Origin of the sequence: Sphingomonas changbaiensis NBRC 104936 (assembly GCF_000974765.1) — a bacterium.
Lineage (GTDB): Bacteria > Pseudomonadota > Alphaproteobacteria > Sphingomonadales > Sphingomonadaceae > Sphingomonas_B > Sphingomonas_B changbaiensis.
Map to the genome: position 1 here is coordinate 1 of NZ_BBWU01000032.1, position 50,124 is coordinate 50,124.

Sequence of the window (50,124 nt, forward strand, 5' to 3'; positions counted from 1 at the left end):
CCCGTCCCGGGGAGGATTTTTGGAGCGACTCCCCTCATCCCCCGATCTCCTCGATCAGGTCGGCGAGGTCGCGGACCGCGTCGGGGCGGCCGCAGCTCTTCGCCCGTCTTGCAGCGTTGGCGAGGGCTTCGGGTTCCAGGCCCAGCTTCTGCATCTGCTTGGCCAGTTCCACGGGCGTGAATTGCGATTGCGGGATCGAGCGCGCGCCGCCGGCTTCGACCAACTCCTTTGCGTTATAGGTCTGATGATCGTCGGTCGCCGCGGCGAACGGCACCAGGATCGCGGGCCGCCCGGCCGCCGCCAGCTCGGCAACGGTCGATGCTCCCGATCGCCCGATCACGAGGTGTGCGCGGCCCAGCCGTTCGGGAAGATCGGGCAGGTAGGTGGCGAGCTCGGCCGGAATGCCCTGCTCGGCATAGCGAGTGCGGACCCGCTCGATATCCTCGGCACGTGCCTGATGCGTCACCTGCAGCCGGGCGCGGAACACGGGCGGAAGCAGCCCCAGTCCTTCCGGCACCACGTCCGACAGGATCGTCGCGCCCTGGCTGCCGCCGGTCACGAGCACGCGGAACACGCCGTCATGATCGAGCGGCGGATAGGGTTTGTCGCGCAGTTCCAGCACTTCGTGGCGGACCGGGTTGCCGACCAGCCGCACCTTCATCGCGGCCTTTGAGGGGAGCCGCTGGATGTCGGGATAGGCGGTCGCGACGGCATCCACTCGGCCAGCCACGAACCGGTTCACGCGGCCGAGCACCGCATTCTGTTCGTGCACCGCCGTCGGAATCTTCGCCTTGAATGCGGCGAGCAGTGCGGGGAGCGCCGGATAGCCGCCGAACCCCATCACCGCCGCGGGCTGGAATTCCCGGAACAGCTGGCGCGCTTGTCGGCGGCCGGCAAGGATCGAGCGTCCGGCGCGCAGCCATCCCATCGGCCCGCCGCCCAGCCGGCCCGCCGGCAGCACGTGCGTCTCGACATTCTCGAACAGCCCCGGAAAGCGCGTGCCCCTTGCATCCGTGACCAGCGCAACGTGATGGCCCCGTCGCATCAGCTCTTCCGCCAATGCGTGCGCGGGCACCATGTGCCCGCCGGTGCCGCCCGCTGCGAGGACGAACCGGCTCATCGCTGGCCGTTCCACTTCACGACATAGGGGGAACGATGCAGGTACGGGTTGCGGCGCGTGAAGGCGAGCAGCAGGCCCATGCCGATCGCCAGTGCGATCATCGACGATCCGCCATAGCTGATCAGGGGCAAGGTCATGCCTTTGGACGGCGCAAGCTGCAGGTTCACTGCCATGTTGATCGTCGCCTGGACGCCGATCTGCGTGGTAAGGCCGGCGGCAGCGAGCATTGTGAACGTGTCTTCCTCGTCCAGCAGCTTCAGGAACACGCGGACGACGATCGCGAGGAAAATGAAGGCGATCGCCAGGCAGGCGATCAGGCCGAATTCCTCGCCGATCACCGAATAGATGTAATCGGTATGCGCTTCGGGCAGCTGGAACTTGGCGACGCCGCCGCCGGGGCCGGTGCCGAAAAAGCCGCCGCCGGTGATCGTCGCATGCGCCTTGTCGACCTGGTAGGTGTCGCCTTCGCCATAGATGAAGTTGTTGATGCGCGTCGTCGCGACCGGGTAGAACAGATAGGCGCAGACGATCCCGCCGAAGCCGGCGCCGATCAGTCCGCCGATCATCCGGCCGGACACGCCGGACAGCAGCAGCAGCGCCATCCACATCGTGCCAAACACGATCGTCTGGCCGAAATCCGGCTGCTTCATCAGCAGAATCGCGATCACGCCCACCAGCGCGCCGGTCAGCGGCACCACCGGCAGCGTCTTGTCCTGCTGGCGCAGGCTCAGCAGCCAGGCGAGGCTGACGACGAACAGCGGCTTCAGGAACTCCGACGGCTGGAATTGCGCGAACCCGACGCCGATCCAGCGATGAGCACCGTTCACCTCGACCCCGATCAGCGGCACCGCGGCGAGCATGATCGTGAAGAACGCGGCGCCGCCCAGCGCGAACCGCCGCGCCGTCTGCTTCGGCAGCATCGACACGCCCAGCATCACCGGCACGCTGATGATCACCCAGAACAGCTGTCGCCAGAAATAGTGAAGCGGCGCAAAGGTCACGCCCGCACCCGAATAGCGGTGCGCAGCGGACGGGCTGGCGGCGGCGACCGCGACCAGGCCGATCGAGATCAGCACCGTGATCAGCATCAGCAGCACGCGGTCGATTTCCCAGAACCAGAGGCCCAGCGGGCTGCGGTCGGCACGGCCGAGGCGCGCCACCTGCTTCTTGCGCCGGATCGCTGCGGTGTCGGTCATTGCAATGCCCCCACGGCCGCGCGGAAGGCGTCGCCCCGCGCTTCATAATCCCTGAACTGGTCGAACGATGCGCAGGCCGGCGACAGCAGCACCGTGTCCCCCGGCTCCGCGTCATTGGCCGCGCGGCGCACGGCTTCGTCGAGCACGCCGCACTCCGCGACCGGCATATGCGGTTCGAGCAGCCGCGCGAACATCGCCCCCGCCTCGCCGATCGTGTAGGCGGAGCGGACATGCGAAAAATGCGGCGCGCAGGCGTCCAGCTCGTCGGTCTTGGCCAGCCCGCCCAAAATCCACCGCACCTTCGGAAACGCCGCCAGCGCCGGCGCGGTCGAGGTCGGGTTGGTCGCCTTGCTGTCGTTCACGAACAGCACGCCGCCACGCTCGGCGACGCGCTCCATGCGGTGAGGGAGACCGGGATAGGTGCGGAGGCCTTCTGCGATTTCCTCCGGCAGTAGCAGCAACATGAGGTTAGCGCAGATTGCGATAGCCGCTGCCGCGTTTTCCGCGTTGTGCGGTCCAGCGAGCGCCGGCCAATCAGATTGTAACGCGAATACCTCGTCGTTGTAGCGCGCTTCTCCGTCGATGACGCCTTGGCCGGAACCTGCTCGATCTTCCTTGGTGTGAGCATGACCTTTGTTTATGCGAAGGCTCGTATAGCGCTTTCGATCAAACGCAGGCTCTTCCCAGGCCGCATCGGTCAAAATTGAACAATGCGGATATTTCTGCATTTCAAAAAGGCGCGTCTTCGACGCCACATAGGCCTCGAAGCTCCCATACCGATCCAGATGATCCGGCGTGATGTTCAGCAGCACCGCGACATCGCAGTCGAGCGTGTAGGTCAGGTCGATCTGGTAGCTGGAGAGTTCCAGCACATAGACGCCACCTTCGGGCAGCGGGTCCTGGGCGAGGATCGGCAGGCCGATATTGCCGCCCATCAGCGCGGGTACGCCCGCCGTCTTCAGGATGTGGGTGACGAGCGCGGTGGTGGTCGACTTGCCGTTGGTGCCGGTGATGCCGACGACCTTGTGCGGCGGCAGCTCGCTCCGCGCCTGGGCGAACAGCTCGATATCACCAATTAGGGGGACGCCGTAGCGCTTGGCGTGCGCCGCGATCGGATGCCGGTTGATCGGCACGCCGGGGGAGACGATGACGGCTTCGAAGCCGGTGAGGTCGAGGGTGAGGGGATCGGCGAGAACCAGATCCTCCCCGGAACGGGGAGGGGGACCGCTCGCGAAGCGAGTGGTGGTGGGGTCGGGGGTCTCGACCAGCGCTCCGGCCCCTCCACCATCGGCTTCGCCGATGGTCCCCCTCCCCGTTCCGGGGAGGAGCTTTGCTCTGGCGTCCTCGTTCGAATCCCACGCCCAAACGCACGCGCCCGCGGCCAGCAGCGCATCCACCGTCGCCAGCCCGCTCCGCGCGAGGCCCAGCACCGCATATTTCTTCCCGGCCCAGGCGCGCGACGTGATCATCGGACCTTCAGCGTCGACAGGCCGGCGAGCGCCAGCACCAGGGCGATGATCCAGAAGCGGATCACGACGGTCGGCTCGCTCCAGCCGAGCTGTTCGAAATGGTGGTGGATCGGCGCCATCTTGAACACGCGCTTGCCGGTGCGCTTGTAGAAGAAGACCTGGATGATCACTGACAGCGCCTCGACCACGAACAGCCCGCCGATGATGCCCAGCACGATCTCGTGATGCGCGACGACGGCGATCGTTCCCAGCGCTCCGCCGAGTGCGAGGCTGCCGGTGTCGCCCATGAAGACGGCGGCCGGCGGCGCGTTGAACCAGAGGAAGGCGAGGCCGGCCCCTGCGATCGCGCCGCAGAACAGCGCCAGATCACCCGCGCCGGGCACATGCGGAATGCCGAGATAGGTCGCAAACTTTGCGTTGCCGACCAGATAGGTGATCACCATGAACGCGACCGAGGCGATGATCACCGGCATCGTCGCGAGCCCGTCCAGCCCGTCGGTCAGGTTCACCGCGTTGCCGAACGCGACGATCGTGAAGGCGGCGAAGACGATGTAGAACCAGCCGATATCGGCCACCGGCTGCGCCACGAACGGCAGCCACAGATGCGTGCCGTTGTGCCGCACGATCAGCCAGGCGGCGATGCCGGCGATCAGGAACTCGAGCAGCAGCCGTACCTTACCCGAAACGCCGGCGTGGCTGGCCTTTCTGACCTTGTCCCAATCGTCGAGGAAACCGATCGCGCCGAAGCCGAGCGTCACCGCCAGGCACGCCCAGACATAGGGATTGCGCGGGTCCATCCACAGCAGCAGCGACACGGTGAGCGCGGTCAAGATCATCAGCCCGCCCATCGTCGGTGTGCCGCGCTTGGCGAGGTGGCTCTGCGGCCCGTCGGTGCGGATTGGCTGCCCCTTGCCCTGGCGCACGCGCAGCCAGCCGATGAACTTCGGCCCGATGATCAGGCCCAGGAACAAGGCCGTCGCCACCGCGCCGCCCGCGCGAAAGCTCAAATAGCGGATCAGGTTCAGGATGCCGGGGAAGCCGAGCTGTTCCGCAATGAGGTAGAGCATCAGTCCTTGTTCGCCTCCGCCAGTGCCCCGGCGCTCAGATCGGCAACCAGCCGGCCCAGCCCCACGGAGTTCGACGCCTTGATGAGAACCGCGTCGCCGGCGCCGACATGCCCCTTAAGGGCGTCGAGCGCGGCTGCGGCGGCGGGCACATGCGCGAACTCTATCTTCCCCTCAAGCGCTTTCGCCAGCGGCGCCATCTCTTCGCCGACGAGCAGTGCGAAATCGACGTTCGCCCGGGCAATCGGCTCGGCCAGTTCGGCGTGGAAGCGCGGCCCTTCCTGCCCAAGCTCCCGCATCGCGCCCAGCACGGCGACGCGGCGAAGCGCGGATTGCTCCCCCAGCACTTTCAGCGTCGCCCGCATCGAGGCGGGATTGGCGTTGTAGCTTTCATCGATCACCAGCGCCTCGCCGCCGGGCACCTGCACCTGCACCCGCGCGCCGCGGCCCGCCATGCCCTGCAGCTCGGCAAGCGCGAGGCCGGCGATTGCCAGATCGCCACCAGCCGCCTCGACGGCCGCGATCACCGCCAGTGCGTTCGACACCCAATGCTCGCCGGACTGGCCGATCGTCATCGTCAGGCTCGCATCCGGCAGCTGCACCGTCACGAGCGTCCCGCCGCCCTTGGACGGCACGCGCTCCACTGCATGGACATCGGCGCCCTTGTCGAGCCCGAAGGTCATCACTCGCGCACCATGCCTCTTTGCCGCTTCGACCAGAATGTCGCGCTGCGGCGAATCGTACGGAATGACCGCCGTTCCGCCCGGCTCCAGGCCCTCGAAGATTTCGGCCTTGGCGCGCGCGATGCCCTCGATCGATCCCAGCATCTCGATATGCGCCGGCGCGATCGTGGTGATGACGGCGATGTTCGGGCGCACCAGTCGCGTCAGCGCGGCAATCTCGCCGGCATGGTTCATGCCCATTTCGAAAACGCCGAAGCGCGTGCTTTCGGGCATCCGTGCCAGGCTCAGCGGCACGCCGGTATGATTGTTGTAGCTTTTCAGCGATCGGTGGGCACGACCGGGCGCGATTCGGTCGAACGCTGCGAACAGCGCCTCCTTCGTGCCCGTCTTGCCCACCGACCCTGTGACGCCGACGATCTGCGCCGTCGTGCGCGCCCTCCCTGCGATCCCGAGGGCATCCAGCGCCGCCCGTGTGTCGGCGACGAGAATATGCGGATGGGGAACCGGCCGGGAGACGATCGCCCCCGCCGCCCCTTGTGCGAAAGCCTGATCGACGAAACGATGCCCGTCCGTCGTCTCGCCAGGCAAGGCGACGAACAGGTCGCCCGTCCCGACCTCGCGCGAATCGAAGGCCACGCCGGTGGCCATGAAGGCGGTGGAGGCGACGCCGGATACGGCCTGCGCGATCTCGGCTGATGTCCAGAGGGGGGTCATGCAACCCTCTCCCTGCACGGGAGAGGGCGACTCAGCCCTGCGGGGCTGAGCGGGGAGAGGGTATTGCGGCACGCGGCCGACCACCCTCTCCTAGCTACGCTAGGCAGTCCTTCGACAAGCTCAGGACTGCCAAGCTCCGCTGTTCCTCTCCCCTCAAGGGAGAGGAAATAAGACCGCCCCCCCCTCACGCCGCGCACTCCCGCGCGACCGTCACGTCATCGAACGGCAGCACGCGGTCGCCGACGATCTGGCCCTGCTCGTGGCCCTTGCCAGCAAGCAGCACCACATCGTCGGCGCCGGCTATTGCGACCGCTTCGGCGATAGCTTCGCGGCGGCCGGGGATTTCGCGCGCGTCGGCGGCACCGGCGAGGATATCGCGGCGGATCGCGGCGGCGTCCTCGCTTCTCGGATTGTCGTCGGTCACCACCACCATTTCCGCGACCTGTGCGGCGACGCGGCCCATCTCCGGGCGCTTGCCTTGGTCGCGATCGCCGCCGGCGCCGAAGACGATGATCAGCCGCCCCTTGGTGTGCGGCCTCAGCGCCGCAGCGGCTGCCTCGATCGCGTCGGGTGTGTGGGCATAATCGACATAGATCGGCGCGCCTGCGCGAGTGATCGCCGCCCGCTCCAGCCGCCCGCGCACCGGCGTCACGCGCGCCAGATGCTCGAGCGTCTTCGCGGTGTCGCCGCCGGTCGCAATGGCGAGGCCGGCGGCGACGCACGCATTCGCGGCCTGATAGGCGCCGATCAGCGGCAGCATCACCTTGTAGCTCTTGCCGTCAGCCTCGATCATCAGTTGCTGGCCCAGCCGCGAGGGCGTGCGCGACTTGAGCCGCAACGCCTCTCCACGCTCTCCGACCGTCAGCACACGCAATCCCCTGGTCCGGGCGACCTCGATCACCTTTTCCGAATGCGCGCCATCGTCGGCCCAGACAACCGCCGCACCGTCCTCATCCACAACTTCTTCGAAAAGGCGCAGCTTGGCGGCGAAGTAGCTCGCCATGTCGCCGTGATAATCGAGATGATCGCGGCTGAGGTTGGTGAACCCGGCAGCACGCACCGGCAGCCCTTCGGTCCGCTTCTGGTCGAGGCCGTGGCTCGACGCCTCGAACGAAAGGTGCGTGACGCCTTCGCGCTTCAGCCCGGCGACGTTCGACAGAAAGGTGACGATGTCGGGCGTGGTGAGGCCAGTCAGCACCTGGTCGTGGGCGGTCGTCACGCCCAGAGTCCCGATCGAGGCCGCATTGTGCCCGGCGAGCCGCCAGAGCTGACGCGTCAGCTCGACGCTTGAGGTCTTGCCGTTGGTGCCGGTGACGGCCACCGTCACGTCCGGATAGGGCGCGAAGAACTTCGCCGCGAGCAGCGCGAAGGCGCGGCGCGGTTCCGATGCCGCGATATGCGGCGCGCCCTCGACCCGCGCCTCCGGCCGCGCGACGATAGCCGCTGCGCCCGACGCGATTGCCTGCGGGATGAAGTCCTCGCCGTTGAACCGCGCACCCTTGAAGGCGCCGAAAATCGTGCCCGGCGCCACCTTGCGGTGGTCGATCGCGAAGCCGGTTACCTCAGTGGGAGAATCGATGCCGGCCAGGTCGCTGAGCCGCATCGATCATTCTTCCTTGCCGTGCACGAAGGGCAGCACTTCACCCATGTTCGCCTCGCGGCCCTCATCCGGCATCACGCCCAGCATCGGGCCGATCCGGCTGACCACGCCGGATACGACCGGGGCGACGTTCCAGCCCGCGGTATGAAACCCGAAGGTCTCCTTGGTGCCTTTGGGGTCGTCCAGCATCGCGACCACCACATAGCGCGGCTCATCCATCGGGAACACGCCGGCAAACGTCGTGACGACCGCGCCGCTCGTATAGCGCCCGCCGACGATCTTTTCCGCGGTCCCCGTCTTGCCGCCGATCCGATAGCCGGGCGCATCGGCTTTGCGGCCGGTGCCGCTGGTCACGACGAGGCGGAGCAGAGCGCGCATCTTGTAGGATGTTTCGGCGCTGAATACACGCTCGCCTTTGGGCACGGGCCGTCCGGCATCGTGCTTCAGCAAGGTCGCCGGCCGCCAATAGCCGCCGTTGAACAGCGTCGCGTAACCGGTCGCAAGATGCAGCGGCGACACGGCGATGCCGTGGCCATAGCCGACCGTCATTGTCGCGATCTCGCCCCAATTGTCGCCGGGCGTGAGCGGCCGGCCGCGCTCCGGCAGCTCGATCGAGACCTTCTCGAGGAAATGCATCCGCCGCAGCCATTCGCGCTGGCGCGTCGCGCCGACTTGCGCCGCGATCTGCGCGGTGCCGATGTTCGACGACCGCTGCATGATCTCGGCGACCGTGCAGGCGCCGCCGAACGGGTGGGTATCGGTGATCGAGAAGCGGCCGACATGCAGCGCGCGCGGGCAGTCATAGGTCTGCCCGAAGCTCTTCACGACCCCGTCCTCCATCGCCATCGCGACGGTGAACGGCTTGAAGGTGGAACCGAGCTCATAGACGCCGAGCGTGGCGCGATTGAACGCGGCGTCCGGGCCCTGCTGCGCCGGCTTGTTGGGGTTGAGCTCCGGCATCGACGTCAGCGCGATCACTTCGCCGGTCTTGATGTCCATGACGACGCCGGCGGCGCCGTTCGCGCTGAACTTCGTCATCGCCGCGCCAAGCTCGGCCTCAAGCGCCTGCTGCACACGGCTGTCGATCGACAGCATCACGCCCGTCCCGCGCGCGGAACCGGTCAGCTCCTTTTCCAGCACCTTTTCCATGCCGGAGACGCCGTCGCCGTTGAAATTGGTGAAGCCCAGCACGTGCGCGGCGAGCATGCCTTGCGGATAGATGCGCTCCGGCTCGCGGCCCAGATCGATGCCCGGCTCGCCCAGACGGTTCACGGCCGCGACCAGCTCCGGCGTCGCGCGGCGGCGCAGATAGGTGAAGGTCAGCTTCGATTGAAGGATCTTCAGATATTCGTCCGCGCTCCGCTCCGGCATCAGCCGCGCGAGCGACGCGGCCAAAGTACGCTTGTCGCCGATCACCTTGCCGGGATGGATACCGATCGACCAGGCCTCGATCGTCTGCGCAAGCGGGATGCCGTTGCGGTCGAGAATATCGCCGCGCGCCAGGCCGCTGACATGCGCGCGATTGGTGCTGCTGTCCGTGAACACCGACAGGTATGCGATCCTGAGGCTGATCATCGCGGTCGCGCCGATGAACAACAGCATCAGCAGCATCAGCCGGACATGCGCCAGCGCGATTTCCGGCCGCCGCTCCGGCAGCGCGCGAAGCTGCATCGGGCTGGGCGCGGCCGTCGCCATCAGCGCGCCTTGCCCTTGGCTTCCTTCGCCGCCGCACGCGCGATGTCGGTCATCGACGAATCGTCGAGCAACGCGACTTTCTGGACCACCGGCACCCTGGCGGCAGGCTTGGACCTGGATTTCACGGCCGGCGTCGCAACCGGCGCTTCGACCGGCGCGATCATCGCGACGGTCTGGATCAGCGGCGGCGATTTGACTGCGGGAATGACCGGCACACCGTCGGCGCCGACGTCCCGCACCACCGCAGGCTTGAAGGTTGGGCGGTTGGCGGGCGCGGGCGCCGCCTCGGCGCTGGCGAGCGCGGTGGTCGCGGCCGGCCTGCCGATGTCGCCGCCCTCGGCCGGCGAATAGGATGCGAGCTGCACGCCGCTGGGCACATATTGGCCGACCTTGGGCGCGGCGAGCGCCAGCACTTCGTTGTTATAGTCTTCGAGCTGACGCAGGCTGGCGCGGGCACTGAACTCGGTCTCCAGCCGGCGGATGTCGCGATGCGTGACCGCGATCTTGCGTTCCACGCCTTCCAGCGCGTTGCGCTCCGCCGCAACCTGCAGCGAGACGAGATAGAAGCCGAGCGCCGCGCTCGCGACACCCGCCACCCAGCCGATCGGCCGCATCCGCCGCGTGATCATGCCGCCTCTCCCTTGTTGCTCCACGCCTCTGCCGAAGTGCGCCGGGCGACCCGCAGCGTGGCCGAGCGCGCCCGCGGATTTGCCGCCGTCTCGCGCGCGCCCGGCCGCACCGCCTTGCCCACCGCCTCGAAACTGGGCCGGCGCGCCTTCGCCGCCGGCAGATGACGCGAACCCGCCGGCGCCTGACCGCTGCGGTCGCGCAGGAATTGCTTCACGATCCGGTCTTCCAGGCTGTGGAAGGTAACGACCGCCAGTCGCCCGCCCGGCGCCAGCACCCGCTCCGCCGCTTCCAGTCCGCCGGTCAGTTCATCCAGCTCCCGGTTCAGGTAGATGCGGATCGCCTGGAACACCTGGACCGCCGGATCCTTGTCCTTGCCGGCGATGAAACCGACGCTTTTCCGCACCACCGCCGCGAGCTGAAGCGTCCGCTCGAGCGGGCGCGCAGCGACGATCGCGCGCGCGATCCGGCGCGAACGGCGCTCCTCGCCATAGCGGTAGATCACGTCCGCGATCTCGGCTTCGTCGGCCGAATTCAGCCATTCGGCGGCGGTCATCCCCGCCTGCTCCATCCGCATGTCGAGCGGACCGTCCGCCTGCACGGAAAAGCCGCGATCGGCCTGATCGAACTGCATCGATGACACGCCGATATCCAGCGTCACGCCGTCGACCGGCAGCGCGTCCACATCGGCCAGCGCATCCTCCATCTCGGAAAAGCGCCGCTCGATCAGCGTCAGCTCCGCGTCATGGATCGCGCGGCCAGCGGCGATCGCACCCGGGTCGCGGTCGAATGCATAGACCCGCGCACCCTTGGCCAGCATCGCGCGGGTGTAGCCGCCGGCGCCGAAGGTGCCGTCGACGTGCCGCTCGCCCGGCCGGATCGCCAACGCGTCGATCACTTCGTCGAGCAGAACGGGGACATGACCGCTCATTTCGCGCCTCGCTTGGCGCGGGTGAACTCGACCAGTTCCTTCAGGTTCGGGTCGACGCCGTCGGCCGCGAGCAGCACGTCCGGGTTCCAGATTTCGAAGAAATTGCCCGCGCCCGAAAACACGGCATCAGTGCCCGGCAGCAGCTTCGCCTTCATCGCGTAGAAGTCAGGCAGGACGAACCGGCCGCTCGAATCAAAGCCGGCCGATTCCGTCATCGCGAGCGCCCGGCGCTTGGCATTGTAGTCGACGTCCGCGCCCTCGGCTTCCAGCGCTTCCTCGCGTCGCTCAAGGCGTTCGTGGCTGCGCTTCAACCAGGCGGGGTCGTAAGCGATCAGGCACGGGTCCTTGGGATGCAGGGCGATGACGACGGTACGGGGATCGCCGCCACCGGCCTCGACATTCCGCTCGATCACGGCGCGCATGGAGGCGGGGATCGCGACGCGGCCCTTGCCGTCGACCGCGGTCATCGCAAATCCGTTAAAGGCCTCCCGTTCGCCCACGCGCACCCTTTCGGGCGGGGCGCAAAACTCCTCGTTCCGGAAAGCGCATCGTTCCGCGCCGTCCAGTGCCGACTCGACTCAAGGGAATAGCCCCGCCTGTGACGACTCACATATCGCGGGCAGCCACGGGATACAACGGGATTTTGCGGGAAAAGCCGGGAAACTCACCACGTTCGGGCGCGGAAATGCGGCGCCCTGCCCGCATGGCGCACGATGTTCCAAATCTGTTCCGGGGACAGCACGGGAAATCGGGGGGTTATTGGCCCGCGGGCGGCGTCGCGGGCGCGGCGGCGTTGCTCGTCGGCGGTGCGGCGGGGGTCACGCCGATCTCTGTAAGCGGATCGCTGGGCGCTACCGCGGTGTTGCCGACCATGTTCGCGACCGTCTGCTGCGAGGCGTTGACCGCGACGACATTGTCGCCGGGGCGGTGGCGTGCGGATTCGAAGATCGCTGTCGACACGGCGACGACCAGCAAGACGGCGCCCAGCCCCGTCAGCCCGACGCGCACCCGTTGCATTCCAGCGCGTTTGTCTTCCGACATCCCGACGAATGTAGCGCGTTCGCTCGCGAAAGCAAAATCAGGAGTCTGCGGCGGGTTTCAGCCCCTTCGCGGCCAGCCATTCCGGGTTGTAGAGCGTAGACAGGTAACGAAACCCGGTGTCGCACAGCACCGTGACGATCCGCTTGCCCGGCCCCAGCTCCCGCGCCAGCGCCATCGCGCCGGCGACGTTGATGCCGGACGAAAGCCCCAGGCACAGCCCTTCCTCGTTCAGCAGGGCATCGATCTGGGCCAGCCCTTCCTCGTCCGAAATCCGGAACTGCGTATCGATCGGCGCCCCTTCCAGGTTGGCGGTGATCCGCCCCTGCCCGATCCCCTCGGCGACGGAGCTGCCTTCGGACTTCAACTCGCCATAGCGGTAATAGCTGTAGAGCGCGGCGCCGTGCGGATCGGTCAGCGCGATCGTGATGTCCGGATCCTTGGCCTTCAGGCCGAGGCCCACGCCCGCCAGCGTGCCGCCCGTCCCCACTGCGCAGGTGAAGCCGTCGATCCGCCCGTCCATCTGTTCCCAGATTTCCTCGGCGGTCCAGCGGATGTGCGCCCGCCTGTTGGCGATATTGTCGAACTGGTTGGCCCACAGCGCGTTCGGCGTCTCCTCCGCGATCCGGCGCGAGGTGTGCACGAAATGGCACGGGCTCGCATAGGGCGCGGCCGGCACCAGCACCAGCTCGGCGCCGAGCGCGCGGAGCGTATCCATCTTCTCGCGGCTCTGCGTCTCGGGCATGACGATGATCGTCTTGTAGCCCTTGGCGTTGCCGACCAGCGCCAGGCCGATGCCGGTATTCCCGGCCGTTCCCTCGACGATCGTGGCGCCGGGGCCGATCAGTCCCTGCTCCTCGGCATCCTCGACGATGCCCAGCGCCGCCCGGTCCTTCACCGACGCGCCGGGATTCAGAAACTCGCATTTGCCGAAGATGTCGCAGCCGGTCGCGTCGCTCGGCCCCTTCAGGCGCACCAGCGGCGTGTGGCCGATCAGCGCCAGCGTATCGGGTAAGGTCATAGCGTGGAGGTAGGGCCCAGCCGCGCGCCGGGCAAGCAGGGGAAACTTGGGAGCCGCCAAGCCATTCAATCCGCATTCACTCCAGCCGGCTATCGTCGTGGCACGACGAGCAGATCGGAGGGGAATGATGAAGGGTTTGACGGCCGCGGTCCTGTCGGCGGCGCTTCTCGTATCCGCACCGGCGTTCGCCCAGTTCAATTATGACCGGGCGCAGCAAAACTATATGGATCTGCTGTCCGGCAAGAAGCAGCCGCACGACCTGACCCCGACCGAACTCTACGAGGTCCGCCAGTTCGACGCCGGCGTGCGCGCCAACCCCAGACCGCTGCCCGACACCAAGGCCAACTGCCGCGACCGCAACGCGACCGCGCGACCGCCGTCGCCGCTGGAAGAGGCCGTCATCGACCTGAAATGCTCCCAGCGCCCGGAGTGAAAGCCGCCCGGCGCACAATCCGTTGCAGACGGTCGCCGTCGTCCACATAACCTGTCTGATGGCAGTAAATTTATCCCTCGGGCTTCTGCTGGCGGCAGCTTTGCAATCCCCGGCAGGGGCACAGACCTCGTTCGACCCGATCGCGACCACTCGGTCTTTCCTGGATCTTTTGGGGTCCCATCCTCATGCAGCGAGCAGGCTCGCGACGAGCGACGCAGTGATGGTGGCAGGGGACATCGGCGCGCCACTGAGAGACTATGTCGAGAAAATTCGGCCTGAGACAAATCTGCTCGCTGGCTGCCGTATCGGGCAACTCCAGCAGATGCCATTTCCCTTGGATAAGGGGTCCGATGACGCCAATCTGCCATCTTGGCTGAAAGGCGGAAAGTTGATCGCTGTCCAGGGCACCTACTTTTGCACTAGGCCGGATGGACCCGAACGTACGGTCAAGACTACCGTCGTTCTGAAGGATGAGCGTGTGGCAATGGTAGGTTTTGAGTTTGCCGGGCAAGCGGCCCCTGCCCGCTAGTTATTCGACGGATGGCGCAGCCCGTCAGCTCATCGCGGTGACGAGCGCGTAGAACATCCCCGCCGAGACCGCCGCGATGCCGTAGAGCAGCGGCAGGCGCAGCAGGGCGCCGGTGCGGGACAGCTGATATGCGCCGCGCATGTCCACGTACATATGCCAGAGCGCGTAGAGCATCAGCGCGAGCGTAATGACGCCCGTCGCCAGCCCGATCCAGCTTGCGATCATCCATAGCGAGAACAGCAGCGACATGAACGAGATCGAATAGGTCACGAACGTCGCGTGATCGTACAAGCCGTAATCGCGTCGCCAGGCGAACAGCAGCCACAGCATCGGCGTGCTGATCAGGATCAGCGCCCAGGAGAATTTATAGGCGTTTGCCTTGAGTCGGTAGGCGACGAACTCCTTGTTCGTCTCGATCTGCTCCAGCATCGATCGGCCACCGGGATCGGCGTTGGCGCTTGATTTGCCGACATCGGCTGCGATCGCGCTCGCCGCGGCAAGCTCCTGCCGGTTGTCGCGCGCCTCCGTGAGCCGCTGCTGCAACGTGACGCGGCGGGAGGCACTCAGGTCAGGCTGCTGCAGGTCCGCTTCCGTCGATGCGATGCGGTCATCCAGCTTCGCCACCTGCTTCTGCAGCGACTGAGCGCTTTCCTGCGCTTTCGCCTGGGACGAGCCGCCATGATGGCCGAAGATCGAATAGACCGCGTACATCAAAAGCGCGCTGAACAGGAACAGCGCGAAGGGCGACACGAACTTCGCCCGCTCGCCGTGAATATAGCGCCGCGTCAGCTGCCCCGGCCGCAGCGCCAGCTCCGGCAGCGTGCGCCAGAGCTTGCCGTCGAAATGCAGCACGCTGTGCAGCAGATCGTGCCAGATGGCGCCGAGGGTGCGATGCACATGCGCCGGTTGCCCGCAATTGGCGCAATAGGATCCGGTCAGCGCCGCCCCGCAATTGAGGCAGTCGGAGCCGTGCGGCATATCCGCCCGAGGCCCATGCGCCGGCTCGACCGCGGCCGCCCACAGTCCGCCGGTCACCACATCGCCTGCATCGGAAAGACCTGACATGGGACTGTGGTAGCAACCTAGCATTGTTTGAGCCAGCCGCAGCTGTCCACGTCGCCGGCTCTGCAGCGCCAGGTTGAAATCCCGACCTCTTTTCCAGCAGTATCGCCGTCGATTGGCCCTCGCTATATTGGTTGGAAGTTTCGAAAGGCCGTTTGGATGGGCGCAGAGCTCAAGATCGACAGTGCGGAGGCTATCGCATTGGCAGAGCAGCTAGCCCGCTCCACCGGGGAGTCGGTGGAGCGGGTCGTGCTTGACGCTCTTCGGAAGAGGGCTCGAGAGGTCGATTTGCAGCTCGCGGACCCGACGACCGAGCGGGAAAAGCTGGAGCTTGAGTTCTATCGCATGATCGCGGGCAGCCGCAGCCGGTGGAAGGGCGCTATGTTGTCAATCGATCACGCGGACATTCTCTACGACGAGGATGGTCTGCCGAGATGATCGTCGACACGTCGGCGATCATCGCTCTGATCAGGGAAGAACCAGAAACAGCCTGGATCGTGCCGCTCCTGTTAGACAATTTCGGCAAGGCGAAGATGTCGCTGGCCAACTATCTGGAAGCTGCGATCGCCGTCGACGGAAATGATGATGAGGTCTTGTCGGATCGGCTTGACTGGATCATCAAGCATTGGGCCATCGAGCTGGTACCCGTCAGCCGGCATCACGTCGAAGTCGCGCGCGAAGCTTATCGCCTGTTCGGCAAAGGTCGGCACGAGGCACGTCTGAATTTTGGGGACTGCTTCGCCTACGCGCTCGCCCGCACGACCGGCGAGCCGCTATTGTCCAAGGGCAGCGACTTCGCGCAAACCGACATCAGATCGGCTCGGTGACTCGCCACGCATCGTTTCCGCCCGTCGTCGACGCCGACACCCGGATACTGATCCTTGGTAGCCTGCCCGGGGCTGCGTCGCTCGCGGCGGGGCGCTACTACGCGCATCCGCGGAACCAGTTCTGGCGCCTGCTGGGGGCGGTGATCGGGACGGACCTGGCCGGCCTTCCCTATGACGAGCGCCTGTCGACGCTCATCGACCATCGCGTCGGCCTTTGGGACGTGATCGCCGATGCCGAGCGACCGGGCAGTCTGGACGCGGCGATACGCAATCATGCGCCCAACGACCTGCAGAGCCTCGTCGCCCGATTGCCGGCGCTTCGCACAATCGGCTTCAACGGCGCCACCGCCGCGCGGATCGGCCGCGACCAGCTCGGGGCGTGGGCAGATCGCTACCGGCTTATCCCGCTGCCCTCCAGCAGCCCCGCCCGCGCCGCGTCTTTCGAGGCAAAGCTCGCCCGATGGCAGGAGCTGATGTCACGCTAGGCAGGTTCGGCGCTTCTGTGCTGCGCACCAATGTTCTGCTAATGTTCCGCGGCTATGAGTCAGCCTGCGTCTTCCGCGTGCCGCGATCTGTGCGATTTGCCGCCCCGCCCGCTGCGCTGGCTGTTCCTTGACCTGAACAGCTATTTCGCGAGCGTCGAGCAGCAGCTTCAGCCGGAACTGCGCGGCAGGCCGGTGATCGTGGCGCCCGTCGGCAGCGACACGACCGTCGCCATCGCCGCGTCGTACGAAGCCAAGCGCTACGGCATCAACACCGGCACGCCGGTCTGGGAAGCGAAGCAGAAATGTCCGGATCTGCTGATCACACCTGCCCGTCACGAACGCTATGTCGAGTTTCACGACGCGATCATTGCCGAGGTCTGGAACCATGTTCCCGTTACGCATGTCTGCTCGATCGACGAAGTCGCCTGCCGCCTGCTGGATAATGAAAACAGTGCGGAAGCCGCCCGCGCGCTCGCGCTTCGCATCAAGGCCGGCATCCGCGACAATATCGGCGCGTGCCTGACCTCCTCGATCGGCATCGCGCCAAACCGGCTGCTGGCGAAGCTGGCGTCCGACATGCGCAAGCCTGACGGGCTGATCGTCCTCACCGCCGACCAGCTTCCGCACCGTCTGTTCGCGCTGGAGCTGCGCGACATCGCCGGGATCGGCGCGAAAATGGAACGGCAGCTTGCGCGCGCCGGCATCAACGACATCGCCGGGCTGTGCGCCCGCCGGCCGCGCGATGCCGGATCGGCCTGGGGCGGCACCAACGGCGATCGGCTCTGGTATCTGCTGCACGGCGTCGATCTGCCCGAAAAGCCGACGCAGAGCCGCACGATCGGCCACAGCCATGTGCTGGCGCCGAGGGCGCGCGGGCTGGAGCCGACCCGGCTGGTCGCGCGACGCCTCGCGCTGAAGGCGGCGAGCAGGCTGCGGCGCAAGAGCTGTCTGGCTCGGCTGCTGGTGCTGCACGGCAAATTCGAGGGCGACAAGTCGAGCTGGCGGACCGCGGTGAAGCTTTCGCCGACCCAGGACAGCTTTGCGATCCTCGCCGCGCTCGACCGGTTGTGGCCGCGGCTGGAAGCTACCGGGCGCGCGCGGCCCGGCGGCTTTCGGCTGCGGATGGTCGGGGTCACGCTGGCCGGGATCGAGCCAATCGCGGCCGAGCAGGGCTCGCTGTTCGCGCACCTCGATCCGGACAGCGCGCCGGCTCGGGAGACGCGCAGCCTGGCGCTCAGCCGCGCGATGGATCGGCTGAATGCGCGGTTCGGGCGCAATGCCGTGACGCTCGGCCCGCTCGCCGGCGGGCGCGCGGATCAGGTCGGCACCAAGATCGCGTTCGGCCGTATTCCCGAGCTTGCGGAATTCCATGAATGACAACGACAATCGACGAGCGTCATGTTACAGTGTCGCATGCGGGCTTGACCCGAGGGGCCTCACTCACGAAATCGGACAGCCTATGACGCGAATCGCTCCCCTTACCGCCGTGGCGGCCCTGCTCGCGCTGGCCGCATGCAATAATAACAAGCAGCCGGAGGTGATCGACACCAATCCGGATCCGATGGCCAACCAGATTGCCAACGCGGCGCCGATCGAGCTGCCGCCGGCCGTCACCGACAGCGCTATCTATCGCTGCAAGGACAATTCGATCGTCTATGTCGACTTCCTCGGCGACAAGACGCAGGCGAACGTGCGCACCAAGAAGGGCGGCACCCCGACCCATGTGCAGGCCGAAGGCGCAGGCAAGCCGCTGACCGGCGGCAACGGCTATTCGGTCTCGGGCAGCGGCAAGACGGTGCAGATCGCCGTCAACGGCGGCGCCGCCCAGGCCTGCAACCGCTAAGTTTCACTCGATTAAGTGAAAAGGGCCGGCGCGGGAGACCGCGTCGGCCCTTTTCGCGTCAGGCGGTCGCGCTCAGCGTCTCAGCCTGGTTGCGACGGATATAGTCGAACGCCCGCTTGTTCAGCTTCGGGTTGGCGATCGTCCGCATCGCGTTCTGGGTCACCTCGCGCAGGTCCTTCTCCCTGGGCTGCAGCGACGCCGTCAGCGACGATTGCAGCGCCAGAGCCGCCGCGCGCTCGTGGATAGAACGCTGGTCGGACGCATCGGGCATCAGCCGGATGTGGCTGTGCTCCGGCAGGTCGAAGTCGCGGCGGATCTTGGCGATCGCGACATCGCTGGCGTCGACTTCGAACGCGATGCCGGTGCCCTGGCCGAACTCGGTCGGATCGCCCAGCAGGTTGACCCGCCAGCCCATCGTGATCAGCCCCGGCAGCAATCTTACTTCGGCGAAGGCGACGCATTTGGTGCCGCCCGCGGCGCGCGCCAGCTCGAGCGGCGTTAGCATCTGGCATGCGCGCCGGCGCTGGTTGTGCCGCGCCCCGCCCGTTTCCAGGCAGATGCCGCGCGTGATCTCCCATACGCCCGGGCCCGTCGGATCGCCGCTTTCCGGCGCCATCGCGTGGCTGAAGACGTCGGTCAGCAGCGAGCGGTCGTCGGTCGGCCGATAGCGGCAGGCCATCGTGAGCTTGTGCTCGTAATCGAACGAGAAGCCATACACGGCGCGCTCGTCGTCATACTGATCGATTTCCAGCCCATCGCGGACAGGAATGTTCCAGCCGAGTTCGTCGACGAACACGGCCTTTCGAAGTCGATAAAATTCCTCGATCTCGCGCTCATAGAGCGCGCGATTCTCACTCGAAACCACATGCAACATTAAGACGACCCCCGCCCCCGGACGGTGTTACCCGTTCTGAGCCGTCTTATACGTTAACTTTTCGGAACTTGAAGAGCAGTTTTGAAGAGTCGTGACAGCAAGCCACCCGTGCCGCGCCGCGATGGCGATCGCCTCGGCCTGCGACTGGCAGCCCAGCCGGGAGACAGCGCTGTCAATCGCAGACGAAACAGTCTGGACGCTGATGCCCGATTCGAGGGCGATGTCGACCGGCGCCAGCCCCGCCAGCCTGCGGCCCAGCACATAACGTTCGCGCAGCGACAGTCCGCAATCGGTCTGCACGTCGTCGCCCAACTCCTGGAGCGCCAGCGCGCGCGCCGCATAGAGTTGCGCATAGCCGCGAACGCGCGCCGATTCCTCCCGGTCGAGCGGCCGGTCGGGATTGGCAAGCAGCACCCGCGCGCCGGCGAAATGCATATCGTCGCTGTCGACGAAGAAGCGATGCGGTGCGGTGATCAGCTGCGGCGCGTCGCCGAGAAGCGGGATCAGCGAGACGCCGCTCTTGCGCAGGCAGAAATGTCCGTCGATGCCATATTCGGCGAGCGCGTCGGCGAACAGGGTCACCAGCCGCTCCGCATCGGGCGCGATCAGGATTTCGGCGCGCAGACGGGCCGTTGCGGGAAAGGGATTGCCGCGGCGGGCGCTGGTCTGAAAAGGTCGGAACATGGCGGTCGGCAGCCCTCATGCGCCGGTAAGGTTAACGATTCGTTTCCACGCTTCGGGAGCTCAAGGGTAAGAACACGTTAACCCTTGCCGGATATCCCGTTCGCGTGAGGGAAATCCGAAAGATCGACGACGGCGCGGCAGCGGACGGCAACGGGTCGGCCGAGCCGTCGCGCGACGCCGGCATGGCCGCCAGGGTGCTTGACCTGGCCGGCCTTGCCACCGTTGTCATTTCCTCGCTCGACGGGAAGATCGAAGCCGACAAGCGCGGCGCGGCGATGCTCGGCCTGCGCAAGATGGCGACCGGACGGCAATTGCTGCGCCTGCTCTCTCCGGCTCTCGGTCCGGTGGTGATCCGCGCGATCCGGCAGGCGCTGACCGGCGCGCCGGTGACGATCGCGGTGTCCGGCAACACCGCCAAGGGCGCGGTGCTTCACGCGGACGCCGGCTTGAGCCTGTCGATCAGGGACGGCGCCCCTGCCCTGTTCGTGACGCTGATCGACCGCACCGAGGAGCGCGAGGAAATCGCGTACCTGAACCAAACGGTCGAGCACCTCTGGTACACAGTCGAGCTGAACCCCCAGCTGCCCTGGGTCGCCGACAACGAACATGGCGTCACGCGCGTGACGGAACGCTATCTGAAGATGGTGGGCCTGGAGGAAGACCAGGCGCTCGGCTTCCTCGGCTGGATGAACGTGCTGCATCCCGAAGATCTGCCGCGGATGCAGGCGACGGTCGGCACGGCGATGCTCAACGGCTCGGCCGGCGACGTCCGCTGCCGCTTCAAGGTCGCCGACGGCAGCTATCGCTGGATGCGCTCCCGCGCCTTTCCGCGTCGCGACGATGAAGGCAATATCGTCCGCTGGTACGGCTATACCGAAGACATTCACGATCTCGTCCTCACCGAGATCGAGACGCGCTGGGCGGCCGAGCACGACCCGCTCACTGGCCTGCCCAACCGCGCGCTGTTCAACCAGCGGCTCGACGATCTGACCTCCCGCGCCGCCGAGGGCCTGGGGCGACTCGGGCTGGTGATGCTCGACCTCGATCACTTCAAGGACGTGAACGACATCCTCGGCCACCATGCGGGCGACCGGCTGCTGACCGAATTCGCCAAGGTGCTGCGCGAAACGATCACGGTCGAGGCCACCGTCGCCCGGCTGGGTGGTGACGAGTTCGCGATCCTGCTGCCCGGCATCGAGGGGACGGAAGCGATCCAGGCGCTGATCGAAGACCTGTTCACGAACCTGAAAAAGCCGCTGCGCCTCAACGGCCGCGAGTTCGACTGCCGCGCCAGCGCCGGTTCCGCGATCTTCCCGATTCATGCGACCAACGCGTCGGAGCTGTTCAAGCACGCCGACATCGCGCTCTATGAAGCGAAGAACGCCGGGCGCGGCCGCTACATGAGCTTCGAGCCGTCGATGCGCAGCAAGATGCAGCGCCGGGTGGCGATGATCAACATCGGCCGCGAGGCAGTCGAGAACAAGCGCCTGCTGCCCTATTACCAGCCGCAGATCGCGATGCAGACCGGCGAGGTGATCGGGTTCGAAGCCTTGCTGCGCCGGCGCGACCGGTCCGGGCAGATCTGCCTGCCGGGCACGATCGCGGAGGCGTTCAATGATTTCGAAGTCGCCGAGGCGATCGGCATCAATATGCTCGACATGGTGATCGCCGACATGATCGACTGGCGCAGTCGCGGGCTCGATTGGGGCAAGGTGTCGATCAACGCATCGGCGGCGGAGTTCCGGAACCGCGACTTCATCCACCGGCTGATCGACCATACCGACAGCGCCGGCATTCCCCGCGACCGTCTGGTCATCGAAGTGACCGAAGGCGTGTTCGTCGGCCGCTCCGCGCCGATGGCGAGCGACATGATCACGGAGCTCAAACAGGCGGGCTTCGGCATCTCGCTCGACGATTTCGGGACCGGCTACGCCTCGCTGACGCATCTGCGCGAGATTCCGGTCGACGCGCTGAAGATCGACCGCAGCTTCATCCAGGACCTGTTCGGCACGACAGGCAAGGACAGCTCCCCGATCGTTTCGGCGATCATCAAGCTGGGCCAGGGCCTGGGCAAGACCGTCGTCGCCGAGGGAATCGAGACCGAGCGCCAGGCCGAGTTCCTGCGGGCGCACGGCTGCTCGGCCGGCCAGGGCTATCTGTTCGGCCGCCCCGCGCCCAAGACTGCGATCGACGAGCTGCTCGCCGGAAAACGCCGGACTGCCTGAGGCTAGGCCAGCTCGGCCATCTTCTCCATCCGGTCCTGCATCGCTTCCGGCGTCACATCCTCGATGTGCGTCGAAATCATCCAGCGATGCCCGAACGGATCGACCAGAGTTCCGGATCGATCGCCATAGAATTGGTCGGCAACCGCGCGCTCCTCGCTTGCACCGGCATCGATCGCGCGCGCGAACGCCGCATCGACGTCGGGCACGTAGACCATCAGGCTGGCGGTGACGCCGCCGCGCGTCTTCGGCCCGAGCAGGTTCATGTCCGGCCACTCGTCCGACAGCATCACGACCGAATCGCCGATCCGGATCTCTGCGTGGCCGATCCTGTCGCCCATCGGCATGCGCATGATCTCGGTGGCACCGAGCGCGCGCGTGTACCAGTCGATCGCCGCCGCCGCGCCGTCGACAGCCAGATAAGGGGTGACGCTATGATACCCGTCGGGAACCGCAGTGACTGCCATCTCAGCCTCCTCCGAGTCGAAGCGAGGATGATCCGCCTGTCCCGACGCACGGACAAGACCATTTGCGGCTGACAGCAGCCGAAGGTGACGCTAACGCGCCGCCATGTCCGAGATCACGCCCGAAGTCGTCGCCGAGCACGGCCTGTCCCCCGAGGAATATGAGCGCGTGCTCCACGCGCTGGGCCGCGAGCCGAACCTGACGGAGCTGGGCATCTTCTCGGTGATGTGGTCGGAGCATTGCTCGTACAAATCGTCGCGCGTGCACCTGAAGAAGCTGCCGACCAAAGCGCCGTGGGTGATCCAGGGCCCGGGCGAGAATGCCGGCGTGATCGATATCGGCGACGGGCTCGCCGCCATCTTCAAGATGGAGAGCCACAACCACCCGTCCTATATCGAGCCCTATCAGGGCGCCGCGACCGGGGTGGGCGGCATCCTGCGCGACGTGTTCACGATGGGCGCGCGGCCAGTTGCGAACTTGAACGCGCTGCGCTTCGGCCGGCCCGATCACCCCAAGATGCGTCACCTGATCGCGGGCGTCGTCCACGGCATCGGCGGCTATGGCAATTGCGTCGGCGTCCCGACCGTCGGCGGCGAGGTGAATTTCCATCCCGCCTATGACGGCAATATCCTGGTCAACGCGATGACGGTCGGCATCGCGCCCACTGACAAAATCTTCTATTCGGCCGCCGCCGGCATCGGCAACCCGGTCGTTTATGTCGGCTCCAAGACCGGCCGCGACGGCATCCACGGCGCGACCATGGCCTCGGCAGATTTCTCCGAGGATTCGGAAGAGAAGCGCCCGACCGTGCAGGTCGGTGACCCCTTCACCGAGAAACTGCTGATCGAAGCGTGCCTTGAGCTGATGGCATCCGACGCGATCGTCGCGATCCAGGACATGGGGGCAGCCGGCCTTACCTCCTCGTCCGTCGAGATGGCGTCGAAGGGCGGCGTCGGCATTGAGCTCGACATGGACGCGGTGCCGTGCCGCGAAGAGGGCATGACGCCCTATGAAATGATGCTCTCCGAAAGCCAGGAGCGGATGCTGATGGTGCTGAAGCCCGGCCGAGAGGCCGAGGCCGAGGCGATCTTCCGCAAGTGGGAGCTCGATTTCGCCGTCATCGGACGCGTCACCGATACCGGCCGGATGGTGCTGACGTGGCGCGGAGAGACCGTCGCCGATATCCCGCTCGGCCCGTTGGGCGATGATGCGCCGTGCTACGAGCGGCCATGGGTTCCGACGCCCAGGCCCGCCGAGCTCATCGATCTGCCGAACCAGCACATCGACATCGCCGCGGACCTGAAGGTCCTGATGGGCTCGCCCGACCTCGCCTCGCGCCGCTGGGTGTGGGAGCAGTACGACCACATGGTCGGCGCCGACACGGTGCAGCGGCCCGGCGGCGACGCCGCAGTCGTGCGGGTGCACGGCACCGACAAGGCGCTCGCGATCACCACGGACTGCACGCCGCGCTATTGCCATGCCGATCCGGTCGAGGGCGGCCGCCAGGCCATCGCCGAAGCCTGGCGCAACCTGACCGCGGTCGGGGCACGGCCGCTCGCCGCGACCGACTGCATGAATTTCGGCAATCCGCAGCGCCCCGACATCATGGGCCAATTCGTCGGCTGCATCGAGGGCATGGCGGAGGCCTGCACGAAACTCGACATGCCGATCGTGTCCGGCAACGTCTCGCTCTACAACGAGACGAAGAACGAGGACGGCTCGGGCTCGGCAATCCTGCCGACGCCGGCGATCGGCGCAGTCGGGCTGATCGACGACTGGACCCGGTCGATGACGATCGGGTTCAAGGATGTCGGCGACATCATCCTCGTGATCGGCGAGCGCTCGGGGCATCTTGGCCAGTCGCTGTGGCTGCGCGAGTTGCATGGGCGCGAGGACGGGCCGCCGCCGCCTGTCGATCTGGAACGGGAGCGCCGCACCGGCGACTTCGTCCGTGCCGCCATCGAGCATCGCCATGTCTCCGCCTGCCACGACGTGTCGGACGGCGGCATCGCTGTTGCGCTCGCCGAAATGGCGCTGGCGAGCGGAATCGGCGCGATCGTGGACAAGCCCCAGCCCTACCCGTGCGCGCAATCCTTCTTCGGCGAGGACCAGGGCGTGTACATCGTGACCGTGCCCGATCACGCGCTGGTGCCATTCCTCGACACCGCGCTGGTCGCCGGCGTCACCGTCGAGCCGCTGGGCCGCACGATCAAAAGCCGCCTGATCTTCGAACGCCCCGACCGCGACTGCGTCGTCACGCTCGATGAATTGCGACAGGCTCACGAAGCCTTTTTACCGAAGCTGATGGGCGCAGACGCCGCGCTGGCATAACGGCCACTTGCGAATAAGTCGCAATAGCCTTATGTCGGCGCTCATGATCGTCTGCAACTGCAACGCGATTCGGGAGCGCCAGGTGCGGGAAGCCGCGCGTGCGGGCTGCGCCGACCCGCTGTCCGCCTATGCCTCGCTCGGCCGCCGTCCGCGCTGCGGCCAGTGCGTCCCCTATGCGCGCCAGATCATTGAAGAGGAACGCGCCGCGGCCTAGGGTCCCAGGCTCCCGACAGGAGGCCGGACATGCAGGGCGATCCCAAGGTCATCGAATATCTGAACGACGCGCTCAAGAACGAGCTGACGGCGATCAACCAATATTTCCTGCATTACCGGATGCTCGACCATTGGGGTGTCAAGCGGCTCGCCAAGTTCGAGTATGACGAATCGATCGACGAGATGAAGCACGCCGACTGGCTGGCGGAGCGGATCCTGTTCCTCGAAGGCCTGCCCAATTTCCAGCTGCTCGGCCGCCTTCGCATCGGCGAGACGGTCGAGGAGGTGCTGGGTTCGGACCTGGAGCTGGAAAAGGAAGCGATCCCCCTGCTCCGCGACGCAATCCAGCATTGCGAATCGGTGCGCGACTATATCAGCCGCGACCTGCTGAAGCGGATCCTCGCGAATGAGGAGGAGCATGTCGACACGCTCGAACGGCTGTTCGATCAGATCAAGCTGATGGGATTGCAGAACTTCGTCCAGCTCCAGTCGAAGCCGGCGGAGGAATAGGGACTAGCCCGCGCGCCCGAACACGGCGCGGCGGCCGAAGCCCTGGGGCCGGCGTTCCATCAGCGGGTTGGTCTCGCGATCGAACATCTGCATCGTGGTTTCGAACATCGGGCGGAGCTGGACGACGTCCGGGATCAGCTCGTCCGGCGTGGTGTGAAGCTCGACGCAGCGGCGCGAGACGATCTCGATTCGCTCGGCGATCACGGCGAGCGGCTCGGCCCCGAACTGCCGCGCCTCGCCCTTCAGCGTGTGCGCCGGGCGGACCAGGGCGGCAGCGCTCTTGCTCCGCATCGCTTCCTCGATCGCGTCCAGCGATTTGACCCCGTCTTCCTTGAAATAGCCCAGGATGCGGACGAAGTCGGAACCCAGTTCGGCACGCGCCTGGTTGAACGCGTTCCAGTCGATCAGCGAAGCGGTGTTCCCGGACATGGGCTCAGCCTTAAGCCGTTCAGGTAAACAGTCGGTTGCGCATCAGGAACGGTCGAACGGATTTTTCGGTGCCCGCAGCGTCAGCCGCACCGGCACCGCGCCGAAACCGAGATCACGACGGATGCCGTTGACCAGATAGCGGCGATAGCTTTCCGGCAGCAGGTCGACACGGGTGCCGAAGAGGACAAAGCCGGGCGGCCGTGTCTTCGCCTGGGTGATGTAGCGCGGCTTGATCCGCTTGCCGCCGGGCGCGGGCGGCGGGTTCTTCTCGATCGCCGCCTCGAACCAGCGGTTGAGCTCGCCCGTCGGCACGCGCCGCGACCACGCCTCGCGCGTCTCGAACGCCACCTTCAGCAGCGTGTCGAGCCCCTTTCCCGTCGCCGCCGAGACGGTGAGGACCGGCAAGCCCTTGACCTGGCTCAGGCCTTCTTCGAGCGCCGCCTTGACGCCGTTGAACAACGCGCTCGGATTCTCGGCCACGTCCCATTTGTTGAGCGCGATGACGAGCGCGCGGCCTTCCTGCAGCACCGCGTCGGCGATGCGCAGGTCCTGCGCCTCGAGGCCGCGGGTGGCGTCGAGCAGCAGCACCACCACCTCGGCGAAATCGACCGCGCGGAGGCCGTCCGCGACCGAGAGCTTTTCCAGCTTATCGGTGACGTTCGCGCGCTTGCGCATGCCGGCGGTGTCGATCAGCCGGATCGGCCGCCCGTCCCATTCCATGTCGATCGCGATCGAATCGCGGGTGATGCCGGCCTCGGGCCCGGTGATCATCCGCTCCTGGCCGAGGATGCGGTTGACGAGCGTCGACTTGCCGGCGTTCGGGCGGCCCACGATCGCGAGCTTCAGCGGGGCTGACGGATCCTCTTCGTCAAGCTCCTCCTCCGGCTCATTCTCGCGGTCCAGCCAGGGCAGCAGCGCCTCGAACAGGTCGGCCAGCCCTTCGCCATGCTCGGCCGAAATCTGGATGGGATCGCCAAAGCCCAATGCCAGCGCCTCCAGCGCTCCCTGCTCGCCCGCACGTCCTTCCGCCTTGTTGACCGCGACCACGACGGGCGTGTCCTCGGCGCGCAGCCAGCGGGCGATTTCTTCGTCGAGCGGCACCAGCCCCGCGCGGCCGTCGATCAGGAACAGCGCGACATCGGCCTCGCGCACCGCCGCCTCGGTCTGCGCGCGCATCCGGCCGGGGAGCGACTGCGGGTCCTCATTCTCAAAGCCCGCGGTGTCGATGACGCGGAAATCGAGCCCGATCAGGTGCGCGTCGCCCTCACGCCGGTCGCGCGTGACGCCGGGCCGGTCGTCGACCAGCGCCAGTTTCTTGCCGACGAGCCGGTTGAACAGCGTCGACTTGCCGACATTGGGACGGCCGACGATCGCGAGGGTGGGGAGAGGACGAGGCATGGCGTGCGCCGTTAACGCGTGAGGGCGCGAAAGGGAAATGCGGCGCTCGTTCGATAAGTCAGCGACGTCGTGCGCGCGACTGGGACAAACCGGTCGAAATGGACGACATTCACATGGATTCCCGAAAATTTCCGTCCACTTTCGGTATGCGGCGGAAGGGCGACGGGCGCGCAATGCGCCGGCCGAGATCGCGGAATCCGCGCTCGCAGAAGATCGGTTGATGCAGTGCATGGCCCGGCGCGGAGTGTCGCACGGCGGCGGGGGTGTAGGACAGGGAATTGTCCCCCTCCCGGAGCAAGAGAGGAAACCACCTCTCCTATGGGGAGAGGTCGAGACGCGCGGCAGCGCGTCCGGGTGAGGGGATCGGACTTATCCGGATACGCACGAACCCCTCACCCCGCTCGCGCTCGGCGCGCGAGTCGCCCTCTCCCTCTGGGAGAGGGTTTGCGGCACCTACCGATCGCAATATTCCCAGCGGCCCGCCCTGCAGGCGGCGACCGCGTGGCGCCACTCGGCCATCTTGCGCTGATAGTCGGCGCGGGCATCTGCGTAGCGGGCGTCACGACCGGCCCGCGCATCGTGGAAGGCCTGCATCCGGCCGGCGTCCCGCTTCCGGACATAGGCGAGCTGATCCTGGTTCATCCGCCGGATGATCGCCCGATCCCGCGCCCGCGCCGCCGGGCTGCGCATCGAGGGGTCGTGCGGATCATCGGCGTGCGCCGCTGCCGGCAGGAGCGCCGCGCTCATCACGAGCGCGCAGGTGAGCGAACCGAGTGTCTTCAACATTTGCCCCTCCAGGCGCTGACAGTTGCCGGCAGGGTGCAGGGGAAGTGCTTAAGGATTCACGACTGTTTTGGCGGTAACGGCGGGGTAGGGATGTGTCGGCTTAACTCTTGCGATTAGCCGGCGGAGGTGGCCGGTGGGACAGAGGGATAGCTCAGGCTCCTTCAGGCGCTTGTGAACTCGAAGACCCGACCGTCAGGATCACCAATCATGTCCGGTTCTGGCCGATTGCACTCCAGCAGGCTTTGAGAGCGGCGGCGTCGAAAGCCGTCGATCCGCCCGGCGTCGAGACCGGTCGGTTTTGACATAACGCGGCCGTTGCTCGCTATCCAACACGCGTCCGTTTACGTGGACCGGTCAGAACTCCCACAATCCTCTCCGAAGAGGTCAAGAACTGCCCGCCAATATCGCTCTGTATGCTTCGGGTGATAGCCGACACCCGGCACGGTCGCTTGAACATGAGTGAACCCGTCGGTCGCCAATCCGTCTGCGTTTGCAGGGCGGGCCCAAAAGGCGTGCTTAGCACCACCATAAATGTTTACGCGCCAATCAACCCCGGAGTCCTGTAACGCGTGACCAAACGCAAGAAGCTGATCGGGAGTGCAGATAGGGTCCTCGGAGCCAGTACAAAGAAGGACTGTGCTATTCACATCGTGCCAGTCATGAGAATTTGGTTCGGGCAAGCCAGGATGCACGACCGCGATGGCTTTGAAGGGTACGCCTGTTTTCGCAAGCTCAAGAACGATGCGGCCGCCAGCGCCATAGCCGAGAGTGAAGAGCTGGTCGGCGTCAACATCAGGTGTCGCGAGCAGAGCATCCAGCGCTATGCGACCAATGGCCCGCATCCGCTCAGCGTCGGCCAGCAATGGCATGGTTCGGGCCAACATTGCTTCAGGCCTACCGAAGAAGGTCTGTCCGCCATGAAAGTCCATCGCGAGCGCGACATAACCGTGCGCGGCGAGATCATCAGCACGGCCCCGCTGATAGTCGTCAAGACCAACGCCGTCGTGTCCAATGAGAACCGCGGGCCAAGGGCCTTCGCCGATTGGCCGTGCTAAATGGGCGGTCATCGTTAGACCATCGGCGTCGTAGAAAATGTCGGTCGCTGCAACTTCGTACACGCCTTACCCCTCACTGTTCCTGAAGCGGCATACCGGGAACCTTCGCGACCGACCAACGCATTACGCGCTCAGGTGCGTCCCAATCCAAGTTGTTCCGAGTCGATGGCTGCGCCTGTCTGAGACCGCGATTCACTCAGATGAATGAATGTCGGTTGCCGGGGACGCCTGAGCTGTGCCTGAGCGGCAGCGCGTGCGGTCTCCGCCACCTCGAAGCTTTCAGGCAGCAAGCGCGCGAGGGACGGCGCGTTCGCGGGTGCCTTTCGGTTCAAAAGCTTCCAGTTGCTCGCGATCGCTCTTTCGCTACCCTGTGCCGCTTCGAGGATAAGGGGACGGACGTGGCGACTACCTGGTGGTTCGGAGCGGCGCTGCTCGCTGCTGCGGGCGTTGCGGACGCAAAGCAATATGACCTGCCTGCCACGCCGGCAACCGTCGCCTGGGGCCATTACGATGCCTCCGCGGCCCCCGTCCTCACCGTCCGCTCGGGCGACACGGTGGTAGTGCACACATTGCTGACCAACAGCCCCAAGGGGCTGGAGGCGGCGGGACTGCCGGCAGATCAGGTGGAGCCCTCGTTGCGGGCCGTCTTCGACGGCGTACCCGCATCGGCGCGCGGGCCGGGCGGGCACATCCTCACCGGTCCGATCGCGGTCGAGGGCGCTGAGCCCGGCGACACGCTGGAAATCCGAATCCTGAAGATCGATCTCGCGATTCCGTACGCCTATAACGCGTTCGGCCCGACCACTGGCTTTCTGACCGATGACTTCCCCTATCGCCGCATCAAGATCGTGCCGCTTGATCGGCGGCGGATGACGGGCGCGCTCGCGCCGGGCGTGGAGGTTCCGCTCCACCCCTTCTTCGGCTCGATCGGTGTCGCGCCGCCGGCCGCGTTCGGGCGCTACGATTCGACTGCGCCCGCGATCCACGGCGGCAACATGGACAATCGAATGCTGGTCGCGGGCACGACGCTGTTTTTACCCGTCCACGCGCCGGGCGCGCTGCTGGAAGTGGGCGACGGACACGCAGCGCAGGGCAATGGCGAGGTGGATATCACCGCGCTGGAAACCTCGCTCACCGGGACGCTTCAGCTCGTGCTGCACAAAAAGGGCGAAGGCGCGGCGGTCGAGGCGACCTATCCGCGCGCGGAGACGCCCGACAGCTATGTGGCCATGGGCTTTGACGAGGATCTGTCCAACGCCGCCCGCAAGGCTGTGAGGAACATGATCAACTTTCTCGTTGCCGCGAAAGGCATGACTCGCGACGACGCCTATATGCTGGTGAGCACTGCGGGCGATGTCGACGTGACGGAGTTGGTGGACCGGAGCAAGGGCGTGCACGTGGTGCTGCCCAAGCGGGTGTTCACTGCCCACTGACCGGACGTGCGGTGACGCGTCGCAGCGCGCGGCCGCACGCTCATAGGATCAGGTTACAATATGGGCCCGTCCCGGAGCGCTCCGGCAAGGTTCGAGCGCCGCCCGATGATGGGCGCTTCCCGGACGGCTACGGCCGGCCTCTCACCTCGGCGGGCGCGGCGGCTGCCACGAAATTCCTGGAGAGCGCGTGATAGACGCCGTCCTTGCAGATCAGGCGCGACGCTGCCTGGCCGATGAAGGCGGCGGCCATCAGCGGAACGACCATTGCGTGGTCATTCGTCATCTCTGTCACGATGACGAAGGCGGTGATGGGCGCCTGGACCACCCCGGCAAAATAGGAGACCATGCCGAGCAGCACGAGCGCGTCGAGCGGCGTTCCCGGAAAGATGCCTGAGAGGTTGAAGCCGATGCCGGCGCCGACGGCGAGCGACGGGGAGAAGATGCCGCCTGGGATGCCGCTGATCGCAGCGAGCGCGGTCGCCACGAGCTTGAGCAGTCCGAATGACTGCGGAAGCGGCATGCCTTTGTCCAGGAGGGGTTTCACCTGGGCATAGCCGGTGCCGTAGATCGTATCGCTCGAGGCCAGGCCGCAGAGCGCGATTCCCAGGCCGCACGCGGCGGCGAACAGGATCGGATGGCGCTTGATGGCTCGCCCGGTGGCGCCCGGCAGGCCGCGGCCGAACTCGACCAGGATGCGGCTGAACACGCCCCCCAGAAGGCCACCGGCCACCCCGCAGACGGGAACCGCGAGCCAGTCGGCCAGCCCAAGCTTCACCGACGTGGTTCCGAAATAGGTATAGTCACCGAGCAGCGCGAGCGAGGTGAGGCCGGCGGCGATGATGGCGCCGATCAGCAGCATGCTGGTCTTTGCCTCGAAAGCGCGGCTCATCTCTTCGATGCCGAACACGATGCCCGCGAGCGGCGTGTTGAAGGCGGCTGCCACACCGGCCGAGGCACCCGCCAGAATGAGACCCGCCTGCCGGCGCGGCGACAGACGGCCGATCGCGAACATGATCGAGGCGCCGACCTGCACGGTCGGTCCCTCGCGTCCGATGGACGCGCCGCACAGCAATCCGAACAGGGTCAGGAGGATTTTGCCGATCGCGATGCGGATGGAAACCAGAGTGCCGCGCGCGCCCTGATCGGTCAGGTGCCGGGCGGCGATCGCCTGCGGAATGCCGCTGCCTTGCGAATTGGGAAAGACCCGCCGCGTGAGCCAGGCGGCAAGACCGAGACCGAGCGGTGTCAGCACCAGCGGGAGATAATGCCAGCGGCCGATCAGGTGTCGAAACGCCGCCTGGGCCGAGTCCGCCAGCAGCGCCAGCGCCACGGCCGACGCGCCCACGACGACGCCCCCCAGAAGGAAGATAAGCTGCCGCTGCGTTCGGGCCGAATGCAGGCGAAGGCGTCTGGAGGAGAGCAAGGGCAATCTGGCCATCAGGGTGGACCGGGAGGAGAATGAGGCGGCCGTTTAGCCGCTAGCTTCCGGGTTGTCAGGCCGACTGTCCGCGTCACGACAATATCGAGGCTCGGTTTTCGCGCTCCTTCGTACGGCGCCCAATGCCCTCACCCCGCTCGCGCCCACAGGCGCGAGTCGCGCTCTCCCGCTTGCGGGAGAGGGGCATAAGAAAGGGCCGGAGAGCGTGGTGCTCTCCGGCCCTTTTTTGCTTCGGTCTGGACCGGCGACGGCGAAGCCGCCGCCTCGTCGGTCGCCCCGCAGGGGCGCCGGCCGGACCGGTTCGAGTCCCGCGCTAGCTTCACGCTAGCGCGGGCCGAACTCGGTCAGAAGTCCATGCCGCCCATGCCGCCCATGCCGGCGCCGCCCATCGGCATCGCCGGCTTGTCTTCCGGCAGTTCCGCGATGGTGGCTTCGGTGGTGATCAGCAGGCCGGCCACCGAGGCCGCGTCCTGCAGCGCGGCGCGGACGACCTTGGTCGGGTCGATCACGCCGGCCTGGACCAGGTTCTCGTACACTTCGGTCTGGGCGTTGAAGCCGAGCGTCGGGTCGTTGCCGTCGACCAGCTTGCCGGCGACCACCGCACCGTCCTGACCCGCGTTCTGCGCGATCTGGCGGACCGGCGCCTGCAAGGCCTTGCGGATGATGTCGACGCCGCGAGTCTGATCGTCATTCTGACCCTTCAGGCCCTCAAGCGCCTTCGTCGCGTAGAGGAGCGCGGTACCGCCGCCGGGGACGATGCCTTCCTCGACCGCGGCGCGGGTCGCGTGCAACGCGTCGTCGACGCGGTCCTTGCGTTCCTTCACCTCGACCTCGGACGCGCCGCCGACCTTGATCACCGCGACACCGCCGGCGAGCTTCGCCAGCCGCTCCTGCAGCTTCTCACGGTCATAGTCGGACGTGGTCACCTCGATCTGCTGGCGGATCGCCTCGGTGCGGCCCTTGATGGCCTCCGCTTCGCCGGCGCCGTCGACGATCGTGGTGTTGTCCTTGTCGATGGTGACGCGCTTGGCCTGGCCCAGCATGCCGAGCGTGACGCTCTCCAGCTTGATGCCCAGATCTTCCGAGATCATCTCGCCCTTGGTCAGGATCGCGATGTCTTCCAGCATCGCCTTGCGGCGATCGCCGAAGCCCGGCGCCTTCACGGCCGCGACCTTCAGGCCGCCGCGCAGCTTGTTGACGACCAGGGTCGCCAGCGCCTCGCCCTCGATGTCCTCGGCGATGATGAGCAGCGGACGGCCGCTCTGCACGACCGCTTCGAGGATCGGCAGCATCGCCTGCAGGTTGGAGAGCTTCTTCTCGTGGATCAGGATGTACGGGTCGTTGAGCTCGACCTGCATCTTTTCCGGATTGGTGATGAAATAGGGCGACAGATAGCCGCGGTCGAACTGCATGCCTTCGACGACGTCGAGCTCGAATTCGAGACCCTTCGCCTCTTCGACGGTGATCACGCCTTCCTTGCCGACCTTTTCCATCGCCTCGGCGATCTTCTCGCCGACTTCGGTGTCGCCATTGGCCGAGATGATGCCGACCTGGGCGATTTCGTTCGAGCCCTGGACCGGCTTCGAGCGGCTCTTCAGGTCCTCGACGACCTTGGCGACGGCGAGATCGATGCCGCGCTTCAGATCCATCGGGTTCATGCCGGCCGCGACCGACTTCATGCCCTCACGCACGATCGCCTGGGCGAGCACGGTGGCGGTGGTGGTGCCGTCGCCGGCCAGGTCGTTGGTCTTCGACGCAACCTCGCGCAGCATCTGCGCGCCCATGTTCTCGAACTTGTCCTTCAGTTCGATTTCCTTGGCGACGGTCACGCCGTCCTTGGTGATGCGCGGGGCGCCGAACGACTTGTCGATGACGACGTTGCGGCCCTTGGGGCCGAGGGTGACCTTCACCGCGTCGGCGAGGATGTCCACGCCGCGCAGGATGCGCTCACGCGCGTCGCGGGCAAAACGGACGTCTTTGGCTGCCATGTTGATGTCCTTCGTTTAAAGTTGAATGAGAGGGTTCAGCCGACGATCCCGAGGATGTCGCTTTCCTTCATGATGATCAGGTCTTCGCCGTTGACCTTGACCTCGGTGCCCGACCATTTGCCGAACAGGATGCGGTCGCCGGCCTTGACGTCGAGCGGAGTCACCTTGCCGTCTTCCGACTTGGCGCCGGCGCCGGCGGCGACGACTTCGCCTTCCTGCGGCTTTTCCTTGGCGGTGTCGGGGATGATGATCCCGCCGGCCGTCTTTTCCTCGGCCTCGACGCGACGAACGAGCACGCGGTCGTGCAGCGGACGAAAGTTCATGAGTTGAAACCCTCCGATTGATGACTGTTGGCACTCAGCTCAAGCGAGTGCCAGCGGGGCGCATATGTGCCCGCGTTCATGGCTCGTCAAGGCGAGCCCGCAACGAAAAAACGCATCAGATCAGCTTCAGTTCGCGCGCGCGGACGACCGCCTCGGTGCGGTTTGCGGCACCCAGTGCAGCAAATGCGGCGGCGGCATGCGTCTTGACCGTCGAGGGCGACAGATCGAGCGCCCGCGCGATCGTCTTGTTCGATTCGCCGGCTGCCATCCGCTCCAGGATTTCGGCCTGGCGCCCGGTCAGCCGCGTCGCGGGCATCGGCGAAGCGACCGACCCCGAACGGCGGCCGATCAGGTCGAGGATGCGCGCCGGCAGATAGCGCTCGCCCGCCAGCACGACGCGGATCGCCGCCTCGATCGCCTCGGCCCGCGCGGTCTTCGGCACGAAGCCGGCGATGCCCAAGTCGAACAGGTCGAGCAGCAACGCGCCGTCTTCATTCCCGGTCACGACCAGGATCGGCGTGCCGGGCGCGGCCGAGCGCAGGCGGGCGATGCCGTCGAGCGGCGCCGCGCCCGGCATCGCGAGATCGCTGAGGATCAGGTCGGGCGCGCGCGCGGCGGCGGCGGACCAGGCGGAGGGAAAGTCGGCCGCCAGCGTCACGGCCGCCCCCGGCCAGCCGAGCCCGACCGCGCCGGCCAGCGCATCCCGCATCAGGGCATGATCGTCGCAGATCAGGCAGCTTTGCACGCGCCCTTCCCCCGTCGGCGGGAGATTCCTCTCAACCTGCGGGAAGTTCAAGCCAGAAGGCGCTGCCCCTTTCCCATTTCGGATCGAGCCCCGCGTCGCCGTCCATCAGCCGGGCGAGGCGCCGTGCGGAGGCGAGGCCGAGGCCGAAGCCGCCGCGGATATGATCGCCGTGATCGGAGCCCTGGACGAACTCGTCGAACAGCGTTGCGCGGTCCGCATCCGGGATGCCGTGGCCGTCGTCGATCACGCAGAGGCGCACGCGGCCCCGGCGACGGCGCGCGCCGACCAGCACGCGACGGCCGCCGGAATGCCGAACGGCGTTCGCGACCAGGTTGCCGAGCGCGCGTTCCGCCAGTGCCGGGTCGGCGCTCAGCGCAGCGCTGGTGGCGACGGCGACAAGGCCGATGCCCGCCAGCCGCGCCGCGGGCTCGCTCCGCTCGACGACGCGCGCGATCACGGTGCCGGCGGCCACGCGCTCGATCGCGGGGGCGATGTCCTGCCGTTCCAGCCGGAGATGATCGAGCGTGCCGGTCAGCAAGTGCTCCATCGCATCGAATGCGCGGGTGAGGTGGCCGATCGCGGCCTGGCGCCGCCGCGCGTCCGGCGCGCGGATCGCCTGGTCGAAGAACAGCCGTGCCGCCTGGAGCGGCTGCTGCAGGTCATGGGACGCGGCGGCAAGGAAGCGTGTGCGCGCATCCCGGGCCTGCTCCGCTTCCCGCCGCGCATCCCGCGCCCGCGCGAGCGAGCGCTGCGCCACGCCGCGCAGGGTGACGAACGACCAGGCGTTCGCGACCGAGAAGAAGATCACCGGCACGCTGTAGGCGTCGCGGTGGACGAGGAAATATAAGACCGTCGAAATTGGCAGGCCGAGCAGCGCGGCGCGCCGGACCGGGCCGGCGTCGATCGGCCGGATCGTAACCAGCGTCGTGTGCGCGACGGTCGCCGCCGTGAAGAAGACCGCGAGCATCCGCTGCCCTTCAGTCGCGAACGGCATGGAGAGCCAGAAGAACAGCGCCGACAGCGCGGTGCCGCCCCAGATGATCCCCGTGTCCTGCCGGACGATCCGGTCGCGGTCCGACGCGACCGCCCGGGACAGCAGACGCCAGAACAGCAGCCCCGCCCAGATTGCGGCAAAGCTGACCGTCAAGGCCGCCATCAGCATCGCGTTCAGCGCCGGCAGGCGCGCGACGACGCGAATGAAAAAGAAGTTCACGAACACGAACAGGGCGAGCGCGACCGCCTGCGTCGACACGTCTCTCGTGGTCGCCTTTGCGTTCATGGCGGGCATGATGCGCCGTCCCCACGCCCGCGCAAGCGACTAGGCCATCCGGCTCGTCCGTCCGGCCGATGGGAGGCGAGCGCATCGCTCCGCTAAACTCTCCGCACCAGAACAGGGAGAACAGGCATGAAGGCCATCATTCGTCAGACGGCGGTGATCCTGCTGTTGACGGGCAGCACCAGCGCCCTCGCCTTCCCGCGCTTCGTCGCACAGGGAGGCACGCCCAGCTTCAGCGCAGCCCAATGCAGCGATCATCAGGACGGCGATCATCCGGTCAACAGCATGGTGACGTGCAACCGGCCCGATGTTGGCGCGGTCTTCGCTTCGGCTGTCTCCAGCTTTGGCCATATCGGCGCTTTCGCGCAGGCGGACTCGCACACCGACAGCAGCCTCGGCACCGGAATCAGCGGCGAGGCCGTTTTTGAGGACACGCTGATCTTCAGCTCGTCCAACCCCGGCCAGACCGTCGCCGATGTGTCGGCCAACCTGCTGCTGCACGGCGTGCTGGATTTCGCGGCCGGCATGGGTGCGGCCGGTGACAGCGTCGAAGGCGCCGTGACGCTCAACCAGGGATTCTTCTTTTTCCGCTTCTTCAATAACAGCACGGACGGCTTCTCGATCGAGCAGAACCCGTTTTCCGTGTCCGGAACGCTTGGGCCGACCACCGATGCGGTGCTGACGACGCCACGGGTCGAGGTCGCGCTGAACACGCCGATCATCCTGCGGCTCCGGCTGCAGTCCAGCGCCAGCACCGGCGGCAACGGCGCGGTCGCCGCCACCGATTTCGGCGGCAGCTTCAAATTCGTGAGCGGCAGCGACGCATTCAACCTGCCCGACGGCGTGACGGTCAATGCCGGCACATGGCTGGTCGACAATCGCTTCATCGATCCCCTCGCCGCGGTTCCGGAGCCGGCGAGCTGGGCCATGATGATCGCCGGCTTCGCGGTGGCAGGCGCGACGCTGCGCCGCCGCCATCCGCGGGCCTTGCACGCCTGACTTGAAAAGCGCACCGCCTCGCTGGATTGTCCCCGGGCAACAGCGAGGCGGTTCTCATGCGTTTTCTGGCCGGTTTCTGGCGGCTGCTCGTCGGCATCAAGGACGCGCTCGTCCTTATCTTCATGCTGCTGTTCTTCGGAGCGCTGCACGCGGTTCTGACCTACAGTCCCAACCGGCCGGTCGGATCGGGGGCGCTGCTGCTGGACCTGAACGGCACGATCGTCGAGCAGCCCGCCGATCGCGGCCCGCTCGATTCGCTGACCGCCGGCGGGGCCGCAGTCGCGCGCGAACATCGGCTGCGCGACGTGGTCCGGGCGCTCGATGCGGCACGAACCGATGACGATATCAAAGCCGTGGTGCTCGACCTCGATCGGTTCCTGGGCGGCGGGCAGGTCGCGCTGGAAACAGTCGGCGAAGCGCTGGACCGGGTGAAGCGCGCCGGCAAGCCGGTGTTCGCCTATGCGACCGGCTATACCGACGACAGCTATCTGCTCGCCGCGCACGCCAGCGAAGTGTGGATGAGCCCGATGGGCGGCGCCGCCTTTGCCGGGCCGGGCGGGTCGCGGCTGTATTACAAGGGCCTGCTCGATAAGCTGGGCGTCAACGCGCATGTCTACCGCGTCGGCGCGTTCAAGTCGGCGGTCGAGCCGTATATCCGCACGGACCAGTCACCCGAGGCGCGGCAGGCGAACGAAGCGCTGGCGACGGCGCTGTGGCAGGGCTGGCAGCGCAATGTCGCGAACGCGCGGCCCAAGGCCAGGCTGGCCGAGGCCGTCGCGAACCCGGCAGGCGCGGGCAATCTCTCTCAGGCCGCGGTCGGCTATGGCCTGGTCGACAAGCTTGGCGAGCGCGAGGCGTTCGGCGCGCGCGTGGCCCAGGTGGCCGGCAAGGACGACAAGACCGGCGGATTCCGCACCGTCCGGCTCGACGATTGGACGGCCGAACACCCGCTCAAATACAAGGGCGGCAATATCGGCGTGGTAACTGTCGCCGGCACGATCGAGGACGGTAATGCCGGGCTCGGCTCGGCAGGCGGCGAGACGATCGCGCGGACGATCCGCCAGGCGCTCGCCCGCGGCGACGTGAAGGCGCTGGTGGTGCGGATCGACTCCCCCGGCGGATCGGCGCTCGCGTCGGAGCGCATCCGGTCCGCCTTGCTCGAGGCCAAGGCGAAGGGCCTGCCGGTGGTCGTGTCGATGGGATCGGTCGCGGCTTCGGGCGGCTATTGGGTGGCAAGCGCGGGCGACCACATCTTTGCCGAGCCGACCACGATCACCGGATCGATCGGCGTGTTCGGCGTGCTGCCGACCTTCGAAGCGTCGCTCGCCAAGATCGGCATCACCACCGACGGCGTGAAGACCACGCCGCTATCGGGCCAGCCCGACCTGTTCGGCGGCACCACGCCCGCGTTCGACAAGCTCGCCCAGACCGGCGTCGACGATATCTATGGCCGCTTCATCGCGCTGGTCGCGGCATCGCGGCATCTGGCGCCGGCGCGCGTGAACGAGATCGGCCAGGGCCGGGTGTGGGACGGCGGCAGCGCGCGCCAGCTGGGGCTGGTCGATGCGTTCGGCGGCCTGGACGATGCCGTGGCGGAGGCGGCGCGGCGGGCAAAAATCTCCAGCCCCAGCATCGTCTATCTGGAAAAGCAGCCGAGCTGGTGGGAGCAGCTGGCGAGCGACTGGTCGCGGCCCGACAATGAAGGCGAGGACGACGGCAGCGACATGCTGTCGCGGCTGGCAGCGCGGCAGCAGGCGATCGCCTGGACCGCGATCGACGACGCCCGGAGGCTGGCAAGCGGGGCGTCGATCCAGGCGCGCTGCCTGGAATGCGAAATCGCGCTGGCGCCGCGGACACCGGACCGGAATCTCGGCCGCTGGCTGCTCTCGCTGCTGGCGCGATGATCCGGATCCGGGTTGGGCGTGCCGGGGACGCCGAGGCGATCGCCGCGATCTACGCACCGCACGTGACGCGGGGCATCGCCTCGTTCGAAGAGCAGGCGCCGAGCGCGGACGAGATGCGCGCGCGGATCGCGAAGCTGGCGGGCCGCTTCCCCTGGCTGGTGGCGGAGGAGGACGGAACGGTGCTCGGCTATGCCTATGCCGACCGGTTCCGCGACCGCACCGCCTATCGCTGGGCCGTGGAGACGACGGTCTATATCGCCGACGGCGCGCAGCGCCGGGGCGTCGGGCGGCTGCTCTATGCGCGACTGCTCGACATCCTGCGCGCCCAAGGCTTTACCCAGGCGATCGCCGCAATCTCGCTGCCGAACGACGCATCGGTGAAGCTGCACGAGCTGGCCGGCTTCCGCCGCGCGGGCGTGTACCGGCAGGTCGGCTGGAAGCTGGGGCGATGGGTGGATGTCGGGCTGTGGCAGGCCGAGCTCCAGGAGCCCGGCCACCCGCCCGCCGAGCCGCGGGCGTTTGAGGACATGGCCGGCGGCGACCATCCGGTAACCGGTTTCGACCTATCCTGAAGCAGTGACAGCGGCGCTCTGCCTGTTCCTGGCCGCGATCAATATCGCGACTCTGCTCGCCTTCTGGTGGGACAAGGACGCCGCTCGCGCTGCGCGCCGCCGCATTCCGGAGAGAAACTTGCTGGCGCTCGCGCTGTTCGGAGGCACGCCAGCCGCCTTCGCCGCCCGCCAGATGTTCCGGCACAAGACGCGAAAGCAGCCCTTTTCCACTTACCTGATGGTGATCGCCGCGGCGCAGGCGGGCGGAGCGCTCGGCCTCGCCCTCGCCTGACTAGCGTTGATACGCTGGCAGCTTGAGCCCGCGCCAGATCGCAAGCGCCCGCAGCGCGAAGCCGCTGAGGGCCGCGATCGGGGCGGCGATGGCGATGGGGAGTCCCGCCCAGCTGAGCAGCACGAACAGCGCGGCGGCGAGCGCGGCGGCGGTGACGTAGAGCTCCGGCCGGAGCAGGATCGAGGGCTCGCCCGCCAGCACGTCGCGGATGATGCCGCCGACGCTGGCGGTGATCACGCCCATCAGCACCGCGACCACCGGGGGCACGCCGAACGCGAGCGCCTTGGCGGCGCCGAACACCGCATAGGCGGCAAGACCGACCGCGTCGAACCAGTCGAGCGCACGCCCGTGCCACCAGCGCTGCGGCGTCAGCCAGATCAGCCCGGCCATCGAAAGGCACACCGCCGCGACCCGCCAGTCGCGGACCCAGAAGACCGGCGCATTGATCAGCAGATCCCTGACCGTGCCGCCGCCGACGCCGGTGACCAGCGCGAAGAAGGCGAAAGTGACGAACGTCTGCCGCCGCTGCGCCGCCGCGAGCGCGCCTGAGGCGGCGAACACGGCAATGCCGAACAGGTCGAACCAGGGGAGGAAGGGCGTGAGGGGGTTCATCTGCTCCGCCCTTACCCATAGAATCCGTTCGTTTCGAGCGAAGTCGAGAAACGACTGCTCGGAGCTTGCGGAGTTTGGGGGAGTTAGGGTCCGAATTTCTTCGCGCACTGATCCAGCACGGCGATCGGCGGGCCGAGCGTCGCGAGCTTGGCCAGCGCCTTGGCCCGCGCTTCGTTCGCCTGGACCTGGTTCAGCCCGCGCGCCTTCAGCGTCGCGCCCATGCGGTTGTCGAGCTTGCGCTCCATCGCGTCATAGGCGCGGATGCGGTCGATGTAATTCTGCTCCTGGCTGCGCAGGGCGGTGGTGATGAAGTCCGACAGGTCGTGGCAGCCGGCCTCGGCCGTCAGCGGATCGGACGGCAGCGTCACGCTCTCGACCGGCCTGGTCGCGGGATAGGCATCGGCGCATTCGCCGACCAGCGGCTCCCATTTGCCGGCCGTCACCTTATCGCCCAGCTTCGGCATCGCGTTGACCACCGCCGCCGAGCGCGTGCGATCGAAGCTGCCGCCGGCCGCGCCCTCGATCAGCGCGTAGTGGAGAATATGCGCCTGCTGCTCGATCGTGAGCGTCGCATCGACACTGCCGAGCGCCCGCCGCGCATTCGCGGCCGCGACGACACCGCAGGTCGCGGCGCGCCTGATCGGATCGTCGGGCAAGCCGGCCGGCTTCTTGCCGCACCCGGCAAGGGCCAGGGGGAGGGCCAGCAATATCCAGGGGGCACGCATCGTCTCTCCTCCGTAACGAAGAGACGGATGAGGCGGCACCAGGTTCCCTTGCGCGCGCCGTGGGCGAAGCCCGCGTCGTCGGTCGCGGCTGTGGCCGCGCCGGCCGGTCTAGCCTTGTTCGCTCGCGATTAGCTTCGCTAATCGCTCGCCGGCTAGACGTGAATCGGCTTGCCCGTCACCGCCATTGCCGCTTCCTTCAGCGCTTCCGAATGGGTCGGGTGGGCGTGGCAGGTGTAGGCGACGTCTTCGGACGTGGCGCCGAACTCCATTGCCTGAGCGGCCTGGGCGATCATCGTGCCGGCGACGCTGGCGATCATCCAGACACCGAGAACGCGGTCGGTGTTCGCGTCGGCGACGACCTTCACAAAGCCGTCGGGCTCATGGTTGGTCTTGGCGCGGCTGTTGGCCATCATCGGGAATTTGCCGGTCTTGACCGGACCGCGCTCCTTCGCCTGCTCCTCGGTCAGGCCGACGCCGGCGATCTCGGGCCAAGTATAGACGACCGACGGGATCACGTCGTGATTCACGATGCCGGTGAGGCCCGCGATATTCTCGGCGACCGCGATGCCTTCGTCCTCGGCCTTGTGGGCGAGCATCGGACCGGGAATGACGTCGCCGATCGCCCAGACGCCGGGCACCGACGTGCGGAAATCGTGATCGGTCTCGATCTGGCCACGAGGGTTGGTCTTCAGGCCCGCGGCCTCGAGGTTCAGGCCCTCGGTGTTGGGGCGGCGGCCGATCGAGACCAGCACGACGTCCGCCTCGATCGTTTCCGACGCCCCGCCGGCGGCCGGCTCGACCGTCAGGGTGGCCTTGCCGTTCTTGACGGTCGCGCCGGTGACCTTGGTCGACAGGCGGAATTCGAAGCCCTGCTTCTTGAAGATCTTGTTCGCTTCCTTGCGGACCTCGCCGTCGAACCCGGGCAGGATCTGGTCGAGGAACTCGACGCAGGTGACCTTCGCGCCCAAGCGCCGCCAGACCGAGCCGAGCTCCAGCCCGATCACGCCGCCGCCGATCACGACCATATGCTCGGGCACCTTCGCCAGCTCCAGCGCGCCGGTCGAATCGACGATCACGCCTTTCGCATTATCGACCTCGACCCCCGGCAGCGGCGTCACCGACGAGCCGGTGGCGATGACGATGTTCTTCGCGCGAACCTCGCGGTCGCCGACCTTGACGCTGTCCTTGCCGGTAAAGGCGGCGCGGCCCTTCAGCCATTCGACCTTGTTCTTCTTGAACAGGAACTCGATGCCGCCGGTCAGCTGCTTGACCGCGTCCTTCCGCTGGCCGTGCATCGCGTCGAGGTCGAGTTCCGGCGTGACCTTGATGCCGAGCTTCGCAAAGCTGCCGTTCGCCGCCTGGTCGAAATATTCGGACGCGTGCAGCAACGCCTTCGACGGAATGCAGCCGACATTCAGGCAAGTGCCGCCCAGCGTCTCGCGGCTTTCCGCGCACGCCGTCTTCAGCCCCAGCTGCGCCGCCCGGATCGCGGCCACATAGCCGCCGGGCCCGGCGCCGATCACGAGAACGTCGAAATCATAGTCAGCCATTGAGAGCTCCAGAGGGAAAATCGGTAAAGCGAACGTTGCTTCGAGTAACGGTGACCATCTGGCCGGGTGGAAGCCCAGCGGCGAGAGCCGAAAGGATCAGATCAGCCGCGACGTCGGGCTCGGCGCGCCCGAGCCGCGAATAGATAATGTTTCTGGGCGCCTGTTCACCCCGCACGAAGACGAGTTCACCGAAATCCCGGTCAAAGGTCACGAGCACCGCGTCCGCCGCTCGCGCGCGGGACAACACATCGGTATCGCCGATTCCGGGCGCACTTTCCGCAATCCAGTCGACTTCATGTCCGGCGCCGCGGAGGCGCGCGACGAGGAGAAACGATACATTCTCATCGGCGACGACCAACACGCGTCAGGCCGCGCGGCGCTCGGCTATCGTGCGCTCTTCTGCCACCATATCGTGTGCAAACGCCAAGGCGGCGCGAACCTGCGCTTCCGTGATATGCGGATAGGCCTCAAGCACGTCCTGCATCGAGCAGCCGTCGGCGAAGTATTCGAGAATGAGCTCCACGGAAATCCGTGTGCCCTTCACGACCGGCTTGCCGCCGAGAATGTCCGGGTTGGAATGGATATGCTCGCGCCAGTCCATCATTTGCCTCAAAGGTCAATCAACAGCCTTGTCGGGTCCTCGATAGCATTTTTGAGGGCGACGAGGAACGTGACCGCCTCGCGGCCGTCGACCAAGCGGTGGTCGTAGCTGAGCGCCAGGTACATCATCGGGCGGACGACGATCTGGCCGTCGCGCACGACGGGGCGCTCCTCGATCCGATGGAGGCCGAGGACCGCCGACTGGGGCGGGTTGATGATCGGGGTGGAGAGCAGCGAGCCGAACACGCCGCCGTTCGAGATGGTGAAGGTGCCGCCGCGCATCTCCTCCATCTTCAGCGTGCCGTCCTTGGCGCGCTTGCCGAAGTCCGCGATGGTCTTCTCGATCCCGGCGACCGACAGGTCCTGCGCGTCGCGAACGACCGGCACGACGAGGCCATTGGGCGCCGAGACTGCGACCGACACGTCGACATAGTCGCGATAGACGATCTCATCGCCTTCGATCGAGCCGTTGACGGCCGGGATGTCGCGCAGCGCCTGGACCGCCGCCTTCACGAAGAAGCCCATGAAGCCGAGGCGGACGCCGTGCTTCTTTTCGAACAGGTCCTTGTACTTCGCGCGCGCTTCCATGACCGCGGTCATGTCGACGTCGTTGAACGTCGTCAGCATCGCGGCGGTGTTCTGCGCTTCCTTGAGGCGCGTCGCGATCGTTTGGCGGAGGCGCGTCATGCGCACGCGTTCCTCGCGGCGCTCGCCGGCCTGGGCGGGGGCAGGCGCGGGAGTTGGAGCGGGCGCCGGTGCCGGCGCAGGCTTGGACTGCGCAGTGTCGATTGCGTGCTGCACGTCTTCCTTGGTGAGACGCCCGTCCTTGCCGGTGCCCTTGATCTGGGTCGGATCGAGCCCATGCTCCAGCACCATCCGCCGCACCGACGGCGACAGCGTCAGGTCGCCCGCAGGCTCCTCATGCGCGGGAGCGGGCGCGGCGGCCGGAGCAGGTGCGGGCGCCGGAGACGCGGCAGGCGCAACCTGGGGCGGCACACCGGCGCTGGACTCCACCGAGCCGATCACCGCGCCGACCTGCACCGTGTCGCCGACCTGGGCAGCATATTGGCCCATCACGCCGGCGACGGGCGACGGCACCTCGACCGAGACCTTGTCGGTCTCGAGGCTCGCCACCGGCTCGTCGACCTTCACCGGGTCGCCCGGCTTTTTCAGCCATTCGCCGATCGTCGCCTCGGTGATCGATTCGCCGAGTGTCGGAACCTTGATTTCGGTCGCCATTCGTCTTCTTCCTTAGCTCGACGGGCCTTGCTTCGGCCCCTTGGTCGCGGTGGTCGCGCCCGAACGGGTGCGCCGGATCTCTTCGCGGACATTGTGGCCGAGCGCGTCGGCGACGAGCGCGCCCTGCTCCGCCACATGCCGTTTCGCCAGACCAGTGGCAGGCGAGGCCGAGGCCGCGCGACCGGCGTAACGCGGGCGCGAGGGCTTCACGCCGGCGTCGTGCAGGCATTCTTCGATGAAAGGCTCGACAAAGAACCAGGCGCCGTTGTTCTTCGGCTCTTCCTGGGCCCAGACGACCTCTTCGAGGTTCGTCATGCGCTTCAGCCGCTCGGTCAGCGGCTCGCCCGGGAACGGGTAAAGCTGCTCGACACGAACGATCGCGGTGTTCTTGTCGCCGGCGGCATCGCGCGCCTCGATCAGGTCGTAGGCCACTTTGCCGGTGCAGAGCACCAGCCGCTTCACGTCCTTGTCGGCCGGCGCGGAAGGGTCGGACAGCAGGCGGCGGAAATGGCTGGTCCCCAAGAAATCGTCGGTCGAGGACACGGCCATCTTGTGCCGCAGCAGCGACTTGGGCGTCATGATGATGAGCGGCTTGCGGAACGGCCGCAGCATCTGGCGCCGCAGGATGTGAAAATAGTTCGCAGGCGTGGTGCAGTTCGCGACCTGCATATTGTCCTGCGCGCAGAGCTGCAGATACCGCTCCAGCCGCGCCGAGCTATGCTCCGGCCCCTGCCCTTCATAGCCGTGCGGCAGCAGCATCACGAGGCCGTTGGCGCGCAGCCACTTGGCCTCGCCGGCGGCGATGAACTGGTCGATCATGATCTGCGCGCCGTTCGCGAAATCGCCGAACTGCGCTTCCCAGAGCACCAGGGTCTTCGGGTCGGCGCCGGCATAGCCATATTCGAAGCCGAGCACGCCATATTCGGAAAGCGGCGAGTCCAGCACCTCGAACCGGCCGTGCGGAAGCGTCGCCAGCGGCACATATTTGGCTTCGGTCGCCTGATCGACCCAAACCGCGTGGCGCTGGCTGAACGTGCCGCGGCCGGAATCCTGGCCCGACAGGCGCACGCCATAGCCTTCCGTCACGAGGCTGCCGAACGCGAGCGCCTCGCCGGTCGCCCAGTCGAACCCCTGGCCAGACGTGAACATCTCGCGCTTGGCATCGAGAATGCGCGCAAGCGTCTTGTGGACGTTGACGCCTTCCGGCACCGTCGTCAGCGTGCGGCCGAGGCTGTCGAACAGCTTGCGGTCGATGCCGGTATCGACGTTGCGACGCGCGGTTTCCGCATCGGCGGGCTTGCTGAGACCCGACCAGCGGCCGGCGAACCAGTCCGCCTTGTTCGGCAGATAGGATTTCGCGGCCTCGAACTCCTCCTCCAGATGCGCGGTGAAGCTGCTCGCGGCCTGATCGGCGAACTGATCGTCGATCACGCCTTCTTGGCGCAGGCGGGCGCCGTAGATGCCGCTGACCGGCGGGTGCCCCTTGATCGCCGCGTACATCAGCGGCTGGGTGAAACTCGGCTCGTCGCCCTCGTTATGGCCGAAGCGGCGATAGCACCACATGTCGATCACGATGTCGCGGCCGAAGCGCTGGCGGAACTCGATCGCGATCTTGCAGGCGTAGGTGACCGCTTCCGGATCGTCGCCGTTCACATGGAAGATCGGCGCCTGCACGCCCTTCGCCACATCCGACGGATAGGGCGAGGAGCGCGCGAATTGCGGGCTCGTCGTGAAGCCGATCTGGTTGTTGATGATGAAATGGACGCAGCCGCCGGTATTGTAGCCGCGCACGCCCGAGAAGCCGAGGCATTCCCAGACGATGCCCTGGCCCGCGAACGCGGCGTCGCCATGAATCAGCACCGGCAGCGCCTGGTCATGCTTGTCCAGATTGTCGCGCATCACCTGGGTCGCGCGGGTCTTGCCGAGCACGACCGGGTCCACCGCCTCAAGGTGCGACGGATTGGGCACCAGCGACATATGGACGCTGATCCCGTCGAACTCGCGGTCGGTGGAGGTGCCGAGGTGATATTTGACGTCGCCCGAGCCGCCCACATCCTCAGGGTTCGCCGAGCCGCCCGAGAATTCGTGGAAGATCACGCGGAACGGCTTCGCCATCACGTTGGCGAGCACGTTCAGCCGGCCGCGGTGCGCCATGCCGTAGACGATCTCACGCACGCCCATCGCGCCGCCATATTTGATGACGGCTTCCAGCGCCGGGATCATCGCCTCGCCGCCGTCCAGGCCGAAGCGCTTGGTGCCTACATATTTGCGGCCGAGGAACTTCTCGAACTGCTCGCCGCGGATCACCGCCGACAGGATTGCGGTCTTGCCCTCGGGCGTGAACTCGATCGCTTTGTCGCGGCCTTCGAACCTTTCCTGCAGGAAGCGCCGTTCTTCGGTGTCGGCGATGTGCATATATTCGAGGCCGACGGGCCCGCAGTAATTGCGCTGGAGGATCGCGACGATCTCGCGCACCGTCGCGGTCTGGAGGCCGAGCACGCCGCCCAGATAGACCGGCCGGTCGAGATCGGCGCCGGAAAAGCCGTGATATTCAGGCGTCAGGTCGGCCGGCAGCTCGCGCTTGCTGATGCCGAGCGGATCGAGCTGCGCCGCGAGATGCCCGCGCACCCGGTAGGTGCGGATCAGCATCATCGCGCGGATCGAGTCGCCGGCGGCCTTGGCGATCGCGTCGGTGTCCGGCGCGGCAGCGGGGGCGGACGGTTTCTTGTCGGGCTTGGGCGGAATCGCACTCTGCGTCGGATCGAGCGCGGCGGTCAGCGCGTCAGTGTCGGGGAGCGGCCAGTTCGGGCGCTTCCAGCTCGGGCCATCGCTGCTGCCCTCAAGGCCGGCGAAGAAATCGCGCCAGCTCGGCTCGACCGAGCTGGGGTTCGCTGCGTAGCTGCGGTACAGCGCCTCGACGAACGAGGGCGAGACGCCCTCCAGCTGGTCGAAGCTCAGATTCTGGTATCCCATACGCGATCTCCAACTCCTCCCCGGAACGGGGAGGGGAACCGCCCGGCGGAGCCGGGTGTTGGAGGGGCCGAGGACTTCGACCGGCGCTCCGACCCCTCCACCATCCCCGGCAAGCCGGGGCTGGTCCCCCTCCCCGTTCCGGGGAGGAGCAAAAACTCTCAGCCCTTCAACAAAGCCATCAGCGTCTCGCCCAGTTCCGCCGGGCTCGGCGAAACGCGGATGCCGGCGGCTTCCATCGCCGCGATCTTGTCCTCGGCGCCGCCCTTGCCGCCGGAGACGATCGCGCCGGCATGGCCCATGCGGCGACCGGGAGGCGCAGTGCGGCCGGCGATGAAGCCGACGGTCGGCTTGCTGCGGCCCTTCTTTGCCTCGTCGATCAGGAACTGCGCCGCCTGCTCTTCCGCGTCGCCGCCGATCTCGCCGATCATGATGATCGACTTGGTTTCGTCGTCGGCCAGGAACAGCTCCAGCACGTCGATGAAGTTGGTGCCGTTGACCGGATCGCCGCCGATGCCGACCGCGGTGGTCTGGCCGAGGCCGGCATTCGAGGTCTGGAACACCGCTTCGTAGGTCAGCGTGCCGGAGCGCGAGACGACGCCGACCGAGCCCTTCTTGAAGATGTTGCCGGGCATGATGCCGATCTTGCACTCGTTCGGCGTCAGCACGCCCGGGCAGTTCGGGCCGATCAGGCGCGATTTCGAGCCGGACAGCGCGCGCTTCACCTTCACCATGTCCAGCACCGGAATGCCTTCGGTGATGGTGACGATCAGCGGCACTTCGGCGTCGATCGCCTCCAGGATCGAATCCGCGGCAAAGGGCGGCGGCACGTAGATCACCGACGCGTCCGCGCCCGTCTTCGCGACCGCTTCCGCGACCGTGTCGAACACCGGCAGGCCGATATGCGTCTGCCCACCCTTCCCCGGCGTGACGCCGCCGACGACCTTGGTGCCATAGGCGATCGCCTGCTCCGAATGGAACGTGCCCTGGGCGCCGGTAAAGCCCTGGGTGATCACCTTGGTGTTCGCGTTGACGAGAATGGACATGGAGCGACCTTCGTTCGGTAGATAAATGAGGGACCGTTAGGCCTTGAGGCTGGTATCGATCGCGGCACAGGCGACCATCAGCTCCTTGACCGCGTCGACCGAGGTCTGGAAATTGGCCTTCGCCTTGTCGTTCAGCTCGATCTCCACGACCTTCTCGACGCCGCCGGCGCCCAGGATCACGGGCACGCCGACATAAAGGCCCTTCTGGCCGTACTGGCCGTCGAGATAGGCGGCGCAGGGCAGGAGGCGCTTCTTGTCCTTCAGATACGCCTCGGCCATTTCGATGCCGCTGGTGGCGGGCGCATAGTAAGCGGAGCCGGTCTTCAGCAGCGCGACGATCTCGCCGCCGCCCTTGCGGGTGCGGTCGACGATCGCGTCGATCCGCTCCTGGGTCGACCAGCCCATCTTGATCAGCGCCGGGATCGGGATGCCGGCGACGGTCGAATATTCGATCACCGGCACCATCGTATCGCCGTGGCCGCCAAGCACGAACGCGGTCACGTCCTGCTTCGAGACGCCGAATTCCTCGGCGAGGAAGTGGCGGAAGCGGGCGCTGTCCAGCACGCCGGCCATGCCGACCACCATGTGGTGCGGAAGGCCCGAGAATTCGCGCAGCGCCCAGACCATCGCGTCCAGGGGGTTGGTGATGCAGATGACGAAGGCATTCGGCGCATGTGCCTTGATGCCCTCGCCGACCGCTTTCATCACCTTCAGATTGATGCCGAGCAGGTCGTCCCGGCTCATGCCCGGCTTGCGGGCGACGCCGGCGGTGACGATGCAGACGTCGGCGCCGGCGATGTCGGCGTAATCGTTGGTGCCTTTGAGATTGCCGTCCTTGCCTTCGACCGGACCGCACTGGTTGAGGTCGAGCGCCTTGCCCTGCGGCACGCCCTCGACGACGTCGAACAGCACCACGTCGCCCAGGTCCCGCGTCAGCGCCAGATGCGCGAGCGTGCCCCCGATATTGCCGGCGCCGATAAGAGCGATCTTGTTGCGTGCCATGCGCATGCCCTCCTGCAAAAGTTCGGGCGCGGCTTAGGCCGATCCGGTTAACGGTTCAACCGTGCGTTGGGGATTATTTTTGCAAATGCGAATGAGTTGCAATAATGTTGCTCCTCCCCGGAACGGG

Annotated in this window: 49 protein-coding genes; 15 read left to right on the top strand and 34 right to left on the bottom strand. The window is 66.8% G+C overall.

The genetic code is table 11. The features are described from left to right. Positions 1–34: 34 nt before the first annotated feature. From murG to SCH01S_RS08130, 12 genes are all read right to left on the bottom strand, one after another. On the bottom strand, positions 35–1,120 hold the full coding sequence (gene murG, locus SCH01S_RS08075) for an undecaprenyldiphospho-muramoylpentapeptide beta-N-acetylglucosaminyltransferase (RefSeq protein WP_046348294.1): 1,086 nt from the start codon (positions 1,118–1,120) through the stop codon (positions 35–37). Beyond that, on the bottom strand, positions 1,117–2,316 hold the full coding sequence (locus SCH01S_RS08080) for a peptidoglycan glycosyltransferase FtsW (protein WP_046348295.1): 1,200 nt from the start codon (positions 2,314–2,316) through the stop codon (positions 1,117–1,119). The genes murG and SCH01S_RS08080 overlap by 4 nt, the downstream gene beginning before the upstream one ends. Further along, complete coding sequence (gene murD, locus SCH01S_RS08085) at positions 2,313–3,785, bottom strand: UDP-N-acetylmuramoyl-L-alanine--D-glutamate ligase (RefSeq protein WP_046348296.1); 1,473 nt, start codon at positions 3,783–3,785, stop codon at positions 2,313–2,315. Before murD ends, SCH01S_RS08080 begins: the two co-directional genes overlap by 4 nt. Continuing rightward, positions 3,782–4,852: a phospho-N-acetylmuramoyl-pentapeptide-transferase gene (gene mraY, locus SCH01S_RS08090; protein ID WP_046348297.1), complete on the bottom strand. Its 1,071-nt coding sequence runs from the start codon at positions 4,850–4,852 to the stop codon at positions 3,782–3,784. The genes murD and mraY overlap by 4 nt, the downstream gene beginning before the upstream one ends. Continuing rightward, a complete protein-coding gene (locus SCH01S_RS08095) occupies positions 4,852–6,246 on the bottom strand; it encodes a UDP-N-acetylmuramoyl-tripeptide--D-alanyl-D-alanine ligase (protein WP_046348298.1) in 1,395 nt (464 codons plus the stop codon). The genes mraY and SCH01S_RS08095 overlap by 1 nt, the downstream gene beginning before the upstream one ends. 184 nt (positions 6,247–6,430) lie before the next feature. Further along, entirely contained in the window at positions 6,431–7,849 is a 1,419-nt protein-coding gene (locus tag SCH01S_RS08100) for a UDP-N-acetylmuramoyl-L-alanyl-D-glutamate--2,6-diaminopimelate ligase (protein ID WP_046348299.1), read from the bottom strand. Positions 7,850–7,852: 3 nt separating this feature from the next. Further along, entirely contained in the window at positions 7,853–9,541 is a 1,689-nt protein-coding gene (locus SCH01S_RS08105) for a peptidoglycan D,D-transpeptidase FtsI family protein (protein ID WP_046348300.1), read from the bottom strand. Next, the gene (locus tag SCH01S_RS08110; RefSeq protein ID WP_046348301.1) at positions 9,541–10,170 is read right to left on the bottom strand and encodes a hypothetical protein; all 630 of its coding nucleotides are present in this window, start codon (positions 10,168–10,170) and stop codon (positions 9,541–9,543) included. Before SCH01S_RS08110 ends, SCH01S_RS08105 begins: the two co-directional genes overlap by 1 nt. After that, the gene (gene rsmH / locus SCH01S_RS08115; protein WP_046348302.1) at positions 10,167–11,099 is read right to left on the bottom strand and encodes a 16S rRNA (cytosine(1402)-N(4))-methyltransferase RsmH; all 933 of its coding nucleotides are present in this window, start codon (positions 11,097–11,099) and stop codon (positions 10,167–10,169) included. The genes SCH01S_RS08110 and rsmH overlap by 4 nt, the downstream gene beginning before the upstream one ends. After that, positions 11,096–11,566 carry a division/cell wall cluster transcriptional repressor MraZ gene (locus tag SCH01S_RS08120; RefSeq protein WP_157032862.1) on the bottom strand — a complete coding sequence of 157 codons (471 nt, stop codon included), beginning with the start codon at positions 11,564–11,566 and terminating at the stop codon, positions 11,096–11,098. Before SCH01S_RS08120 ends, rsmH begins: the two co-directional genes overlap by 4 nt. Before the next feature lie 289 nt (positions 11,567–11,855). Further along, on the bottom strand, positions 11,856–12,116 hold the full coding sequence (locus tag SCH01S_RS08125; protein WP_046348334.1) for a hypothetical protein: 261 nt from the start codon (positions 12,114–12,116) through the stop codon (positions 11,856–11,858). A 61-nt stretch (positions 12,117–12,177) separates the two neighbouring features. After that, positions 12,178–13,158 carry a cysteine synthase A gene (locus tag SCH01S_RS08130; RefSeq protein ID WP_046348303.1) on the bottom strand — a complete coding sequence of 327 codons (981 nt, stop codon included), beginning with the start codon at positions 13,156–13,158 and terminating at the stop codon, positions 12,178–12,180. A 124-nt stretch (positions 13,159–13,282) separates the two neighbouring features. Here SCH01S_RS08130 and SCH01S_RS08135 point away from each other — a divergent pair, with 124 nt between their 5' ends. After that, positions 13,283–13,591, top strand: a complete 309-nt coding sequence (locus SCH01S_RS08135; protein ID WP_046348304.1) for a hypothetical protein — start codon at positions 13,283–13,285, stop codon at positions 13,589–13,591. A gap of 553 nt (positions 13,592–14,144) precedes the next feature. Here SCH01S_RS08135 and SCH01S_RS08145 read toward each other — a convergent pair. Next, complete coding sequence (locus SCH01S_RS08145) at positions 14,145–15,185, bottom strand: DUF3667 domain-containing protein (RefSeq protein ID WP_046348306.1); 1,041 nt, start codon at positions 15,183–15,185, stop codon at positions 14,145–14,147. A 156-nt stretch (positions 15,186–15,341) separates the two neighbouring features. Here SCH01S_RS08145 and SCH01S_RS08150 point away from each other — a divergent pair, with 156 nt between their 5' ends. From SCH01S_RS08150 to SCH01S_RS08170, 5 genes are all read left to right on the top strand, one after another. Next, a complete protein-coding gene (locus SCH01S_RS08150) occupies positions 15,342–15,620 on the top strand; it encodes a type II toxin-antitoxin system VapB family antitoxin (protein ID WP_046348307.1) in 279 nt (92 codons plus the stop codon). Beyond that, the gene (locus SCH01S_RS08155) at positions 15,617–16,009 is read left to right on the top strand and encodes a type II toxin-antitoxin system VapC family toxin (RefSeq protein ID WP_046348308.1); all 393 of its coding nucleotides are present in this window, start codon (positions 15,617–15,619) and stop codon (positions 16,007–16,009) included. Before SCH01S_RS08150 ends, SCH01S_RS08155 begins: the two co-directional genes overlap by 4 nt. Next, on the top strand, positions 16,006–16,494 hold the full coding sequence (locus tag SCH01S_RS08160; protein ID WP_046348309.1) for a DNA-deoxyinosine glycosylase: 489 nt from the start codon (positions 16,006–16,008) through the stop codon (positions 16,492–16,494). The genes SCH01S_RS08155 and SCH01S_RS08160 overlap by 4 nt, the downstream gene beginning before the upstream one ends. 54 nt (positions 16,495–16,548) lie before the next feature. Continuing rightward, positions 16,549–17,871: a Y-family DNA polymerase gene (locus tag SCH01S_RS08165; RefSeq protein WP_046348310.1), complete on the top strand. Its 1,323-nt coding sequence runs from the start codon at positions 16,549–16,551 to the stop codon at positions 17,869–17,871. An 82-nt stretch (positions 17,872–17,953) separates the two neighbouring features. Beyond that, complete coding sequence (locus tag SCH01S_RS08170; RefSeq protein ID WP_046348311.1) at positions 17,954–18,337, top strand: hypothetical protein; 384 nt, start codon at positions 17,954–17,956, stop codon at positions 18,335–18,337. 58 nt (positions 18,338–18,395) lie between these two features. Here the strand turns inward: SCH01S_RS08170 and SCH01S_RS08175 are convergent, their stop codons facing one another. Both SCH01S_RS08175 and SCH01S_RS08180 read right to left on the bottom strand, forming a co-directional pair. Continuing rightward, positions 18,396–19,211 carry an acyl-homoserine-lactone synthase gene (locus tag SCH01S_RS08175; protein WP_052733855.1) on the bottom strand — a complete coding sequence of 272 codons (816 nt, stop codon included), beginning with the start codon at positions 19,209–19,211 and terminating at the stop codon, positions 18,396–18,398. A gap of 27 nt (positions 19,212–19,238) precedes the next feature. After that, a complete protein-coding gene (locus SCH01S_RS08180) occupies positions 19,239–19,895 on the bottom strand; it encodes a helix-turn-helix transcriptional regulator (RefSeq protein WP_046348312.1) in 657 nt (218 codons plus the stop codon). Positions 19,896–19,999: 104 nt separating this feature from the next. Between SCH01S_RS08180 and SCH01S_RS08185 the strand changes: the two genes are divergently transcribed. Next, a complete protein-coding gene (locus SCH01S_RS08185) occupies positions 20,000–22,120 on the top strand; it encodes a putative bifunctional diguanylate cyclase/phosphodiesterase (protein ID WP_052733856.1) in 2,121 nt (706 codons plus the stop codon). Between the two features lie 2 nt (positions 22,121–22,122). Here the strand turns inward: SCH01S_RS08185 and SCH01S_RS08190 are convergent, their stop codons facing one another. Beyond that, a complete protein-coding gene (locus tag SCH01S_RS08190; RefSeq protein ID WP_046348313.1) occupies positions 22,123–22,584 on the bottom strand; it encodes a VOC family protein in 462 nt (153 codons plus the stop codon). A 103-nt stretch (positions 22,585–22,687) separates the two neighbouring features. On the opposite strand from SCH01S_RS08190, the gene purL reads away from it, so the two are divergent. The 3 genes from purL to bfr are packed head-to-tail and all read left to right on the top strand — an operon-like array spanning position 22,688 to position 25,636. Beyond that, on the top strand, positions 22,688–24,913 hold the full coding sequence (gene purL / locus SCH01S_RS08195) for a phosphoribosylformylglycinamidine synthase subunit PurL (RefSeq protein ID WP_046348314.1): 2,226 nt from the start codon (positions 22,688–22,690) through the stop codon (positions 24,911–24,913). 43 nt (positions 24,914–24,956) lie between these two features. Continuing rightward, the gene (locus tag SCH01S_RS08200) at positions 24,957–25,127 is read left to right on the top strand and encodes a (2Fe-2S)-binding protein (RefSeq protein WP_046348337.1); all 171 of its coding nucleotides are present in this window, start codon (positions 24,957–24,959) and stop codon (positions 25,125–25,127) included. 29 nt (positions 25,128–25,156) lie between these two features. After that, positions 25,157–25,636, top strand: coding sequence for a bacterioferritin (gene bfr, locus SCH01S_RS08205; RefSeq protein WP_046348315.1), 480 nt, complete (start codon positions 25,157–25,159; stop codon positions 25,634–25,636). Positions 25,637–25,639: 3 nt separating this feature from the next. Here bfr and SCH01S_RS08210 read toward each other — a convergent pair whose 3' ends face one another. The 4 genes from SCH01S_RS08210 to SCH01S_RS17420 form a co-directional block, all read right to left on the bottom strand. After that, a complete protein-coding gene (locus tag SCH01S_RS08210; RefSeq protein WP_046348316.1) occupies positions 25,640–26,065 on the bottom strand; it encodes an Hpt domain-containing protein in 426 nt (141 codons plus the stop codon). Positions 26,066–26,107: 42 nt separating this feature from the next. After that, complete coding sequence (der, locus tag SCH01S_RS08215) at positions 26,108–27,463, bottom strand: ribosome biogenesis GTPase Der (protein ID WP_046348317.1); 1,356 nt, start codon at positions 27,461–27,463, stop codon at positions 26,108–26,110. A 453-nt stretch (positions 27,464–27,916) separates the two neighbouring features. Next, a complete protein-coding gene (locus tag SCH01S_RS08220; protein WP_046348318.1) occupies positions 27,917–28,249 on the bottom strand; it encodes a hypothetical protein in 333 nt (110 codons plus the stop codon). Positions 28,250–28,590: 341 nt separating this feature from the next. Then, positions 28,591–29,316, bottom strand: coding sequence for a dienelactone hydrolase family protein (locus SCH01S_RS17420; RefSeq protein WP_084689468.1), 726 nt, complete (start codon positions 29,314–29,316; stop codon positions 28,591–28,593). A gap of 386 nt (positions 29,317–29,702) precedes the next feature. Here SCH01S_RS17420 and SCH01S_RS08230 point away from each other — a divergent pair, with 386 nt between their 5' ends. Continuing rightward, positions 29,703–30,737 carry an acetamidase/formamidase family protein gene (locus SCH01S_RS08230; protein ID WP_245612198.1) on the top strand — a complete coding sequence of 345 codons (1,035 nt, stop codon included), beginning with the start codon at positions 29,703–29,705 and terminating at the stop codon, positions 30,735–30,737. Positions 30,738–30,864: 127 nt separating this feature from the next. Here SCH01S_RS08230 and SCH01S_RS08235 read toward each other — a convergent pair whose 3' ends face one another. The 5 genes from SCH01S_RS08235 to SCH01S_RS15815 all read right to left on the bottom strand — a co-directional run bounded on the left by SCH01S_RS08235 (position 30,865) and on the right by SCH01S_RS15815 (position 36,510). Continuing rightward, on the bottom strand, positions 30,865–32,067 hold the full coding sequence (locus SCH01S_RS08235; RefSeq protein ID WP_217995425.1) for a chloride channel protein: 1,203 nt from the start codon (positions 32,065–32,067) through the stop codon (positions 30,865–30,867). A 452-nt stretch (positions 32,068–32,519) separates the two neighbouring features. Continuing rightward, on the bottom strand, positions 32,520–34,163 hold the full coding sequence (gene groL / locus SCH01S_RS08240) for a chaperonin GroEL (protein WP_046348321.1): 1,644 nt from the start codon (positions 34,161–34,163) through the stop codon (positions 32,520–32,522). 35 nt (positions 34,164–34,198) lie between these two features. Further along, positions 34,199–34,486, bottom strand: a complete 288-nt coding sequence (gene groES / locus SCH01S_RS08245; protein ID WP_046348322.1) for a co-chaperone GroES — start codon at positions 34,484–34,486, stop codon at positions 34,199–34,201. 115 nt (positions 34,487–34,601) lie between these two features. Continuing rightward, positions 34,602–35,231, bottom strand: a complete 630-nt coding sequence (locus SCH01S_RS08250; protein ID WP_052733857.1) for a response regulator — start codon at positions 35,229–35,231, stop codon at positions 34,602–34,604. A gap of 31 nt (positions 35,232–35,262) precedes the next feature. Continuing rightward, positions 35,263–36,510 carry a sensor histidine kinase gene (locus tag SCH01S_RS15815; RefSeq protein ID WP_052733858.1) on the bottom strand — a complete coding sequence of 416 codons (1,248 nt, stop codon included), beginning with the start codon at positions 36,508–36,510 and terminating at the stop codon, positions 35,263–35,265. A 126-nt stretch (positions 36,511–36,636) separates the two neighbouring features. Between SCH01S_RS15815 and SCH01S_RS17140 the strand changes: the two genes are divergently transcribed. From SCH01S_RS17140 to SCH01S_RS08275, 4 genes are read left to right on the top strand one after another with little or no spacing between them, the layout of a single operon-like run. Continuing rightward, a complete protein-coding gene (locus tag SCH01S_RS17140) occupies positions 36,637–37,506 on the top strand; it encodes a PEPxxWA-CTERM sorting domain-containing protein (protein WP_046348323.1) in 870 nt (289 codons plus the stop codon). A 56-nt stretch (positions 37,507–37,562) separates the two neighbouring features. Then, positions 37,563–39,410, top strand: a complete 1,848-nt coding sequence (sppA, locus tag SCH01S_RS08265; RefSeq protein WP_046348324.1) for a signal peptide peptidase SppA — start codon at positions 37,563–37,565, stop codon at positions 39,408–39,410. Next, positions 39,407–39,982, top strand: coding sequence for an arsinothricin resistance N-acetyltransferase ArsN1 family B (locus SCH01S_RS08270; RefSeq protein WP_046348325.1), 576 nt, complete (start codon positions 39,407–39,409; stop codon positions 39,980–39,982). The genes sppA and SCH01S_RS08270 overlap by 4 nt, the downstream gene beginning before the upstream one ends. Positions 39,983–39,986: 4 nt before the next feature. Then, positions 39,987–40,253 carry a DUF1294 domain-containing protein gene (locus SCH01S_RS08275; protein ID WP_046348326.1) on the top strand — a complete coding sequence of 89 codons (267 nt, stop codon included), beginning with the start codon at positions 39,987–39,989 and terminating at the stop codon, positions 40,251–40,253. On the opposite strand, the gene SCH01S_RS08280 is transcribed toward SCH01S_RS08275, so the two are convergent. From SCH01S_RS08280 to mdh, 9 genes are all read right to left on the bottom strand, one after another. Continuing rightward, positions 40,254–40,865, bottom strand: coding sequence for a trimeric intracellular cation channel family protein (locus SCH01S_RS08280; protein WP_046348327.1), 612 nt, complete (start codon positions 40,863–40,865; stop codon positions 40,254–40,256). Between the two features lie 83 nt (positions 40,866–40,948). Beyond that, positions 40,949–41,590, bottom strand: a complete 642-nt coding sequence (locus SCH01S_RS08285; RefSeq protein ID WP_046348328.1) for a hypothetical protein — start codon at positions 41,588–41,590, stop codon at positions 40,949–40,951. Positions 41,591–41,742: 152 nt separating this feature from the next. Continuing rightward, on the bottom strand, positions 41,743–43,140 hold the full coding sequence (lpdA, locus tag SCH01S_RS08290) for a dihydrolipoyl dehydrogenase (protein ID WP_046348329.1): 1,398 nt from the start codon (positions 43,138–43,140) through the stop codon (positions 41,743–41,745). Continuing rightward, positions 43,133–43,498 (bottom strand): DUF5615 family PIN-like protein, encoded by a 366-nt coding sequence (locus tag SCH01S_RS15820; RefSeq protein ID WP_169746373.1) that lies wholly within the window; start codon positions 43,496–43,498, stop codon positions 43,133–43,135. The genes lpdA and SCH01S_RS15820 overlap by 8 nt, the downstream gene beginning before the upstream one ends. Positions 43,499–43,504: 6 nt before the next feature. Then, entirely contained in the window at positions 43,505–43,744 is a 240-nt protein-coding gene (locus SCH01S_RS08300) for a DUF433 domain-containing protein (RefSeq protein WP_245612199.1), read from the bottom strand. 5 nt (positions 43,745–43,749) lie between these two features. After that, entirely contained in the window at positions 43,750–44,979 is a 1,230-nt protein-coding gene (odhB, locus tag SCH01S_RS08305; RefSeq protein ID WP_046348330.1) for a 2-oxoglutarate dehydrogenase complex dihydrolipoyllysine-residue succinyltransferase, read from the bottom strand. 12 nt (positions 44,980–44,991) lie between these two features. After that, positions 44,992–47,952: a 2-oxoglutarate dehydrogenase E1 component gene (locus tag SCH01S_RS08310; protein WP_046348331.1), complete on the bottom strand. Its 2,961-nt coding sequence runs from the start codon at positions 47,950–47,952 to the stop codon at positions 44,992–44,994. A gap of 158 nt (positions 47,953–48,110) precedes the next feature. Further along, entirely contained in the window at positions 48,111–48,995 is an 885-nt protein-coding gene (gene sucD, locus SCH01S_RS08315; protein WP_046348332.1) for a succinate--CoA ligase subunit alpha, read from the bottom strand. Positions 48,996–49,031: 36 nt separating this feature from the next. After that, positions 49,032–49,997: a malate dehydrogenase gene (mdh, locus tag SCH01S_RS08320; protein WP_046348343.1), complete on the bottom strand. Its 966-nt coding sequence runs from the start codon at positions 49,995–49,997 to the stop codon at positions 49,032–49,034. Between the last annotated feature and the right edge of the window lie 127 nt (positions 49,998–50,124).

Excerpts from the sequence above, each read along its gene's own strand:
- murG (WP_046348294.1), bottom strand. The coding sequence starts at position 1,120 with ATGAGCCGGTTCGTCCTCGCAGCGGGCGGCACCGGCGGGCACATGGTG.
- SCH01S_RS08080 (WP_046348295.1), bottom strand. The coding sequence starts at position 2,316 with ATGACCGACACCGCAGCGATCCGGCGCAAGAAGCAGGTGGCGCGCCTC.
- murD (WP_046348296.1), bottom strand. The coding sequence starts at position 3,785 with ATGATCACGTCGCGCGCCTGGGCCGGGAAGAAATATGCGGTGCTGGGC.
- mraY (WP_046348297.1), bottom strand. The coding sequence starts at position 4,852 with ATGCTCTACCTCATTGCGGAACAGCTCGGCTTCCCCGGCATCCTGAAC.
- SCH01S_RS08095 (WP_046348298.1), bottom strand. The coding sequence starts at position 6,246 with ATGACCCCCCTCTGGACATCAGCCGAGATCGCGCAGGCCGTATCCGGC.
- SCH01S_RS08100 (WP_046348299.1), bottom strand. The coding sequence starts at position 7,849 with ATGCGGCTCAGCGACCTGGCCGGCATCGATTCTCCCACTGAGGTAACC.
- SCH01S_RS08105 (WP_046348300.1), bottom strand. The coding sequence starts at position 9,541 with ATGGCGACGGCCGCGCCCAGCCCGATGCAGCTTCGCGCGCTGCCGGAG.
- SCH01S_RS08110 (WP_046348301.1), bottom strand. The coding sequence starts at position 10,170 with ATGATCACGCGGCGGATGCGGCCGATCGGCTGGGTGGCGGGTGTCGCG.
- rsmH (WP_046348302.1), bottom strand. The coding sequence starts at position 11,099 with ATGAGCGGTCATGTCCCCGTTCTGCTCGACGAAGTGATCGACGCGTTG.
- SCH01S_RS08120 (WP_157032862.1), bottom strand. The coding sequence starts at position 11,566 with ATGACCGCGGTCGACGGCAAGGGCCGCGTCGCGATCCCCGCCTCCATG.
- SCH01S_RS08125 (WP_046348334.1), bottom strand. The coding sequence starts at position 12,116 with ATGCAACGGGTGCGCGTCGGGCTGACGGGGCTGGGCGCCGTCTTGCTG.
- SCH01S_RS08130 (WP_046348303.1), bottom strand. The coding sequence starts at position 13,158 with ATGACCTTACCCGATACGCTGGCGCTGATCGGCCACACGCCGCTGGTG.
- SCH01S_RS08135 (WP_046348304.1), top strand. The coding sequence starts at position 13,283 with ATGATGAAGGGTTTGACGGCCGCGGTCCTGTCGGCGGCGCTTCTCGTA.
- SCH01S_RS08145 (WP_046348306.1), bottom strand. The coding sequence starts at position 15,185 with ATGTCAGGTCTTTCCGATGCAGGCGATGTGGTGACCGGCGGACTGTGG.
- SCH01S_RS08150 (WP_046348307.1), top strand. The coding sequence starts at position 15,342 with ATGGGCGCAGAGCTCAAGATCGACAGTGCGGAGGCTATCGCATTGGCA.
- SCH01S_RS08155 (WP_046348308.1), top strand. The coding sequence starts at position 15,617 with ATGATCGTCGACACGTCGGCGATCATCGCTCTGATCAGGGAAGAACCA.
- SCH01S_RS08165 (WP_046348310.1), top strand. The coding sequence starts at position 16,549 with ATGAGTCAGCCTGCGTCTTCCGCGTGCCGCGATCTGTGCGATTTGCCG.
- SCH01S_RS08170 (WP_046348311.1), top strand. The coding sequence starts at position 17,954 with ATGACGCGAATCGCTCCCCTTACCGCCGTGGCGGCCCTGCTCGCGCTG.
- SCH01S_RS08175 (WP_052733855.1), bottom strand. The coding sequence starts at position 19,211 with ATGTTGCATGTGGTTTCGAGTGAGAATCGCGCGCTCTATGAGCGCGAG.
- SCH01S_RS08180 (WP_046348312.1), bottom strand. The coding sequence starts at position 19,895 with ATGTTCCGACCTTTTCAGACCAGCGCCCGCCGCGGCAATCCCTTTCCC.
- SCH01S_RS08190 (WP_046348313.1), bottom strand. The coding sequence starts at position 22,584 with ATGGCAGTCACTGCGGTTCCCGACGGGTATCATAGCGTCACCCCTTAT.
- purL (WP_046348314.1), top strand. The coding sequence starts at position 22,688 with ATGTCCGAGATCACGCCCGAAGTCGTCGCCGAGCACGGCCTGTCCCCC.
- SCH01S_RS08200 (WP_046348337.1), top strand. The coding sequence starts at position 24,957 with ATGATCGTCTGCAACTGCAACGCGATTCGGGAGCGCCAGGTGCGGGAA.
- bfr (WP_046348315.1), top strand. The coding sequence starts at position 25,157 with ATGCAGGGCGATCCCAAGGTCATCGAATATCTGAACGACGCGCTCAAG.
- SCH01S_RS08210 (WP_046348316.1), bottom strand. The coding sequence starts at position 26,065 with ATGTCCGGGAACACCGCTTCGCTGATCGACTGGAACGCGTTCAACCAG.
- der (WP_046348317.1), bottom strand. The coding sequence starts at position 27,463 with ATGCCTCGTCCTCTCCCCACCCTCGCGATCGTCGGCCGTCCCAATGTC.
- SCH01S_RS08220 (WP_046348318.1), bottom strand. The coding sequence starts at position 28,249 with ATGTTGAAGACACTCGGTTCGCTCACCTGCGCGCTCGTGATGAGCGCG.
- SCH01S_RS17420 (WP_084689468.1), bottom strand. The coding sequence starts at position 29,316 with ATGACCGCCCATTTAGCACGGCCAATCGGCGAAGGCCCTTGGCCCGCG.
- groL (WP_046348321.1), bottom strand. The coding sequence starts at position 34,163 with ATGGCAGCCAAAGACGTCCGTTTTGCCCGCGACGCGCGTGAGCGCATC.
- groES (WP_046348322.1), bottom strand. The coding sequence starts at position 34,486 with ATGAACTTTCGTCCGCTGCACGACCGCGTGCTCGTTCGTCGCGTCGAG.
- SCH01S_RS15815 (WP_052733858.1), bottom strand. The coding sequence starts at position 36,510 with ATGAACGCAAAGGCGACCACGAGAGACGTGTCGACGCAGGCGGTCGCG.
- SCH01S_RS17140 (WP_046348323.1), top strand. The coding sequence starts at position 36,637 with ATGAAGGCCATCATTCGTCAGACGGCGGTGATCCTGCTGTTGACGGGC.
- sppA (WP_046348324.1), top strand. The coding sequence starts at position 37,563 with ATGCGTTTTCTGGCCGGTTTCTGGCGGCTGCTCGTCGGCATCAAGGAC.
- SCH01S_RS08270 (WP_046348325.1), top strand. The coding sequence starts at position 39,407 with ATGATCCGGATCCGGGTTGGGCGTGCCGGGGACGCCGAGGCGATCGCC.
- SCH01S_RS08280 (WP_046348327.1), bottom strand. The coding sequence starts at position 40,865 with ATGAACCCCCTCACGCCCTTCCTCCCCTGGTTCGACCTGTTCGGCATT.
- SCH01S_RS08285 (WP_046348328.1), bottom strand. The coding sequence starts at position 41,590 with ATGCGTGCCCCCTGGATATTGCTGGCCCTCCCCCTGGCCCTTGCCGGG.
- lpdA (WP_046348329.1), bottom strand. The coding sequence starts at position 43,140 with ATGGCTGACTATGATTTCGACGTTCTCGTGATCGGCGCCGGGCCCGGC.
- SCH01S_RS08300 (WP_245612199.1), bottom strand. The coding sequence starts at position 43,744 with ATGATGGACTGGCGCGAGCATATCCATTCCAACCCGGACATTCTCGGC.
- odhB (WP_046348330.1), bottom strand. The coding sequence starts at position 44,979 with ATGGCGACCGAAATCAAGGTTCCGACACTCGGCGAATCGATCACCGAG.
- SCH01S_RS08310 (WP_046348331.1), bottom strand. The coding sequence starts at position 47,952 with ATGGGATACCAGAATCTGAGCTTCGACCAGCTGGAGGGCGTCTCGCCC.
- sucD (WP_046348332.1), bottom strand. The coding sequence starts at position 48,995 with ATGTCCATTCTCGTCAACGCGAACACCAAGGTGATCACCCAGGGCTTT.
- mdh (WP_046348343.1), bottom strand. The coding sequence starts at position 49,997 with ATGGCACGCAACAAGATCGCTCTTATCGGCGCCGGCAATATCGGGGGC.